The following is a 57,671-nucleotide window of genomic DNA, read 5'->3' as shown; positions in this document are numbered from 1 at the left end:
TGCTGATCTACCACGGCGCCCACCACCTGACCCCCACGTACGTGCGAACCATGGCAGGCGAATTGGGCCGCCAGATCGCGGCCAATACCGGTTGGTGGTGACGCCCCCCGCGGCGCCGAGCGCGGATAAGGTCAGATGGTGCCGACCGACAATCACGCTTCAGAAACAGGCGTTGCTGGTGACCGACAGCCGAGACTGGCCACCGTGTGGCCGGGAAATCCCTATCCGCTAGGCGCCTCCTATGACGGCGCGGGGACCAACTTCTCGCTGTTCTCCGAGATCGCCGAGAAGGTCGAGTTGTGTCTGATCGACGACGCCGGAGCGGAGTCGCGGATCCCCCTCGACGAGGTCGACGGCTTCGTGTGGCATGCGTATCTGCCGAACATCACACCAGGGCAGCGCTACGGCTTCCGGGTGTACGGACCCTTCGATCCGTCGGCCGGACACCGTTGCGACCCAAGCAAGCTGCTGCTCGACCCGTACGGCAAGGCCTTTCACGGCGACTTCACCTTCGGCCAGGCGCTGTTCTCCTACGACATGAAGGCCGTCAACCCCGACGACCCCAACGCCGATGACGCCGACCCCGGGATTCCCCCGATGGTCGACTCGCTGGGCCACACCATGACCAGCGTGGTGAGCAACCCGTTCTTCGACTGGGGCTCGGACCGGGCGCCGCTCACCCCTTACCACGAAACGGTGATCTACGAGGCCCACGTGAAGGGCATGACGCGGACCCACCCGGGCATCCCCGAGCAGCTTCGCGGCACCTATGCCGGCCTGGCCCACCCCGTCGTCATCGATCACCTCAAGTCGCTCAACGTCACCGCGCTGGAGCTGATGCCGGTGCACCAGTTCATGCACGACTCGCGGCTGCTCGACCTGGGCCTGCGAAATTATTGGGGATACAACACGTTCGGGTTCTTCGCACCGCATAACCAATACGCGGCCAACCGCGACGCCAGCGTCGCCGAGTTCAAGTCCATGGTGCGCAGCCTGCACGAAGCGGGCATCGAGGTCATCCTCGACGTGGTGTACAACCACACCGCCGAGGGCAATCACCTCGGCCCTACGATCAACTTCCGCGGCATCGACAACGCCGCGTACTACCGGCTCGTCGACACCGACCTGCGGTTGTACAAGGACTACACCGGCACCGGAAACAGCCTCAACCCGCGCCATCCGCACGTGCTGCAGCTCATCATGGATTCGCTGCGCTACTGGGTGACCGAGATGCACGTCGACGGGTTCCGCTTCGACCTGGCCGCCACGCTCGCCCGCGAGCTGCACGACGTCGACCGGTTGAGCGCGTTCTTCGATCTGGTCCAGCAGGATCCGATCGTCAGCCAGGTCAAATTGATCGCCGAACCATGGGACGTCGGCGAGGGCGGCTACCAGGTGGGAAACTTCCCGGGTTTGTGGACCGAGTGGAACGGGAAGTATCGCGATACTGTGCGTGACTACTGGCGGGGCGAACCCGCAACCCTGGGCGAGTTCGCTTCCCGGCTGACCGGGTCGTCGGACCTGTATGAGGCGACCGGCCGGCGCCCCAGCGCCAGCATCAACTTCGTCACCGCTCACGACGGCTTCACGCTGAACGACCTGGTCTCCTACAACGAAAAACACAACCTGGCCAACGGGGAAGACAACCGGGACGGCGAAAGCCACAACCGCTCCTGGAACTGCGGCGTCGAGGGGCCGACCGACGACCCCGAGATCATGGCGCTGCGCGGCCGCCAGATGCGCAACTTCTGGGCGACCCTGTTGCTCAGCCAGGGCACGCCGATGATCGCGCACGGTGACGAACTGGGCCGCACCCAGAACGGCAACAACAACGTCTACTGCCAGGACTCCGAATTGTCTTGGATGGATTGGTCGTTGGTGGACAAGAACTCCGACCTACTGGCGTTCGCGCGCAAGGTGACCGCGCTGCGCAAGAACCACCCGGTATTCCGCCGGCGCCGGTTCTTCGAGGGCGAGCCGATCCGAAGCGGCGAAGAAGTGCGCGACATCGCCTGGCTGAATCCCAGCAGCCGGGAGATGACGCACGAGGACTGGGGCGAAAGCATTCACAAGTGTGTGGCGGTGTTCCTCAACGGCGAGGCCATCTCCGCCCCCAACGCACGCGGCGAACGGGTGGTCGATGACTCATTCCTGCTGTGCTTCAACGCCGGCGACGAACCCGTGGAGTTCGTGATGCCGAACGACGACTACGCGCAGGAGTGGACCGTGGAACTGGACACCAACCATCCGTCGGGGGACGCCGACCAGCTGGTGCATGCCGAAGAGAAGGTCTCGCTGCCGGGCCGTTCGCTTCTGGTACTACGTAAGACCATGTGACGCATGGCCTTTCCGATACTGTCGACCTACCGGCTGCAGCTGCGCGGGGAGGCCAGCGGGTTCGCGTTCACCTTCGCCGACGCGGAAAACCTGCTGGACTACCTGGACGAGCTCGGGGTGTCCCACCTGTACCTGTCACCGATCATGACCGCGACCACCGGGTCCAACCACGGCTACGACGTCACCGACCCGACGACGGTCTCCCCCGAACTCGGCGGCCGCGACGGGTTGGCGCGGCTGTCGGCGGCGGCGCGGGAGCGCGGCATCGGCCTGATCGTCGACATCGTGCCCAATCATGTGGGGATTGACCAGCCGCAGCAGAACGCGTGGTGGTGGGACGTGCTGCGGCACGGCCGGTCCTCTGACTACGCAACGTATTTCGACATCGACTGGGACCTCGACGAGGACGGCCGCATCGTGCTGCCCATCCTGGGGTCCGACGACGACGCCGCCGACCTCGAGGTGGACGGGGAGCTGCTGCGACTCGGCGACCTGGCGCTGCCGATCGCGCCCGGCACGGCCGAGGGGACCGGACCCGAGGACGGGGCCCTCGTCCATGACCGTCAGCATTACCGGCTGGTGGGCTGGCGCAACGGCGTCTGCGGCTACCGGCGTTTCTTCTCGATCACCTCCCTGGCCGGGCTGCGCCAGGAGGACCGCGCGGTGTTCGACGCCACCCACGCCGAGGTCGCCCGGTGGGCCACCGAGGGACTCGTCGACGGCGTGCGCATCGACCACCCCGACGGATTGTCCGACCCGTGCGGATACCTGGCGTGGCTGCGCGAAGCGGTCGGCCCGCGAACCTGGATCGTGATCGAGAAGATCCTGGCGGTCGACGAGGCGCTCGAACCGACGCTGCCCATCGGCGGCACCACGGGCTACGACGTGCTGCGCGAGATCGGCGGCGTCTTCGTCGACCCGCAGGGCGCCCCCGCGCTCACCGCGCTCGTCCAGTCGGCGGGAGTGGACTACGGCGCGACGCCGAAGATGCTGGCGGAATTGAAGATCCGGGCCGCGACCGACACACTCGCGAGCGAGCTGCGCCGGCTGCGCCGCAGCATCGTGGCGGCGGCCGGGGCCGATGACCCGCGGTTGCCCGACGCCGTGGCCGCGCTGCTGACCCACATCGGTGTCTACCGCTGCGACTACCCGGGGCTGGCGGCGATCATGCCCACCGCGCTGGCCGAAACGCAGGCACAGTCACCGGAACTCGGGCCCGCCCTGCAGGTCATCGCCGCGGCGCTGGCCTGCGGCGGCGAGCCGGCCACCCGGCTGCAACAACTCTGCGGCGCGGTCACCGCCAAGTCCGTCGAGGACTGCTACTTCTACCGGGATGCGCGACTGGTGTCGCTCAACGAGGTGGGCGGCGAGCCCCATCGTTTCGGTGTCGGCGCGGCCGAGTTCCATCACAGCGCCGCCACGCGCGCCCGCTTGTGGCCGCAGACGATGACGACGCTGACCACCCACGACACCAAACGCGGCGAGGACGTTCGGGCCCGGATCGGCGTGCTGTCGCAGGTCCCCTCGCTGTGGACCGAGTTCGTCGGCCGTTGGGAGGCCGCCTCACCCTCCCCCGACCCGGCGACCGGGCAGTTCCTGTGGCAGAACATCTTCGGTGTGTGGCCGGTCAGCGGCGAGGTCAGCTCCGAGTTGCGCGACCGGCTGCACGGCTACACCGAGAAGGCCATCCGCGAAGCGGCCTGGCACACCTCGTGGAACGAGCCGGACACCGAGTTCGAGGACGCGGTGCACCGGTGGCTGGACAGCGTGTTCGACGGACCGGTGGCCGGACAGCTGACCGAGCTGGTGACCCAGCTCAACCCGCACGCCGCCAGCGACGCGTTGGGTCAGAAGCTGCTGGCGCTGACCGTGCCCGGTATCCCCGACGTTTACCAGGGCACCGAGCTGTGGGACGACAGTCTCGTCGACCCGGACAACCGCAGGGCGGTCGACTACACCGCCCGGCGCGCGGCGCTGAAGGCATTGGAGCACCCCAAGATTCGGGTCGTCACGGCCGCCCTGCGGGTGCGTCGCTCCCATCCGGACAGCTTCCTGCGCGGCGACTACGTTCCCGTGCTGGCCAACGGCGACGCGAGCGACCACGTGCTGGCGTTCCGCCGGGGCGAGGACATCGTGGTCGCGGTGACCCGGTGGACCGTGCGACTGACCGAAACCGGCTGGGGCAACACGGTGCTGGCACTGCCGACGGGCACCTGGAAGGACGCGCTCACCGGGGTCATCGCGGACGGGCCGACGTCGGCCGCCCAACTGTTCGCCGAGCTTCCCGTCGTCCTGCTGGAGCGCCACTGTGACTGAATTGCGGACAACTGAATTCCGGGTCTGGGCCCCGAAACCGGAAGTGGTCCGGCTCGACATCGAGGGCCGGGTGCACGCGATGACGCGCGCGGACGACGGCTGGTGGCACGCCGAGGTCGACACGGCGCCGGACGCCCGCTACGGGTACCTGCTCGACGACGATCCCACCGTGCTGCCCGATCCGCGCTCGGCGCGGCAACCCGAGGGCGTGCACGCCCGCTCGCAGCTGTGGGACCCGGCCGCCGCCCGCTGGACCGACGGTGACTGGCGGGGCCGGCCGGTCGAGGGCGCGGTCATCTACGAGATGCACCTGGGCACCTTCACGGGCCCCGGCACCTTCGACGCCGCGATCGACAAGCTGGATTACCTGGTGGACCTCGGGGTGGACTTCGTCGAGCTGATGCCGGTGAATTCCTTTGCCGGAACCCATGGTTGGGGATACGACGGGGTGCTGTGGTACAGCGTGCACGAACCCTACGGCGGCCCCGACGGCCTGGTGCGGTTCGTCGACGCCTGCCACGCGCGGGGCCTGGGCGTGTTGATCGACGCGGTGTTCAACCACCTCGGCCCGTCGGGCAATTACCTGCCGAAGTTCGGGCCGTATTTGTCGTCGGCGAGCAACCCGTGGGGCGAGGGCATCAACATCGCCGACGCCGACTCCGACGAGGTGCGCCGCTACATCATCGGGTGCGCGCTGCGCTGGATGCGAGACTTCCACGCCGACGGCCTGCGCCTGGACGCCGTGCACGCCCTGGTGGACACCACCGCCATCCACATCCTCGAGGAGCTCGCGACCGAAACAGATTGGCTAGCCAAGCAATTGGGCCGCCCGCTGTCGCTGGTCGCCGAGAGCGACCTCAACGATCCGCGGCTGATCACGCCGCGCGACCGGGGCGGCTACGGACTGACGGCGCAGTGGGCCGACGACATCCACCACGCCATTTACACCGCGGTATCCGGGGAGCGCCAGGGCTACTACGGGGACTTCGGTTCGCTGGCAACCCTGGCCGAGACGCTGCGGCACGGCTATTTCCACGCCGCCACGTATTCGTCGTTCCGGCGTCGCCGGCACGGGCGGCCGTTGGACCCCGCCACCATCCCGGCCACCCGGCTGGTCGCTTACACCTGCACCCATGACCAGGTCGGCAACCGGGCGCTGGGGGACCGTCCGTCGCAGAACCTGACCGGCGGCCAGCTCGCCGTCAAGGCGGCGCTCGCGCTCGGAACGCCCTTCACCACAATGCTTTTCATGGGCGAGGAGTATGCGGCGTCCACCCCGTTCCAGTTCTTCAGCTCGCACCCCGAGCCGGAGCTGGCCAGGGCCACCGCGGAGGGCCGCAAGGCCGAGTTCGCCGAACACGGCTGGGACGCCGACGACATCCCCGACCCCCAGGACCCGCAGACGTTCCAGCGCTCGAAGCTCGATTGGGACGAAGTCGACTCCGGCGAGCACGGGCGCGTGCACCGGCTCTACCGCGACCTGATCGCGTTGCGGCACAGCGACCCGGACCTGGCCGATCCCTGGCTGGAGCACCTCACCGTCGACTACGACGAGGAGCAACGCTGGATCAGCGTGGGGCGCGGCCGGCTGCGCATCGTGTGCAACCTCGGCGCCGAGGCGGTGCGGGTGCCCGTCGCCGGTGACGTGGTCCTCGCCTGGGGTGACCCCGCGGTCGAGGCCGACAGCACGACGCTGGAAGGCCATTCGTTCGCGATCCTGGCGGTCCGCGAGCAGACGTAAAATCGCACCGCATCGCGGCGCGTCACGCGATTATGTGTCTGCTCGCGGGGGGGTGTGGATGGCGGTGAGCGGCCGGGCCCCGCAACGGCCGATGATCCGCCCATGAATCAATCCGCATTCTGCCGGTGGGTCGGCTTGCTGAGGAAGAAAAGGCCCGCGCCGGCCGTCAACGAGCCGCCGCCGGAACGCAGCGTGGTGTTGTTGTGGACGGGCCCGGGCCTGGGGGCCGGCGGCACCGAAACGGGCTGACGCTGGCCTAAACGCTGGGCCTACACGCTGGGCCGGCCCGCGCCGTGCACCGCGTCGGCGATCGCGTCCGCCAGGGGCGCGATCTCGTCGGAGCCCAGGCCCGCGGCGGTGACGCGGATGCCCGCCGGAGTGCCGATCCGGAACCGCGTGCCTGGCGCCGCGGCCCAGCCCGCGGCCAGCAACCGGGTGATCGCGACGGTCTCGTCGGGCACAGGCACCCACACGTTGAGCCCGGAGCGGCCGTGCGCGGCGACGTCGCGCTCGGCCAGGGCGGCGCACAGCGCCCGCCGGGTGGCGGCGTAGCGCCGCTCGGCCGTGGCGACGAGGCGGGCGGCCGCCGGATCCGACCACAGGCTGACCGCCAGGTCCTGCAGTAGGTGGCTGACCCAGCCCGGGCCCAGCCGCAGCCGGCCGACCACGCGCTCGACGGTGCGGTGGTCGCCCGCCAGCACGGCCACCCGCAGGTCGGGGCCGTAGGGCTTGGACGCCGACCGCACGAACGCCCAGTGCCGGGTCACCCCGGCCAAGGTGTGCAGCGGCGCGCCGGAAATGCCCGCGCAGTGGTCGTCTTCCACCAGCAGCAGCTCGCTCGCCCTGTCGTTCAACAGTTTTCGTAGCTCGTCGGCGCGCCTCGCGGACAGCGCGGCGCCCGTGGGGTTCTGGGCGCGGTTGGTGACGACCAGCCCGCGCACACCGCGATCCAGCGCCCGCGTCAGGTCAGCGGGCAGCGGGCCGTCGTCGTCGACCCGGACGGGCTCGGCCGCGAGGCCCAGCGCGGCGAGCAGGTCGAGCAGGTTGGCCCAGCCCGGGTCTTCGACCGCGACGCGATCACCGGGACGCAGGTGCGCGGTCAGGACGCGCTCGATGCCGTCGAGCGCGCCGCTGGTCACCGCGAGGTGGTCGGCCGGGACGCCGTCGGCGGACAGCGCCGCCCGTGCGAACTCGGCCAGCGCCGCCGACATGGCCGGCTCCCCGTACAGCACGGGCCGGCCCGCGACGGGGCCGGGCAGCATGGCGCCGGCAAGGGGTAACAGGGCGGGGTCCGGATTGCCGGTCGACAGGTCGCGCACCCCGGTCGGCACGTCCAGGCCCAGCAGCGATCGCGGGGTGGTCGCCGGGCGGTGGCGCACCCGGGTGCCCCGCCGGCCCGCCGTCTCCACGACACCCCGATGGCGCAGCAGGCGGTAGGCCGACGCGGCGGTGTTGGCGTTCACGCCCAACCGAGCGGCCAGCTCGCGGACGGGCGGCAGGGCGTCGCCGGGCGCCAGGGAGCCGGCCGAGATCGCCTCTTCGATGCTGGCCGCTATGGACTCGGCGCCGCTTCCGGCTATGCTGCTTTGTACTGGCACGCACATTATTATGTACTAGAACAAAGGCAATCGCCATGCGCACCGGATACGAGCCGACGCCCCGCACCACGCCCACGCGCTACCGGGAGCGCGCGCACTACGACCGCGACACCGTCCACCAAATCCTGGACGAATCGCTCGTCTGCCACCTCGGCTATCTCAGCGACGGGCGCCCGGTGGTGCTGCCGACCACCCACGCCCGCCTCGGCGAGACGCTCTACCTGCACGGCTCCAGCGGCAGCGGTCCCCTGCTCGCGGCCCGGGCCGCGCCGGCGGGCCTGCCCGTGTGCGTGACGGTCACCCTGGTCGACGGCCTGGTGCTGGCGCGCGCCGCCATGCACCACTCGGTCAACTTCCGCTCGGTCGTGGTGCTGGGCGCCGCGCGCGTCGTCGACGACGAGGCGGAGCAGCGAAGGGCGCTGGCCGGTTTGCTCGACCACGTCGCGCCCGGGCGGGCCGCCGACTGCCGAGCCCCGAATCCGCGCGAGCTGGCAGCCACCGGGGTGCTCGCGCTCGACCTCGCCGAGGTGTCGGCCAAGGTCCGTACCGGCGGCCCGGTCGACGATCCGCAGGATTGCGCGCTGCCGCACTGGGCGGGGGTGGTGCCACTGCGCGTCACGGCAGGGGCGCCGGTGCCCGCCGACGACCTCGATCCCGCGACCCCGGTGCCGGGGTACCTACCCGGGCGCCGATCGTGACCTGCCCGCCCGGCCGCCGGCCCGCCGGGTGTCGTCCCACCAGGTGCCGACCAGGATGACGGTGCCGGCCCAGGCCAGGCCCAGCATCCAGCCGGAGAGCACGTCGCTCACGTAGTGAACTCCCAGATAGACACGCGAGAACCCGATCAGGAACGCCGAGCCGATCGCCAGGGCCCAGGCCGTCACGCGAACCGCCCACCAGGGGATCAGCCAGCGGGTCAGCATCCACGCGGAGATGACCATGATCGCGGCGGTGCCGGTCGCGTGCCCGGAGGGGAACGAATACCCGTCCGCGTCGATCAGGGCGAACGGCAGGGGCGGGCGCTGCCGGCCCACCAGGGCTTTGGCGGAAAAGAGCACCAGCGGGACCGCCCCGCCACCCACCAGGGCAAGCATCACTGGGCGCCACGACCGGCACCGCCAACCCGCGGCAACCGAGATCGGGAAGGCGAGCGCAGCCAGGACGAGCGGTTCGCCCGCGAGGGTGACCGCCCGCAGGGCGGCGGTCAGCCACAGGTCGCGGTGCGCCGCGAGCCATCGGGTCACCGGTGGGTCGATCCCGGCGATGCCGTCGCCCTCCAGCACGTCGTCGAGCACCTCGGTGAAGCCGGCCGCCAGCGCCACGACCGCGACCAGCCCGAGCAGCAATGCGACTCCGGCGACCTCGCCGGCCGGCCACCGGCGGGCCAGCGACCGTCCCCGGTCACCGATCCGGTCGTGGACCCAGGTCAGCGTTTTGCCGACCGCGGCCGAGCGGAACACCCGCCTCCACTGCATCCGCAACCGGGGTCCGCACCGGGCAACCCAGATCGCCGCCCACGCCAACAGGGCGAGCACACCGGCGACGCCGGCGCTGACCGGGCCGAATCCGCCGGTACCGGGCCCAAACTCCTGGTCCATGCACCGCGGCCCGGGGTCTAGAACAGCAGGTAGCGGTACGCCGGGGAGCCGGGCTCGAGGCGTTCGACGTGCAGCTCCGTCGCCCGCATCCGGGCCAGCAGGCCGTCCAGGTCGGCCGACGACGCCAGCTGGATGCCCACCAGCGCCTCGCCGGTCTCGCGGTTGTTGCGCTTGATGTACTCGAACAGGGTGATGTCGTCGTCGGGGCCCAGCACCTCGTCGAGGAAGCGGCGCAGCGCGCCGGGTTCCTGCGGGAAATCCACCAGGAAGTAGTGCTTGAGGCCGAGGTGGACCAGCGAGCGCTCGAGCACTTCCCCGTAGCGCGACACGTCGTTGTTGCCGCCCGAGATGAGGCACACCACCGTCGAGCCCGGCTCGATGTCGGCCTCCAGCAGCCCGGCCACCGACAGCGCGCCCGCGGGCTCGGCGATGATGCCCTCGTTCTGGTAGAGGTCCAGCATCGCGGTGCAGACCGCCCCCTCGTCGATCGTGGTGATCGACACCATGTCGCCGGCGGCGGCCAGCGCGGCGTAGGTCAGCGTGCCCGCCCGCCGCACCGCGGCGCCGTCGACGAACTGGTCCACGTGGTCCAGCGTCACCGGCTCCCCTTCGGCCAGCGCGGCCATCATCGCCGCCGCCCCGGCCGGTTCGATGCCCAGCACCGACGTGTTCGTCGTCCGTTCGGCGAGGTAGGTGGTGATGCCGGCGATGCAGCCGCCGCCCCCCACGGGGACCACCACCAAGTCCGGTTCGCTGTCCAGTTGACCCAGCAGCTCGACCGCGATGGTGCCCTGACCGGCGATCGTGCGCAGGTCGTCATACGGGGGCACCAGGGTGGCGCCCGTGCGTTCGACGTCGACCAGCGCCGCCTCGGCGGCCAGGTCGTAGGTCGTTCCGCCGACGATCAGCTCGATGAACTCCCGGCCGTGGTAGCGGATGCGGTCCCGCTTCTGTTGAGGGGTCTTGGCGGGCACGTAGACGCGGCCGCGCACGCCCAGCGTCCGGCACGCGTAGGCGAAGCCCTGCGCGTGGTTGCCCGCCGACGAGCACACCACGCCGGCGGCCAGCTCCTCATCGGACAGCTGGACCAACAGGTTGTAGGCCCCGCGCAGCTTGTAGGAGCGCACCACCTGCAGGTCTTCCCGCTTGAGGTACACCTGCGCGCCGGTGATCGCCGACAACCGGTCGCTGTACTGCAGCGGGGTCGGCGTGACGACCGCGGCGATCCGCTTGGCCGCGCTGTCGATGTCCGCCGCGCACACCGGCGAGACGCTCGAGCTATGGCTCAATTCGGCGGACACTGATCAATGGTGCCATGCCAGCCGGTCAACTCCGGAATTCAGCCGACCGGGGTCAGCACGAACACCGGGATCTGCCGGTCCGTCTTCTTCTGGTATTCGGCGTAGTCGGGCCAGGCCTCGACGGCGCGTTCCCACCACGCTGCCTTCTCGTCGCCGAACACCTCCCGCGCGTCGTATTCGCGGGTCGTGCCGCCGTCCTGCAGCTCGACCCGGGGATTCTTGACGACGTTGTGGTACCAGACGGGGTGCTTGGGCGCGCCGCCGAGCGAGGCGACGATCGCGTACTCGCCGTCGTGCTCGACCCGCATCAGCGGGGTCTTGCGCAGCTTGCCGGTCTTGGCCCCGACCGTGGTCAACACGATGATGGGTTTCCCCTTCATGTCGGTGGCCTCGGTGCCGCCGGACTGCTCGTACTTCTCGGCCTGTTCGCGGGCCCAGTCCCATGGGCTCGGCGCGTATTCCCCTGAAAGTGGCATGAGACCGACTCTAGGCCGCGGCCCGGCCGTCGCAAGGGCTACTGCCGCTTCTCGACCAGCGCGAGCAGTCCGATCCCGTGGCTGCCCATCGCGATCCCCAAACCTTCTGCTGAAGCTTGGTCGCCGCTCTAACCGCCCTCCTCAGCGGCGAACGTGATCCTACGGCTTCACGACCGGAACTTGGATCACGTTGCGGCGGAATCCTTTTGCAACTTCGTGACCAGCTCGCGGTCAGACATCCAGGTACTTCTGGCAGACCTATCGAGTGATCATGTTGCGCCACAACCGGTCCCACGGAGATCGGCGGCCTCATCCGGCAGCACACGGCCACACGCCCGATGTTGAAAGCACCAAGCCAGAAGGTAAGGGACTTTTTTACCAATTCATCGGCAGCCGCTAACCGACGGCTGCTTAGCGTCGGACTCGTAAGGGAAGTTGCGTCCACCGAATTGGAGGAAGTGAAGTGAAAGTTGGCATTGTTGGCGCTGGAGAGGTAGGAGCGGCCACCGGACTGGCATTGGTCGAGAATGGATTGTGCCGCGAGATCGTTCTCGTCGACCGTGACCCTGAGCGCGCAGCGGGGGTGGCGCTCGACTTGCGGTACGGGGCCCCGCTGACCCCGGGCACTCACGTGCGCGCCGGCGGCATCGAAGACCTCGCCAACGCGGCGCTGGTCCTCATCACAGCCGGCGTCAACGAACGCGCCGGTGGCGCGGTCGACCGCACCGACCCCCAGGGAAGGTTGCGGTTGGCGGCCGAGAACGCCCTCATCTACGCCGATATCGTTCCTAAGATCGTGGATGCCGCGCCCGCGGCGGTGCTCATGGTGGTTACCGATCCGCCGGACCCGTTGGCCGAGATCACCCGACTGTTGGCCGGCCATAACCGGGTGTTTTCCACCGGTACCCTCCTCGACTCCTTGCGGTTCCAGGTACACCTGGCCGAGCGGTTGAACGTTCAACCGTCGGACGTGCAGGCCATGGTGGTCGGCGAACACGGAACTTCTGAGGTCTTGTTGTGGTCCACCGCCGCGGTATCCCACGAACCCGTCCTCGACATGATCGACCGCAATTGCCGGCCAGCAGAGGATGTCCGCAAGGAGATCGAGAACGATGTTCGCTACGCGAATATCGCTATCATCGAGGGCACGGGCGCCAGCCGCTACGGCATCGCTTCGGTGGCCGCGAGGCTGACCGCCGCGGTGTTGCGTGACGAGCGGGTGCTGCTTCCCGTCGGGGTCCACCTCCCCCAATACGGCACCACGCTCTCACTGCCCGCGGTGGTGGGAGCCAACGGCGTTGAACAGGTTGTCCAACCATCGATGAGCGCCGACGAGCGAGCCGCCCTGGAGCGCAGCGCGGCCATCTTACGCGCGGCGTCCGAACGCTGCGCAGAGGCGCTCACCCTGGTCGCAACGGCTCAGCAGTGATGGCCGTTCTTGCTACTCCGATCGCGCCCACGGCGGCCGACCATCCGCACCCGCGGTGGCCGGCCGCGGTGGCGGCGGCGTTGACATTTGGCACCGGTGCGCTGGATGTGACCACCCTGACCCATCTCGGCGGCGTCTTTGCCAGTGTGATGACAGGCAATTTCGCCTTGACCGGGCTCGCGCTCGCACACTCGGATAGGGCGCTGCTCACTCACACCGCGGTGGCGCTGGGCGGCTACGTGCTGGGGGTTGCCACCGGAACCCGAATCACGGGCCGACACGCCTCCTCGGGGGCGCTGTGGCCGCAACCGGTTACGGCCACGCTCGCCGTCCAATTCGGCGTCCTGCTCGCGCTTGCGCTGGGCTGGGAGGTGACGCGTGGCGCGCCTAAGGGAGCGTTGCAGTTGGGACTACTCGCTGCCGCGGCCGCGGCCATGGGTCTGCAGGGTGCCGCGATGCGCGGGCTCGGTGTGACCGTCGCGACTACTTATCTCACTGGCGCTCTGACCGGCCTGATCGCCGCAAGTACTCGGTCGTCACGCGCCCGCGCCGACTCGGCCGCGGCCGCCGCGCTGACCGGGGCCGTCGTCGGGGCGGCTTGCGGAGGCCTGTTGCTGGCTACAGTGCCGAGCGCCGTGCCGCTGCTGTTGCTGGCGCCGGTCGGGGCGGTCACGGGCGCTGCCGCATATCGCCATCGTCGTGCCGTGAGACTTTCAGCTCCTTCGGTCCATCCGGCTCGTGTCGACACGCATGACCGCTATGCCGTCGGGGCCGGCGGAGCCTGCTGAACTGCCGGATAGACTCGAAAAATGGCTCAGCTGCTGATCGTCGAGGACGATCAGACCATCGGCAACCTGCTCGTCGACGGCCTGCGGTCGCATGGCCACGAGGTCGCCTGGGCCCGCAGCGGGCGTGGGGCGCTGCGGGAAGCAGCCATCCAAGACTTCGAGTTGGTGCTCCTGGACCTCGGTCTACCAGACCTTGACGGCGTAGAGATCTGCCGGCAACTACGGGATGCGGCACCCGGTGCGGTGTTGGTGATCCTGACGGCCCGGGATGCCGAGATCGACATCGTCGTCGGTCTCGACGCCGGAGCCGACGACTACTTGACCAAGCCGTTTCGCTATACCGAACTCCTGGCCCGTATCAGGGCGCACCTGCGCCGAGGCCCGGCACAGGCCAATCCGGCGCAGGCTCACGTCGTGGGGGAGTTGGTGGTCGATCCAGGCGCACGCACCGCGCTTTTCCACGGGCAGCGACTCGAGTTGCGGAGCCGCGAGTTTGATCTGCTTGCGCGGCTCGCCGCTGAGGCCGACACTGCGGTTCGCCGTGAGACGCTGATGGCCGATGTCTGGGACGAGAACTGGTACGGGCCCACCAAGACGCTTGACGTGCACATCGGCATACTGCGACGGAAACTGGCCGACGCGGCGGCAAGGTACGCTACCGACCCTGTCGCGGCGCCCAGCATCACGACGTTGCGCGGTTACGGCTACCGGCTCGATTCACCCGGCCGGCCGCAATCCGCCCGCGAGGCGTCCGAGCGGTCGGGGCATGCGTAAGCGCATCGTCACCCTGGCGGTGCTATCGGCAACGCTGGCCACCAGCCTCTTCGCCGTGCCGCTGGCCATCGCGGCGGCGCGATACTTCTTCATTGACCAGGCAACTCGGCTTGAACGGACCGCCGACGTCGCCGCCGTCGACGTCGCCACCGACCTAGTCCATGGCCGACCCCCACGCGATCTGGCGATTCATCCTCGGGGAACCGAGGTCGCCCTGTACGGCGCAGACGGCCGGCTCGTCACCGGACGCGGACCTGACCACGCCGATGCACTGGTCCGACGGTCGCTCACCGACAACGATGTGCACAGCGATTCGGATCTCGGCCAGCTGACCGTCGCCGTCCCAATTGCCGACGAACCGGGGGCGGCTTATGTCGTGCGCGCCACGACATCCCCCAAGGAGGCCTATCCGAGAATCGCCGTCACTTGGCTGGGCATGATCGTCCTCGAAGGGGTCATTATTGCCGCTGTCTGGCAGCTCGCCCGCCGACAGGCGCGCCGGCTCTCGGGTCCGGTCGAAGCGCTCGCGGCCTCAGCCGCACAACTCGGCGACGGCGACTTCACTGTGCGAGCCGAGGCCAGCGGTATCCCCGAAATCGACACGGCGGCGGAGGCTCTCAATCAGTCGGCGGCCCGGATCGGAGAACTGGTCGACCGGGAACGCGCTGTCACGGCCAACGCTTCCCACCAACTTCGCACGCCACTGGCAGGTTTGCGCCTGCGGTTAGAGACCACACTGGACGCGCCCGACCCCGATTACCAGACCGCGACCCGCGAGGCACTCGTCGCCGCAGATCGTTTGCAAAGCACCATCGACGATCTCGTTACTCTGGCGCGCACCCAGCAGCACCGTGCCCAGCCGCTCGACACCCCGACGCTGCTCGAAGAATTCGAAGGCGCGGGGCAGGCCCTGCTCGCCGCATCCGAGCGGCCCTTTCACGTCATCGTCGATCCACAACTTCGGCCGGCGCGTGCATCCGCAGCCGCAGTTCGCCAGATCCTGTCGGTGTTGGTCGACAACGCTGCACGCCATGGCGCGGGCCGGGTCACCATCCATGCGCGGGAAGCCAGCAACGGCGTGGCAATCGACGTCACCGACGACGGACGGATGGCCGAACATACGGAACCGTTCAATCGCCGGGTCACCGGCGGACACGGCATCGGCCTCCCGCTGGCTCGCAGCCTTGCCGAGGCCGAAGGATGCCGATTGCTCCTCACGTCACGCGCACCCGCGACCTTCACCCTGTTTCTCCCTCAGTACGACGGCGAGACACCGGCCGGACACCCCTGACCAGAACGCGGTGCTCGCACGTCGCAAGGGCTACTTCCGCGTCTCGCGTTGCGACTCGAGAAACGGGCTAAGGCGGATACGCGTCTGGTGATCGGGCGCGCCGGTCTCTCCGTCGGAATGTTTGCCCCGCGTGTAGTCGCCCTGCCACGGCACTCGCTCGCCGACGGCGGTGGCGGCGGCGGCCTGTGCCCGCCCCAGCTCGCTGCGCGAACGCATGAAGAATTCGTGTTTGCGACGCAGGTCCTCGTCGGAGTCGATCGGCCGGATTTCCGGGACGAAGCGTTCCAGCTCGGCCCGGCGCTGCGGGACGATCATGCAGATCGGCTCGCCGACCTCGAATCGCACCGGCATCATCTTGCGGGTCATCTGCCAGCTCATGCTGAAACTCGAAGTGGCCCAGTCGGTTTCGACGATTCCCTCCAGCGGCGACACGGCGTCCTTCGGGTAGTTCGCCGGCCCGCGGACCAGCAGGTTGTAACCCGGCGGCGTGCGGAACAGCATCGGCAGATGCCAGGTCAGGATGCCGTGACCGAAGTGGCTGAAGGGCAGGAACTGACCGGGGTCGCGCCGGTCGGGTGTGATCAACACGCCCATGCTGTCGTCCCCGCCCATCCAGGTCGCGGTGAACGCCGACGGATTGCCCAGCTCCCACCCACTCTGGTTGGCGATGAGCATCGGCAGACACCGATTGGGCCAGCCGTCCCGCATCTCCGACATCCACGGCCGGCTGATGGGGGCCGGCGTTATCGGCGGCGCGTTGTCCCCGGTTAGATACGCGGTCAGCGGAAGGGCCGGCCCACCGGGCCGGTCAGCCATCGGCTCGTCGGGGCGCGGGGACCGGGCGCCGACACGTCGGCGCCGGTCGCGACAGCAGAGCGTTCGGCCCGCCCCCGAGCGGCACAGCAAATGTCATACGTTCGGGCCCCCGACCCGGTGCTCTTGCGCGCAGTCAACGCGGCGCAGTTCGATGTCGACTCAGTGTCGCCGCCCAACCTGGGCGGGACCTGTGAGCGCTCACCCCGCCCTAGGAAGCATCATCTCAGGGCCGGCCCGCTCACCCGGCCGCGGGTGAGCGCGGGACCACGCTCGCGCGCAGTTCGAACCGGGAAGCGCTGGGGCCGCCCACGGCCCGGCCCGCCATGTTCGCCAGCGGCATCAACGGCAGGCCCGTCGGACCTGCCCCGGTCATGCCGGTCGGCGGCGCCGCGGTCCATCCGACACTCGGCGGCGCGGAGGTCACCGCACTGGTCACGGGCGCGGCCAGCCAGGCGTGCGGCGTCGTCAACGCGCCGATCGACACGCCGCGACCCAGGCCGGCGGAAAAGGCGGCGCCGCCACCGAGCCCCGGCAGGGCCGCCGCTCCCAGCGCGCGTGCGCCGGCGCCGAGCCCGGTGGCCAGCCCCGACGCCGCCTTGACCGGCGCGGTGACCGCCTTCGACGCCGCCAGGGCCTGGTTCATGAACAGCATCGGGTAGGTCGCGAACTTCGCGGGCCCCGTCAACGTGTTGAACTTGGACATCAACGACGAGAGCGACGCGCCCGACGCGCCCGACGAATTGGACGCCGGCGCCGATGCCAGCCCCTGAAGCGCCTGGGGCACAGTGGAAACGAGCTGAGAGCCGTTGGCGAGGACCTCCTGGGCATTGGTGGCGCCCGTCGCTCCGGCCGCCTGCGTCGCCGCGGCCCCTTGCCGGGCCAGCCCCGCCGCGTCGGTCGTCGCCGACGGCGGGGTGAACGGCGTCAACGTCGCGGCGGCCGCGGATGCGCCGGCGTAGCCGTACATGACGGCCGCATCCTGAGCCCACATCTGGTCGTATTCGGTCTCGGCGGCGGCGATGGCCGGGCTGTTCTGACCCAACACATTCGTCGCGATCAGCAGCATCAACTCGGCCCGGTTGGCGGCGATCACGGGTGGCGGAACCGTCGCCGCCCACGCCGCCTCGTAGGCCGCGGCGGCGGCACCGGCCTGCGTGGCCGCTTGTTCGGCCTGCTCCGCCATGGTGCGCAGCCACACGATGTACGGAGCCGCGGCCTGGGCCATCGACATCGCGGCCGGCCCCAGCCACGCGCCCGTCAGGCTCGATGTCACCGAGCCGTAGGCGGCTGCCGCGGTGTACAGCTCGGCGGACAGCCCTTGCCAGGCCGCCGCGGCGGCCATCATCGATCCCGAACCCGGACCGCTGTACATGCGCGCCGAGTTGACTTCCGGTGGTAAAGCGCCGTAGTCCATCGCTACTTCTCCTCCGGCGCGAAGGGGTCGGCGGCGTGGAATTGGCCTGGGCGACGGGTGTATTCGACTGCGTAATCGGACATGACAAAACTCCTCGAGGCTTGCGGTAGCGCCGCCGGCAGCCTTCGGACTGCGACGGCAATGACTCGGCGTCTCAAAGAAGACGTCGATAAAGGAAACGGTGATGGCGCCGCGGGCGCCAGGAAGACGCCGGAAGCGGCTTGCGCGCTAGCCGATCAGCAACGAGAGATGCAGATGTGATTGAGAAGTTCGTGTCCCGCGAGCGCCTGGGTGGGCGACGGGGTATGCGCCGGATCGGGCCCGGGGGCGTTGATCCCCGCGGTGTTCAGGGAAACCGGGGTGATCAGCCACCACTGTGGCGGGGCACCGCGGGACCAGGTCGGTGGCCGGTCGCGCTTGATCCCGGCGGTCTTGAACGACTTCTGATCGGTCGACGCCGGGGCATTTCGTTTCAAATGACTTGCCAGGTCGGCCAAGTCGGCATGCGCCCGGGAGACTTCGACGGCACTCCCGGCGTCTATTGCGTCGAGCGGCACGGCGATCGACGGCGGCGAGGCCGGGGCTGCCGCCTGCGAACGCACCGCCCAGCTCCCGACCAGCGCGCTGATCAAGCACAGCACTGCGACGATGGCGACACCCGGTCGCCATCGTTGAGGCTTGGTCGCGGCCCCGATGTTCACAGTGACCGAATTCTATCAGTCATACCGGCTGGTCAACCGCCACAGAACCTTTGAAGAACATGAGAGCCCGGAGGCTGGCGCGCGGCTACCGCATCCCGGCCAGACCGGCGATCGTGTTGACCCGCCGGACGGCCGTGGCGATCTCGTCGGCGAACTCGCGCCGTCGCTGGGCGACGTCCTGGTCCTCGAAGCCGTCCACCAGCTCACGGTGCCGGGCCAGCCGCAGCGCCGTCTTGAACAACTCCATCGACCTCGACTCGGCGCTGGCGATCCGGCGTTGCAGCTCCCACTGCTTGCCGACCTCCAGGCATTCGGCGAGGAACGCGTCCTCGTCGAATGATTCGTCGTCGTAGGCGGCCAGCCGGTCGGCGACGATGTGGTAGGCGTCCAGGAAGGGGCGCAGCACCAGGTGCGCCAGCAGCAGGTCGGCCTTCTCCAGCAGGCCGCGCACGTCGGCCGCGCGGGCCGCCTTGCTGGTGTCTTCCACCCGCCCGATCAGGCGCACCTCGTCGGCGAGCTCCTTCTCGAACTGGGCGCGCGCCGAGAACAGGAACTCGAATTTCAGCAGTTCGCGCAGGCGCAACGCCTCGTCGCGCACCGTCGTCGGCAACACCAAACCGTCCACCGACGCCTCGGCCTCTTCGATGCCGGCCAGCAACGCCGTCTCGGCGATCGCGCGGTCGACGACGATGTGAATGGCGGTGTTGCGGTAGAAGGCGGCGACCAGGTGCTGGTCGGACCCGATGCCCCAGACCGGTTCCGTCCCGGCGTCGTAGACGCTGACCACGCCCGAGGCGACCAGCTGATGCAGGGTCCAGCGGATGGTCGAGCGGTTCGTCAGGTCCGCGGCGCCGGCCACCGTCCAGTTGCGCGCGGCGATGTAGCTCGCCAGCGGCCGCACGGTGGCCAGCACCTCGCTGATGGACAGCGAGCGGTCGGCACCGAGCAGCGCCAGGCTGACCACCGCCGTCGGCGTGACCGGGGTGGCGCGATTGATCCGATGCTCGACGTCCAGCGCGATGCGTTCGATCTCGGTTCCCGCGCCGGACTCCTCGGCGCGCAACTCCTCGAGGCGCTTGCGCAGCGGCAGCGGCTCGCCGAAGTCCAGGTAGGCGCGGCCGAGCCGCTCCCCCTGCTGGCGCGCCAGCCGGACCAGGAAACGGAAGTCCTCGGGCCGCTTCGTCGCGCCGTAGGCTTCGGTGGTCATCGCCTCGACCTCGTGCAGCTGGTCGTACACGATCGAGGTGGGCACCAAATACACTTCGGGGCCGTCGATTTCGTCGACGGCGTCGCTGATGTAGCGCAGGATCCCGTAGACCGGGGGCCGCAGCTTGCCGGTCCGGGTGCGGCCGCCCTCGATGGACCAGGTGAGGTTGGCGTGGTTCTGCACCAGCTGGGCGGCGTACGCGCGCAGCACGAAGCGGTAGACGGGAATGTCCTTGGTCTGCCGGCGGATGAAGATCGTGCCGGTGCGCTTGGCCCACGCACCCATCGGAAAGAAGTTGAGGTTCGACCCGCCGAAGGTGAGCGCGGGCGAGAGCCGGTTGGCCTGGATGGACTCGGGCAGCAGCAGGCCGTCCAGATAGGAACGGTGCGAAAACGCGAAGGCCAGCGTCGCTTTGCGATCCAGCCTGCGCAGCTGGGCGATCTGATCCTCGTCGACGAGGATGTCGTAGGCCCGCATCAGCCAGTTGCTGAAGCTGCGCCAGGCCTTCACCGCCCGCTCGTCCAGCGAGGGCGCCATCTCCCGCAGGTAGCACGCGGCCTCGGCGCGCACGCTCGAAAGGTCGCGCCCGAGCTCGTCGGCCAGCCCTTTCAGCCGCTCGTCATACCAGGGGGCGGCGAGGAGCTGGACCACCTCCGCCGTGTCCGTCGTCAGCGGTGTCGTCGACTCCTCGACAATACCGGTGCGCTGCAGCAACTTTCGCACACCGACCCGCCCGAGCTCACGCGCGGTCGCCCCCGGTCCCCCGCTCATGCCGGCTGCACCGTCGCGGCCGCCGACGGCTCGTGCACGTCCGGGTGGAGTTCGGGCGCGTAGAGTTCCTCGATCTCGCTCGCGTACTTCGTCATGATCGGCTTGCGCTTGAGTTTCATGGTCAGCGTGATCTCGTCCCCCCCGGGCTCCCAGAGCGACGGCAGTATCCGGAAGCGCTTGATCTGTTCCACCCGGGACAGTCTGGCGTTGCCCTCGGCCACCCCCGCGGCGATCCGGGCGATGACCTCGGGATGGGCCGCCAGGGCCGCCGGCGACTCGTCGGCCAGGCCGTGCCGGGCGGCGTACGGGCCGACCGATTCGGCGTCGAAGACCATCAGCGCGGCGTTGTACGGCCGCCCGTCACCGATCGTGATCATCACGCCGACCATCGGGCACGCGGCCAGCACAGTGTTCTCGATGTTGGCCGGCGACATGTTCTTTCCGGCGGCGTTGATGATCAACTCCTTCTTGCGGTCGACGATCCTCAGGTAGCCCTCGTCGTCGACCTCGATGATGTCGCCGGTGTGCAGCCAGCCGTCGGTGTCGATGGCGTCGGCGGTCTTGGCGGGCTCCTTGCGGTAGCCCTTCATCACCAGGGGTCCGCGCACCAGGTACTCGCCGTCGTCGGCGACCTTGCCCTCGAGCCCGGGCAGCAGCTTGCCGACGGTTCCCAGGCGCGCGTCGCGGGGATGGCTGACGGCGGCGACGCAGCTCAGCTCCGACATCCCCCAGACCTCGGCGATCGGCACGCCGATGCCGAGGAAGAAGGCCAGCGTCTCCTTCGGGATGGGCGCCGCCCCGGAGACCGCCCAGCGCAGTTCGCCGAAGCCGATCCGCTCACGCAGCTTCGACAGCACCAGCTCGTCGGCCCGGGCCCATTCGACGGCCAGCTCGTCCGAGATCGGCTCGCCGGCCAGCAGGGCGGCGGCACGCTTGCCGGCCACCGACATCGCCCACTGCAACGCCTGGCGCCTGACCTCGTCCGTCTCGTTGTCGACAGCGAATTCTATTCCCGCCCTGAGCTTTTCCCACACACGGGGCACCCCGCCCCACACCGTGGGCCGCACGTCGGGCAGCGCGGCGGCGATGGCGCGGATATCGGAGACCACCGTGACCTGGGCGCCGAACACCTCCAGGCCGTACAGGCCCATCACCCGGTCGGCGATGTGCGCCGTCGGCAGATACGACGTGACCCGGTCACCGAACCGCGACGGGAGGACGGCGTCGAGGGCGTACGCCTCGAACAGCAGGTGGGCGTGGGTCATCTCGACGCCCTTGGGGTTTCCGGTGGTTCCGGAGGTGTAGATGAGGGTGACGACGTCGTCGGGCCGCACCGCGCGCCAGGTCGCCTCGAAGTCGAAATCGTCGCGCGCGGCGGCGTACACGTCGTCCACCGAGAGGGTGCCGGGCGGCGAACCGTCGATGCAGACGACGTGCTCGACGGGTGCACCGCTGGCGCGGATGCGGTCCACGTACTGCTCCTCGCAGATCACCACCCGGGTGTCCGCGTTGGCGAACAAATAGGTCAGCTGCTCGGCGGGCAGCGTGTTGTAGACCGAAAACGAAGTGGCGCCGAGGTGTTGGGCGCCGATCTCGAAGGGGTAGAACTCGATGCGGTTGGCCATCATCAGCGACACCGTGTCGCCCCGCCGCACCCCCAGGCCGGCCAGGCCGGCGGTGACCTTGCGCACCAGGGCCGCGAGCCCGCTCCACGTCATCGTCTGGCCGTCGCCGGGCGTCCGGAGCGCGACGGCGCCCGGATCGATCGACGCGGTGCGCTGGAACGCCTCGCAGAGGGTGACGGGGCGCTCGGCTGTCGTCATGGGTGTCCTCTCAGCTCTGCCTTGGTGAGCGTACGTCCGCGGTTCCGGACGCGGAACCGATCACGCCGGATCGGGGCGCCAGAGCTGCAGCGTGCTCGATATCCCGGCCGGTAGCTCCAGCAGCTCGATGGGGGTGCCGTCGGGATCATGGATGAAGAACATCCGCACCCCGCCGATGTCGACGGGCGGCTCGGCGCGCACGCCGGGATGCCCGCGGCGGACGGCGTCGTAGGCGGCGTCGAGGTCGTCGACCCGGAACGAGACGTTGGTGTAGCCCAGGTGCGGCCCGCTCGGGCACTCGGGGACGGCGCCCAACGACAGCAGCTCGACCATGGCGCCGCCGATCAGGCCGCCGACCATGCGGCCGCGCTGCGCGGCGCCGCCGGTCACCGCGCCGAGCGCGGCCCCCTCCAGCTCGACGTCGAACACGACGTCCATGCCCAGCACCGCGGTGTAGAACTCGCGCGCCGCCACGATGTCGGAGACCCCGATGCAGACGTGCGAAAAATTCTGCACGGCAATGGCTTTGGTCATGGGGATCCTTTGCTCAGGCGGGCAACGCGGTGTGAATCCCGCACGTGCACGCGTCGATCGAGGGACACGCGCAGCGCATGCCCCATTCGATCACGGCGCGCGCCCGCGCCAGCGACTCCAGCTGCGCGTCGATCTCGGCGAGTTTGGCCTCGGCGAGCGCGCGGCTGGCCGGCCGCCCCGGGGCGTCGTCGGCGAACAGCAGCTGGATCTCCTCCAGCGCGAAGCCCGCGGACTTGCAGAGGCGGATCACCTCGAGCCGGGCCAGCACCGAATCGTCGTAGCGGCGCTGCCCGCCCAACCGTCCCGGCGGTGGCACCAGCCCGATCTGTTCGTAGTACCGCAGCGTGGTCGCCGCGACCCCGGCCTGGCGCGCCACCTCGCCGATCGTCAGCCGTGCACCCATCGCGCCTCCCTCGACGCTTGACTTAGAGCCAACTCTAAGTCGTTGACTGGGGTCATGCACACACATTCACCGCACGCGCTGGCCGCCGCGCGCTACGCGCTGCTCCGGTCGTTCCGCCGCGACGGCACCCCCGTCGACACCCCCATCTGGTTCGGGATGGACGGCGACACGCTGCTGTTCCGCACCAAGGTGGGACCCAAGACCCGGCGGCTCACCGCGTGCCCCGACGTCCAACTCACCGCGTGCGACCATCGCGGCCGGGTGCGGCCGGGCGCGAGGATCCTGGCGGGCCGCGCGACCATCCTTTCGGGCGAGGACGCCGAGCGGGCCAACCGCTTCCTGCACGACCGCTATGGCTGGCAGTGGAACATCGTGCCGTTGCTCAAGGTCCCCGGCGTCACCAACGTGCACCAGGACCTGTGCATGCGCGAGAAGCTGCGCCGCGCCCGCGACCGCGGGTTGTGGGCCGACAGCGCCATCGTTCGGGTGGACGTGCGATGACCCACGACCCCGTCCGCTCTCCCACGCTGCGCCAATGCTGTGCCGCCGCAACCGGATTGGTCTGGGGCGCGGTGCGCCCGAAGCGGCCCGACGAGCGGTTTCTGCGCAGCGTCGCCGACGCGGGACTGCCCGCGCCGCGGCGCGCCGTCACCGTGACCGCGCTTCCGCAGGTGCCGCGCCCGGTGCCCACCGCGGCGATCGTCGAGGGCACGTTCGCGCCGGCCCGCGTCGGGAACTCGATGACGTCGTTCGTCGTCCGCCATCCGCAGGCGACGTTCATCGTCGATCCGGCCGTGTGCCGCGACGTCGAGCGCCGCGCGATCGCCCAGCTCCCCGCGGTGTTGCGCGTCGCGGTCCGTCCCCCCGCCGACACCGTGCCCACGATCACGGCCCTGCACCGGTTGCCCGAGCCGCCGGCGCTGGACTTTGCCCTACCGACGCACGCGCACTGGGACCACGTCTCGGGGCTGCTGGACCTGCCGGGCTTGCCCGTGCACCTGCACCGCACCGAACGCGACTGGATCGGCTCCGGTCCCGTGGCGCCGGTGGGCGGCGTCCGCGATTCGCTGCGCGGCCGCGCGGTGGTGGACTACGAGCTGGACGGGCCGCCGGTGCTGACCTTCGCGCGAAGCCGCGACCTGTTCGGGGACCGTTCCGTGCTGCTGGTCGACCTGCCGGGACACACGCCCGGCAGCGTCGGGGTGCTCGCCCACACTGGCCGCGGCTGGATCCTGATCGCCGGCGACGCGGCCTGGCACTGTTTGCAGATCGAGAAGGTGCGCCAGAAGTCCAGCTATCCGGGAGTTCTGGTGGACGAAGACCGCGAGGAGGCATTCCGGACGCTGCAGCGACTGCACCTGGCGCGGCACGCGGTGAGGATCGTTCCCACCCACGACCATGAGGCGGCCCTGGATCTGTCCGCCTAGTTGCCCCGCGAGTGTGAAGGTAGTTTCACGTTCGGACTGTGAAGCTAGTTTCACGCTCGCGGCCAGCCCCAAAGCGACCTAGTTACCCAGGCAGCCGGGGCCGAGCAGCTCCTTGAGGTCGCCCATCAGCGCCGGCGACGGCGTCACCCGCAGCGAGGCGTCCAGCTCCAGGGTGGTGATCCGGTCCCCGCTGATCAGCCGCAGATGCACCTGTGAGGTGCCCGGGTGGCGCGCCAGCACCTGCTTGAGCGCGCTGACCTTGTCGATGGTGCACTGCCGGGTGGGCAGGCTGACGGCGATCGGCCGGTTCGGCTGGGCGTTGGAAAAGTCCGGCACCACAAGCTCGTTGGCGATCAGGCTGATCCGGTCGTCGCGGATCGCCACCTTGGCGTTGATCAGCACCACCGCGTCGTCGGCGATGTCGGCCCCGTAGGCGGAGTACGCGTGCGGGAAGAACATCACCTCGATGCCGCCGGTGAGGTCCTCCAATTGCGCCGACGCCCAGGGCATTCCGTTCTTGTTGACCCGCCGGTTGACCGAGGCCAGGATGCCGCCGACCCGCACCTGGGTCTCGTTGGGCACGTCGCCGTCCAGGATGGCCGGGATCTGGGTGTCCACCTGGGCGGCCAGCAGGTGCGCCACGCCGTTGAGCGGGTGCCCCGAGACGTACAGGCCGAGCATCTCGCGCTCCAGGGCCAGTTTGTGCTTGTCCTCCCACTCGTCCTCGGGCACCTTGATGGTGAAGACAGAGTCGGTGCAGCCGGCCTCACCATCGGAGCCGCCGAACAGGTCGAATTGGCCCATCGCCTCGGCCTTCTTGGTGCCCAGCACCGAATCGACCGCGTCGGTGTGCACCAGGAACAGGCCCTTGCGGGCGTGGCTCAGCGAGTCGAACGCGCCCGCCTTGATCAGCGACTCGGTGACCTTCTTGTTGCACGCCGAGACGTCGATCTTGTTGAGGTAGTCCGAGAAGTCGGTGAACTTCCCCTTCTCGTTGCGGGTCTTGATGAGCGAGCCGACCACGTTGGCGCCGACGTTGCGCACCGCGCCCAGCCCGAAGCGGATGTCCTGGCCCACCGACGCGAAGTTCACCAGGGACTCGTTGACGTCGGGCGGCAGCACGGTGATGCCCAGCTTGCGGCAGTCGGCGAGGTAGACCGCGGCCTTGTCCTTGTCGTCGCCCACCGAGGTCAGCAGGCCGGCCATGTACTCGGCCGGATAGTTGGCCTTGAGGTAGGCGGTCCAGTAGGACACCAGGCCGTAGCCGGCCGCGTGCGACTTGTTGAACGCATACCCGGCGAAGGGAAGGATGGTGTCCCACAGCGCTTTCACCGCTTTTTCCGAGAAACCGTTGGCGGTCATGCCCTCATAGAAGCCCTTGTACTCGGCCTCGAGCACCTCGAGCTTCTTCTTGCCCATCGCCTTGCGCAGCGCGTCGGCCTTACCCATCGTGTAGGAGGCGACCTTCTGGGCGATGAACATGATCTGCTCTTGATAGACGATCAGACCGTAAGTCTCCGAGAGAATCTCGCGCAGCGGCTCCTCGAGCTCGGGGTGGATCGGTTTGATCGCCTGCCGGTTGTTCTTGCGGTCGGCGTAGTCGTTGTGGGCATTCATGCCCATCGGGCCGGGGCGGTACAGCGCCAGCACGGCGACGATGTCGTTGAACTCGGTCGGCTGCATCCGGCGCAGCAGGTCACGCATCGGCCCGCCGTCGAGCTGGAACACGCCCAGAGTGTCGCCGCGGCCCAACAGCTCGTAGGTGGGCGCGTCATCCAGCGGCACCGATTCGAGGTCGAGGTCGATTCCCCTGTTGGCCTTGATGTTCTCCAGCGCGTCACCGATGATCGTCAGGTTGCGCAGGCCCAGGAAGTCCATCTTCAGCAGGCCGATGGCCTCGCACGACGGGTAGTCCCAGCCGGTGATGATGGCGCCGTCCTGCGGCCGTTTCCACAGCGGGATGGCCTCGGTGAGCGGCTCGCTGCTCATGATCACCGCGCAGGCGTGCACGCCGGCGTTGCGGATCAGGCCCTCCAGGCCGCGCGCGGTCTGGTAGATGGTGCGCACGTCGGGATCGGTCTCGATCAGGCCGCGGACCTCGGCGGCCTCCTTGTACCGCTCGTGGTTCGGGTCGGTGATGCCCGACAGCGGGATGTCCTTGGCCATGATCGGCGGCGGTAGGGCCTTGGTGATCCGGTCGGCGATGGCGAAGCCGGGCTGGCCGTAGTGGATGCGAGCCGAATCCTTCAGCGCCGCTTTTGTTTTGATAGTGCCGAAGGTGATGACCTGGGCGACGCGGTCCTGCCCCCACTTGTCGGCGGCGTAACGCACCATCTCGCCGCGGCGACGGTCGTCGAAGTCGATGTCGATGTCGGGGGCCGACGGCCGCTCCGGGTTGAGGAACCGCTCGAACAGCAGGCCGTGCGGGATCGGGTCGATGTTGGTGATGCCCAGCGCGTAGGCCACCAGCGAACCGGCGGCCGAACCGCGGCCCGGACCCACCCGGATGTCGACCGAGCGCGCGTAGTTGATCAGGTCGGCGACGATCAGGAAGTAGGACGGGAAGCCCTTGTCGCAGATGACCTTGATCTCGTACTCGGCCCGGTCGATGTAGTCCTGGCCGACACCGGACGGGAAACGCCGCCGCAGCCCGGCCATCACCTCGTGGTGCAGCCAGGTCGCCTGGTCGTGCCCCTCGGGCACCGGGAAGATCGGCATCCGGTCGCGCGGCGCCCACACGTCGTCGTAGGGCTGCACCCGCTCGGCGATCAACAGGGTCGAGTCGCACGCGCCGGGAATCTGGTCGTCCCACAGCTGGCGCATCTCGGCGGCCGACTTCAGGTAGTAGCCGTCGCCGTCGAACTTGAAGCGGTTGGGGTCCGACAGGGTCTTGCCGGTCTGCACGCACAGCAGCGCCTCGTGGTTAAGGGCGGCGTCGCGGGTGACGTAGTGGCAGTCGTTGGTCGCCAGCGGCGGGATGCCCAGCTTGCGGCCGATCTCGAGCAGGCCCTCGCGGACCCGCCGCTCGATGGACAGCCCGTGGTCCATCAGCTCGAGGAAGAAGTTGTCGGCGCCGAAGATCTCGCGCCACTTGGCGGCCGACTCCAGCGCCTCGCGGTCGTGCCCCAGCCGCAGCCGGGTCTGCACCTCGCCCGACGGGCACCCGGTGGTGGCGATGATGCCCTCGGCGTGCTCGGCGATGATCTCGGCGTCCATCCGCGACCACTTGCCCAGCTGGCCCTCGAAGGAGGCCAGCGAGGACAGCTTGAACAGGTTGCGCAGGCCAGTCGCGTTCTCGGCCACCATCGTCAGGTGCGTGTAGGAGCCGCTGCCCGAGACGTCGTCGGACTTCTGGCCGGGATCGCCCCAGGTGATCCGGCGGGTGTCGAAGCGCGAACCGGGCGCGATGTAGGCCTCGACCCCGATGATCGGCTTGATCCCGGCCTTGCTCGCCGCGTTGTAGAACTCGCTGGCGCCGAACATGTTTCCGTGGTCGGTCATCCCGACCGCGGGCATCCCCAGCCGCTCCACCTCGGCCAGCATCGGCGTGATCTTCGCGGCCCCGTCCAGCATCGAGTACTCGGTGTGGTTATGCAGGTGCACGAAGGAGGAGTCGCGACGAACGCTTGCGTGAGGAGGAATCGAACCTGTCATAGGGACGCCAGTCTATGACTGAGGACCGACGGGTTCCGGGCGTGTCGCGAAGTGTGTCTGGGACGGATTTGTGACGACCCGCCACGCCCGGCTACGCCGCGCTTGCGATCGCCACGGGGATTGGTTCGTGACGACCCGCCACGCCCGGCTACGCCGCGCTTGCGATCGCCACGGGGATTGATTCGTGACGACCCGCCACGCCCGGCTACGCCGCGCTTGCGATCGCCACGGGCAGTTACCCGTACAGCTCGACGAAGTTCTGCAACGACTTCTGCACGTCACCCTTGACGGCCCGCGCCGCCGCCGAACCCACCGGCCCGAACAGCGCGCGCCCGCCCAGCTCGAGCCGCAGGCCCAGCGTCGAGCCCTCGGCGGCGGCCTGCACGGAGAGCGTGACGGCATACTTGGCGCCGCCCTTGCCGGAGCCCGACAGGGCCACCTGGTGCGGCGGGTCCCACGTGGTCACCGTCCACGTCACGCGGTTGCGGAAGCCCTTGGCCCGGGCCACGCCCACGACCTGGGCGCCCTCGCCGAGTTCGTCGGGTAGGTCGCTGCGCCAGCCCTCGTGCAGCACCAGCCAGTCGCCCAGGTCCGACAGGTCGGAGACGCGGTCCCACATCTCCTGCGGGCTCATCGGAACGTCGGCGGTCAGGTCAACGGCGGCCACGCGATTCCTCCTTGCTCCCCGGTGAACGCCACGCTGGCGTGACACTCGGTGCTCAACGCCACGCTGGCGTGTCCCCCGCAAGCGGGGGGTGCCCCCAGCTCGCCAGCACGGCGGTGCCCCAGCGCGGCGAGACTCAGCGGTCGGGTCCGCCGCGGAAGCGGTTGCCGATCCGGATGCCGGGCAGCAGCAGGCTGCGCGGCACGAACCGGCCGCCGGTGCTCACCACCTTGGGCACCACACCGGGCACCACCGAGCGCCTGCCGGCCAGCATCCCGGCGATCGCCGCCTCGGCGACGTCGCGCGGCGAGACCTGCGCGATGGGGATGCTGAACCGCTCGGCGTTGGCGATCTCGGCCCACTCGGTCGGCACCGGCCCCGGGCACAGGCACGTGACCGAAACCCCCGTCCCGTGCAGCTCCTCGTGCACGGCTTCGGAGAACGTCTGCACGAAGGCCTTGGTCGCCGAGTAGACCGCCATGTAGGGCACCGGCTGAAAGCCGGCGATCGACGCGATGTTCATCACCGCGCCGGCGCCGCGCTCGACCATGCCGGGCAGGGCCGCGTGGGTGAGCTCCATCAGCGCCAGCGCGTTGAGGGTGACCTCCTCGCTTTCCCGCTCCAGCGGCAGCTCGTGGAAGACGCCGCTGGTGCCGAACCCGGCGCTGTTGCACAGCCCGGCGATCGGCTCGGCGCGCAGCCGGTCCGCCAGCTTCGCGCGGCCATTGGGATCGCCGAGGTCCAGCGGCAGCACCTCGACCGCCACGGAGTATTCCTGGCCCACGTCGTTGGCGAGTTCGTCGAGGCGCTCCCGGCGCCGCGCGACCAAAAGCAGCGGGAAGCCGCGGCGGGCCAGCCCGCGGGCCAGTTCGGCGCCGATGCCGGACGAGGCGCCGGTGATGACGACGGTGGTCGCAATATCGGGTTTCGGAAGGCTCATGATGTCACCAATGTATCCCGCGCGTCGCCCGCACAAACGTCTCGCTGCGTTTGTCGAATTGCGTTGAGTCGCTTGTCGATTCGTCGCCCTTGGCGGCGTCCGAGTCGCCGAACATGGCGAACGCCCGGTTGCGCACCCGGTCCATCACCGCCGGGTTCACGGCGTCGGCGACGGCGGCGAACTGCCCGAACGGCGAACTGGCCCGCCGGGGCCGGTGCACGATCGCGTCCGCGATCACCCCGGCCGCCTGGTCGGGCGTCAGCGCCGGGAACTTGTCGTAGAGCGTGGTCGGGCTGATCATCGGCGTCCGCACCAGGGCCATGTGCACCGTGGTGAACTTGACGCCGTCGTTGACGGTTTCGGCCTGGAGCGAGTCGCACAGGCTGTCCAGCGCGGCCTTGCTGGCGATGTAGGCGCCGAAGCGCGGGGCGCGGGTCTGCACGCCGACCGAGGAGACGTTGATGATGTGCCCGAAGCCGCGATCCCGCATCCCGGGGATGAATTTCAGGATGAGCTGGACCGCGCCGAGGTAGTTGAGCTGCATGGTCCGCTGATAGTCGTGGATCCGGTCGTAGGACAGCTCCAGCGAGCGCCGAATCGAGCGCCCCGCGTTGTTGATCAGGATGTCGACGCCCCCCAGGTCGGCCAGCACCTGATCGGCCATCGCGGCGATCGCGTCCATGTCGGACAGGTCGCACGGGTAGACGTGCGCGGTGCCGCCGCTGCCTTCGATCTCAGAGGCGACCTTCTCCAGGTTCTCCCGGGTCCGCGCGACCAGCACCACCGTGCCGCCCGCTTCCGCGATCCTCTTCGCGGCGGCCTCGCCGATGCCCGACGATCCCCCGGTGATCAGCACGGTCTTGCCCGCGACGGCCTCGTCCAGCGTGCGGCCCTGCACCGCGTCCAGCAGGTTCCTCAGATAGAACGGGCGGTAGCGTCCGGCGGAGTTGGGGGTGTTGACGAGGTGGGACACCGCCGCGATCGGCTTCTCCACCAAGTTCGCGAGCGGCTTTTCGACCAAGTTCGTGATGTCACCCAGGTTCATCGGCTTTCGCTCCTGATGATGTCGGCCCCCCGACCGCAACTGGCCTGCCCGTTGACCACGACCGCCTGCTGGGGCTGTGTGAATGATGTGACGCGAGTCATTAAGCCAACCTAGGACATCACTGGCCCAGCCCGATGCGGATTTCGGGCATGTAAACCGGGACGCACGCCTCACGCCTGCGCGAACGTGACCGTCAAGACCGAGCAATCCGCTTGTTACGCACAGACATCCGCGTGTGATCGCGAACTAACCGGCGGGCAACGCCGAAATGTTCCAATCGGGATTATGAAAATTCTGGCACGCTTCCGCACACCGCAACCGGCCGCCGTCTACGACCGGATCGGCGGGCACGAGGCGATCGAAGTCGTGGTCGAGGACTTCTACGCCCGGGTGCTTGCCGACGACCGACTTTCGGGCTTCTTCACCGGAACCAACATGAACCGCCTCAAGGGCAAGCAGGTGGAGTTCTTCGCCGCCGCCCTCGGCGGGCCCGAGCCCTACACCGGTGCGCCGATGAAGCAGGTGCACCGGGGCCGCGGGATCACCATGCACCACTTCAACCTGGTGGCCGGCCACCTGTCCGACGCGCTCGCGGCGGCCGGCGTGCCGTCGGGAACGGTGACCGAGATCATCGGCGCGATCGCGCCGCTGGCACCCGAGATCGCGACGGGCGAGGCCAACAAGGCCAGCGTCTGACCGCTCCGCCGGGATTGCCGTGGCGGCTGTGGTGATGGCCGCTACCACGACCCTGGCGGCCATCTCGGCGTGTCGCGCCCCGGGTACGGGCCGCAACCGGTAGTCAGCAGGTATGCGACTGCTCGCCCTCATCGTCGCCGCCCTGGCGCTGGGCGGCTGCGGTGCGAAGACCACCCCGCCGCCGTCGGCCGCCACCACCACGCCGACCACCACCACCCCGCCCACCGCGGCGGCGCTCGACTGCGGCAAAACCGCCAACGCCGCCCAGCAGCAGGTGTGCGCCGACCCGCACCTGATCGACCTCGACCACCGCCTGCAGGCCGCCTACCAACAGGCGCTTGCCCGGCCCGGCGCGGACCGAGGCGCGCTGGCGTCCGCGCAGGACACCTGGGCGACCACGCGCGACGGGTGCGCACAGAACCCGCAACCGCGCACCTGCCTGGCCGAGGCGTATCAGACGCGGCTGGTCCAGCTGGCCATCGCCGACCCCGGCACCCTGAGCCCGCCCGTCGTCACCTATCAGTGCCCCGCCGACGCGGGGCCGTTGACCGCGCAGTTCTACAACGAGCTCGACCCGCCCGTGGCCGTCCTCGACTGGAAGGGCAACCAGGTGATCCTGTTCCAGGAGCCCTCCGGCAGCGGCGCCCGGTACGGCCGGCAGGGCTCGGAGTACTGGGAACACCAGGGCGAGGTCAAGCTCGAATTGAGCGGCACCAGATTCGTCTGCCGGGCGCCATGACCCGCGCCTAGCATGCTCGGCATGGGCCGCACATTCGACGACCTCGTCAGGGAGGCCGACGCCGCCCCCGTCGACGGGTGGGACTTCTCCTGGCTGGACGGGCGCGCGACCGAGGAACGCCCGTCGTGGGGTTACCAGCGTCAGCTGAGCCGACGGCTGGCGAACGTGTCGGCCGCCTGCGACCTCGACACCGGCGGCGGCGAGGTGCTCGGCGGCGCCGAGAGGTTTCCGCCCACGATGGCCGCCACGGAATCCTGGCCGCCCAACGCCGCGCTGGCAACCCAGCGCCTGCACCCCCGCGGCGTGGTGGTCGTGGTGACCGAAGGCGAGCCGCGGCTACCGTTCGCCGACGCGGCGTTCGACCTGGTGACCAGCCGCCACCCGATCGAGGTGCGCTGGCCGGAGATCGCCCGGGTGCTGCGGCCGGGCGGCACCTACTTCGCCCAGCAGATCGGGCCCGCGACGATGTCCGAACTGGTCGAATACTTCATCGGCCCGCAGCCGCAGAAATGGGCCGAGCTGCACCCCGACGTCCAGCGCGCCGACGCCGCTGCGGCCGGGATGGACGTCGTCGACATCCGGATGGAGCGGATGCGGGCGGAGTTCTTCGACGTCGGCGCCGTTATCTACTTCCTGCGCAAGGTGATTTGGACGGTGCCCGACTTCACGGTCGGCGCCTATCGGGAGCGGTTGCGGGCCCTGCACGAGCGCATCGAGGCCGACGGCCCGTTCGTCGCGCACTCGGTGCGGCTCCTGGTCGAGGCGCGCAAGCCGGGGTGATCAGCCCTCGGCGCGCAGCACGTCCAGCGCGTGCTGCAGGTCCTCCGGGTAGGGGCTGACGATCTCCATCCGCCTGCCGTCGGCCGGATGGGCGAACGACAGCGACCGGGCGTGCAGCCACTGCCGTTCGAGCCCAAGCCTTTTCGCGAGCTTCGGATCGGCACCGTAGACCAGGTCGCCGCAGCACGGGTGGTGCAGCGCGGAAAAATGCACCCGGATCTGGTGTGTGCGACCGGTTTCCAGGTGCACGTCGAGCAGGCTGGCCGCGGTGAAGGCTTCGATGGTGTCGTAATGGGTGAGGCTGTGCCGGCCGTTCGTGGTGACCGCGAACTTCCACTCGCCGCCGCGGTGCCGCCCGATCGGCGCGTCGATCGTCCCGCTCGACGGGTCCGGGTGCCCCTGCACCAGCGCGTGGTAGCGCTTGTCGACCGTGCGCTGCTTGAACGCCCGCTTGAGCACGGTGTAGGCCCGCTCGGAGAGCGCTACCACCATCACCCCGGAGGTGCCGACGTCGAGCCGGTGCACGATGCCCTGCCGCTCGGGCACCCCGGACGTGGTGATCCGGTAGCCGGCGGCGGCCAGGCCGCCGAGCACCGTCGGCCCGGTCCAGCCCACCGACGCGTGGGCGGCCACCGCCGCCGGCTTGTCGACCGCGACGATGTCGTCGTCGGAATACAGGATCGTCATGCCCTCGATGTCGACGGGGGTGTTCTCCACCGGCGGCGGCGCCGCGGGCAGGCGCACCTGCAGCCATGCGCCGCCGGTCAGCCGGTCGGACTTGCCGGCCTGCACGCCGTCCAGCTCCACACCGCCGTCTTCGGCAATGGCCGCGGCGGCGCTGCGGGACAGCCCCAGCAGGCGCGCCAGTCCGGCGTCCACGCGCATGCCCGCCAGCCCCTCGGGGACCGGCATGGAACGGTCGGTCATCAGCTTCGGTCGGCCTTTCGCCTGCCGACGGCGTCGAAGTCGTAGCCGAAGACCGACAAGACCACCAGCAGGATGGCGCCGCCGACCACCGACGGGTCGGCGACGTTGAACACCGGCCACCAGCCGACCGATAGGAAGTCCACGACGTGGCCGCGCAGCGGGCCGGGCGCCCGGAAGAAGCGGTCGACCAGGTTGCCCATGGCGCCGCCGAGGATCATGCCCAGGCCGACCGCCCACCACGGCGACACCAGCCGCCGTCCCATCCAGAAGATGCCGACCACCACGCCGGTCGCGATCAGCGTCAGCACCCAGGTGTAGCCGGTCGCCATCGAGAACGCGGCCCCGGAGTTGCGCACCAGCGTCCAGGTCACCGTGTCGCCGATGATGGGCACCGGCTGCCCGGGCGGCAGCAGCTTGACCGCGAGCACCTTGGTGACGACGTCCAGGGCCAAGACGATCGCCGCGACCGACAGCAGCAGCCGCAGCCGCCTCGGCGGCCGCTGCGGGCCGGTGGCCGCGGCGTCCTCGGCCTGATCGGTGGAGGTCGCGGGCTCGGTGGATCGGGTGGGTTCCTCGGGCACTCTCACATCATCCCCCAATGCGGACGCGGGCCGGCCGGTGTTCGTGGTTGTGCGCGATGATCTCCTGATGGGCCGGCTCACCGTCATCGCCACCGGAGGCACGATATCGACCGGCACCGGCGCAGACGGCGTGCACCGGCCCGCGTACGGGGCGGCCGACCTGGCCGCCGGCCTCGACGTCGACGTGACCGACGTGTTGGCGCTGGACAGTTCCCAGCTGGTGCCGGCCGACTGGGACCGGATCCGGCGCGGCGTGCGGGCGGCGATCGACGGCGGCACCGACGGCGTGGTGGTCACCCACGGCACCGACACCATGGAGGAGAGCGCGCTGTGGCTCGAGCTCACCCACGCCGGGGACGTCCCGGTGGTGCTGACCGGCGCGATGCGCAGCGCCGACGCCCCGGACGCCGACGGCCCGGCCAACCTGCGCGCGGCGCTCGCCGTGGCGGGCAGCCCCGCCGCCCGCGGCCTGGGGGTGTTGGTGTGCTTCGCCGGGCGGGTGCTGCAGCCGCTGGGCCTGAACAAGGTGGCCACCAACGACCTGAGCGGCTTCGCCGGTGAACTGATCGGCACCGTGAACGGCGGTGTCACGCTGGCCGGCACCAAGACGCGGCCGCAGCTGGGGGATCTGAGCGCGGCGCGAGCGCCGCGCGTCGACATCGTCGCCGCGTACCTGGGCAGCGACGGCGTGGCCCTGGACGCGTGCGTGGCCGCCGGGGCGCGCGGCGTGGTGCTCGAGGCGCTGGGTTCGGGCAATGCCGGGGACGCGGTTGTCGAGGCGGTGGCCCGCCATTGCCGGGCCGGCGTCGCGGTCGCGGTGTCCACCCGCGTCCCGGGCGGCCGGGTCGGTGCGAGCTACGGGCCCGGCCACGACATGGAGGCGGCGGGCGCGGTGATGGTGCCCCGGCTGCGGCCGCCGCAGGCGCGGGTGCTGCTGATGGCCGCGCTGGCCGCGCGGCTACCGGTCGGCGACGTCGTCGCCCGGTGGGGTTGACGGCGCGTTCGCTTCCCGGGCCTGCAGCGCGCCCAGGTAGTCCGGCCAGTCCAGCGAATCCACCGGGTTGGCCTTGGCCAGCTCGGCGGTGCCGACCGGGAACGTCCGGGCCGGGCCCGGCCCGGAGCTGCGGGTCTCGAACCGGACGGTCACCACGCCGTGGCCCGCGCCCTGCACCCAGCCGTGGCCGAGCTCGCGGTGCGCCACGTCGTCTCCCACCCGCCACGGCGAGCCCGCCTCGGCCGCCGGTGCGAACATGGCCTCGGTCGCCGTCTCCACGGGATGCCCTTCCGAGGTCTCCCCCGCGAACTCCAGGTCGGGGAACAGCGACTCCTGCCGCACGTCGCTCAATCCCGAAAAGCCCACGCCCAGCAGGCGAATCGGCCCGATCTCGCGCGGGTCGAGCAGCAGCCGGCGGGCCACCGCGACGAGCGCGCCGGGCTCGGTGGTCGCATAGGGCAGCGTCGCCGAACGGGTCAGCGTGCTCATGTCGGATTTCTTCAGCTTCACCGTGACGGTGCGGGCGCCGCGGCCGTCGCGCAGCAGCCGTTGGTGGGCGTGCTCGGCGATGGGGTCGATCGCCTCGCGCAGCTGCTCCAGGGTGGTCAGGTCGGCCGCGAAGGTGGACTCGGAGCTGATCTGCTTGGCTTCCGCGCGCTCGGCGACGGGGCGGTCGTCGATGCCGCGGGCCAGGCGGTGCAGGGCCGGCCCGATCGTCGCGCCCAGGATGTTGGCGGCCTCGGCGTCGGTCAGGGCGGCCAGCTGGCCGATCGTCTCGATGCCGAGCCGGTTCAGCTTCTCCTCGGCGACCGGGCCGATGCCCCACAGCCGCCGCACCGGCAGGCCGCGGAGCAGCGACCGCTCTTCGGCGCGCCCGACCACCCGGATGCCGTCGGGCTTCGCCAGGCCGGAGGCGATCTTGGCGATCTGCTTGCCCGAGCCGGCGCCGACCGAGGCGATCAGGCCCGTCTCGTCGCGCACCCGCCGCCGCAGGTCTTCGCAGAACGCCTCGACCTCCCCGGCGGAGGCGCCGGCGAGGTGGGGCGGTTCGCCGAAGCCCTCGTCGAAAGACAGCTGCTCGACGACCGGCACCACGGCGCGCACGGTGTCGAAGACGCGCCGGCTGGCCACCCCGTAGACCACCCCGCGCGGCGGCAGCACCACCGCGGTCACCCCGATCAGGCGCCGGGCCTGATGCATCGGCATGGCCGAGCGGGCGCCGAACACCCGGGCTTCATAGCTGGCCCCGGCCACCACGCCGCGCCCGCCCAGGCCGCCGACCAGCACCGGCCGCCCGCGCAGGGTCGGCCGGGTGAGTTGTTCGACCGAGGCGAAGAACGCATCCATGTCCAGGTGCAGCACCCAACGGGACTCCACGCATCGATGCTATGGGTCTAGCGTCGTTGGGTATGGAGGCTGACGGCACCGACGCACCGACGTCTCGGTGGGAGCGGGTGCGCCATGAGTGGAACGAGCGGCTGCAGCCCGGTGAGCAGGCCACGGTGCTGGCGTGGACGTCGTTCACCCTCACGTTCGCCGGGCTGCGTGCGCTCACACATTGGATCCGCGCGGGCCATGGTCCCTCGGGGGGCGGGATGTCGTTGGGCGGGAAGCACTTTCACCACTACAACATCGGTATCGGGATGCTGGCGACGGTGGGCGGCGTGGGGCTACGCGGAACCGAGAAGCAGCGGCGGCATCCGGCGGCGGCCATCGCGTACGGTGCCGCGAACGCCATGATCGTCGACGAGCTCGCGCTGCTGTTGGACCTCAAGGACGTTTACTGGGCCTCGGATGGACGCGAGAGCGTTGACGTCGCGGTCGGACTCATTGCCACCGGGGCGACCGTCGTGGCGGGCATGCCGTTCTGGCCCCATGCCCACCGCGCGCTGCGCTCCCATCGAGATTGACCCCAGCGCGACGTCTACTCGCCTCGCACTTTCGCGCGCCAGCGTCGATCTCGGCGCGGGTCAGGCTTTGGCGATGCTCACGCGAACGCCGTCGCCGATGTCGGCACCGTCGACCGGTTCGCCGAATTCGAAACTGGTCGCCAGGATCTCACCGGCGATCAGGTCGCGGTGCGTGCGCGCCCAGTCGATGCGTTCGGCCGGCACCGACATCACCACGGCGATCCGGTCGGACACCTCGAGACCCGTGGATTTGCGCAGCTCCTGCAGCTCGCGGATGCGGTCCTTGGCCCAACCCTCGGCCTCGAGCTCCGGAGTGACCGTGCCGTCGAGCACCACCAGCCCCGCCCCGTCGGGCAGCGCCGCGGTGAACTCCGGGTCGGCGGCCACCAGCCGCGAGCTGTACTCCTCGGGCTGCAGCACCGCGGGCCCCGCGGTCAGGGTGCCGTCCGGGTTGACGACGCCCTCGCCCGCCTTGACCGCCTTGATGGCGGCCTGCACGTCCTTGCCCAGCCGCGGCCCGGCCACCCGGGCGTTGACGGTGAGCTCGAAGGTGCCGTAGGTGTCGATCGCGTCGGTCAGCTCGACGCGCTTGACGTTGAGCTCGTCGGCGATCAGGTCGGCGAACGGCTCCAGCCGGCGCGGATCGTCCACCGCCACGGTCAATTTCGGCAGCGGCAGACGCACCCGCAGCTTCTTGGCCTTGCGCAGGGACGACGCGGCCGAACACACCTCGCGGACCAGATCCATCGCGGCGACCAGCTCGGGGTCGGCGGGCACGACGCCGGCTTCCGGCCAGTCGGTGAGGTGCACCGACCGCCCGCCGGTGAGCCCCCGCCAGACGATCTCGGTGGCCGACGGCAGCAGTGGCGCGGCCAGCCGCGCGGTCACCTCGAGCACGGTGTGCAGGGTGTCGATGGCGTCGGGGTCTTCCTCCCAGAACCGCGAACGCGACCGGCGCACATACCAATTCGTGAGCGCCTCGGTGAACTGGCGCAGGTGCTCGCAGGCCCGCGAGATGTCGCAGCTGTCCATCTCGCGGGTCAGGTTCTCGCGCAGGTCGGCGAGCTTGGCCAGGATGTAGCGGTCCAGCACCTGGCGCGAATCGGTGCGCCAGGTGCCGACTTTCGGCGCGTAGAGGGCCAGGAAGCTGTAGGCGTTCCACAGCGGCAGCAGCACCTGCCGCACGCCCTCGCGGATACCCTGCTCGGTGACGATCAGGTTGCCGCCGCGCAGGATCGGCGACGCCATCAGGAACCACCGCATGGCGTCGGAGCCGTCGCGGTCGAACACCTCGGACACATCCGGGTAGTTGCGCAGCGACTTGCTCATCTTCTGCCCGTCGGAGCCCAGCACGATGCCGTGCGCGACGCAGGTTTTGAACGCCGGCCGGTCGAACAGCGCGGTCGCCAGCACGTGCAGCGTGTAGAACCAGCCGCGGGTCTGCCCGATGTACTCGACGATGAAGTCGCCCGGGTAATGGGTGTCGAACCACTCGCGATTCTCGAACGGGTAGTGCACCTGCGCATAGGGCATCGACCCGGAATCGAACCACACGTCGAGCACGTCGGGGATGCGCCGCATGGTGCTTTGGCCGGTCGGGTCGTCGGGGTTGGGCCGGGTCAGCTCGTCGATGTAGGGCCGGTGCAGGTTGTCGGGACGCACCCCGAAGTCGCGCTCCAGCTCGTCCAGGCTCCCGTAGACGTCGATGCGCGGGTAGGCCGGGTCGTCGGACTTCCACACCGGGATGGGGCTGCCCCAGTAGCGGTTTCGCGAGATCGACCAGTCGCGGGCACCCTGCAGCCACTTGCCGAACTGGCCGTCCTTGACGTGTTCGGGGTACCAGGTGATCTGCTGGTTGAGTTCCACCATGCGGTCCCGGAACGCGGTGACGGCGACGAACCACGACGACACCGCCCGGTAGATCAGCGGATTGCGGCAGCGCCAGCAATGCGGGTAGGGGTGCTCGTAGGTCTCGTGGCGCAGCAGCACCGCGCCGTTGGCCGCGGCCGGGCCGGTCCCGTTCTTGAGGTCGCGGATGATGTTGGGGTTGGCGTCGAAGACGCGCTGCCCCTGGTAATCCGGAACGGTCGAGTCGAAGCGGCCCTTGGCATCCACCGGGGTGACCGGGGCGATGCCCGCCGCGTCGCAGGTCGCCATGTCGTCCTCGCCGTAGGCCGGCGCCATGTGCACGATCCCGGTGCCGTCCTCGGTGGTGACGAATTCGCCCGGCAGCACCCGAAAGGCATTGGGGCTCTCCATGAAATACGGGAATGGCGGCAGGTAGCGCGTGCCCAGCAAATCCGCGCCCCGATACCCGCCCAGGACCTCGGGCTCTTCCCCCAACTCGCGGGCGTAGGCGGCCAGCCGAGGCTCGGCCAGCACGAAACGCCGCTCCCCCACACGCACCTGCACATAGGTCACGTCCGGGTTCACGGCGACCGCCAGGTTCGACGGCAGGGTCCACGGCGTCGTCGTCCACACCAACAGATAAGCGCCGTCCAGCGCCCCGCCGACCACTTTGAAACCCACGGTCAGCGCCGGGTCCTGGCGGCTTTGGTAGACATCGTCGTCCATCCGCAATTCGTGGTTGGACAACGGGGTTTCGTCGCGCCAGCAGTACGGCAGGACGCGGTAGCCCTCGTACGCCAGGCCCTTGTCCCACAGCTGCTTGAACGCCCAGATGACCGACTCCATGTAGGACAGGTCGAGCGTCTTGTAGTCGTTGTCGAAGTCCACCCAGCGCGCCTGGCGGGTGACGTAGGCCCGCCATTCGTCGGTGTAACGCAACACCGATTCGCGGCAGGCCTCGTTGAACGCCGCGATCCCCATGTCGTCGATCTGCGACTTGTCGTTGATGCCCAGCTGGCGCTCGACCTCGAGCTCGGCGGGCAATCCGTGGGTGTCCCAGCCAAATCGGCGCTCCACCTTGTAGCCGCGCATGGTGCGGTACCGCGGCACGATGTCCTTGACGTAGCCGGTGAGCAGGTGCCCGTAGTGCGGCAGCCCGTTCGCGAACGGCGGCCCGTCGTAGAAGACGTACTCTTGGGCGCCGTCGCGGCGCGCGATGCTGGCCCGGAAGGTGTCGTCGCGGGCCCAGTAGTCGAGGACCTCGAGTTCGAGGGCCGGGAAGTCGGGTGCTCCGCCCGCCTGCTTGGGATAAGCCCTGGCGTCAGCGTTTTCGGTCACGGTGCGCGTCGTCTCCTGCATGCCTATGGTCAGGCCGGGGACGACGACGCGCTGTCTGCGCGAGCGCCGCGGTACCACCCCGCTTGCCGCGCTGTCGCGTGGCCGCTCGTTGGAGGCTGTGACGGGCCCACCCGTTCGGTTCTACTGGGCCGGCCCCGCCGCCGAAGCCGGCTGTTCTTCCGAAGGCTCCCCGGTGATGCCGGATCGATGCCAGTGGGTCGATTCTACTCAGGCCAAGCACCCCAAGGGGCTACCTGGTCACAGGTCACGCCTGCGGCCGGGTAGCCCCTTGGAGCCGTGGTTGGTCGCTGTCCATCGGATCACGCCTGAATGTCGAGCACACCGACGCGCCACAGGGCCGCGTAGACGTGCCGCAGCGGGATGCTCAGCAGGCGGGTCGCGCCGTCCACCAGCGGGTCGCCGCCGGCCCCGAAGGCCGGGGCGTCCGCCCGGCGGGTCGCCTTCTTCTTGGCGGGCGCGGCGATGGTGTCGGTGTCGCGCACCACCTTCAGCGTGCGGGCGGGCGCTGCGGTCACCACTTCGTCGTACAGAGCTGCGGTCATGGTCGCCTCCTGGAGGGGATTTCTAACGGGGACTAATTGGACTGACGTGTCGAAGTCCCGTCGCGGTTCCGATCCCAGAACGCTTGGCCGATAAGCCACTTAGCGTTGTGACGCCTCAGCCGAGGACGTCGAACCGGAGACCGGATCGGGACGAGACGGAGCTCGGACTTCGGTCCGGACTGTCACTGGAACTCATGTGTCCCTCACCTCCTCGCGGTCACGACGCGTGCGGTCGTCCGCACACGATCTGCGCGCAGCATGAGGAGCAGAAACCCGACGACCGCCGGAGATCCGCACCCCTCTCGTCAGAGCTTCGGCACCACACGACGTGTCCTGGCCTGGAAAACAATCCGAGCCGGAAGCCACCTGGGCTCAACCCTTAAGCCGGGAGGAGCTGTCCTGACCCGGGGCGTCTCTCGACGTTCGGGGTCAGTGGCCTGTATTCGTGTAGACGCCTCACCTAACGAGGTGCATACCCGACCGATAATGCACGACGGGTACGACCGGGTCAAACGCCTCGGCACCACGTGTCGCGATCTCTACGGATTTCCGGGGCGATCCCACAGGATCCAGCCAGCCTCCAGCCCTGTGGCCAGCGGATATGGCTTCGCCGGTCGGCACCGATTGTTCACCTTGTGTTCGCCGGGACCGGCCGCCCGGTCACTTCTCGACGAGACCCTCGAGCCGCCCGATCGTGTCGATGAACTCCTCGACCATGTCGAGCACCACCGTTCGGGTGGGGCGAACCCGGTCGAGCGAGCCCACCACCTGGCCGACGAAGTAGGTGGCCAGTTCGCGCGCCTTGGCGCCGGGGTGAGCGGCCGCGGAGTTGATGCGGACCTGCGGCTCGGTGACGAGCGCCGTCTGCAGCGGCATGCCGAGCGGGTCGGGCTTTTCCGGCCGCTCCCATTCGTCGGTCCAGGCCGTGCGCAGCATCCGGGCCGGTTTGCCGGTCATCGACCGCGAGCGCACGGTATCCGAGGAGGTGGCGGCCAGGAACTTGTCCTTGACCACCGGCGGCGTCTCGGCCTCCTCGGTGGTCAGCCACACCGACCCGCACCACACGCCTTCGGCGCCGAGGGCCAGGGCCGCCGCGATCTGGCGGCCGCGGGCGATGCCGCCCGCGGCGAGGACCGGGACCGGCGACACGGCGTCGACGACCTCGGGAACCAGGACCATGGTGGCGACCTCGCCGGTGTGCCCGCCCGCCTCGGTCCCCTGCGCGACGATCAGGTCGACGCCGGCGGCCGCGTGCCGTTGCGCGTGGCGCGTGGTGCCGGCCAGCGCGGCCACCAGCACGTCGCGGTCGTGGGCGCGCTCGACCAGGTCCGGTGGCGGCGGGCCGAGGGCGCTGGCGATCAGCTTGATGTCGTGGTCGAACGCCACGTCCAGCAGCGGCCCGTAGCCCTTGGGCGAGATGTTCAGGCCGCCGGCGGAGGCACGCGCCTCCTGCGCCGGCGCCGTGATCCCGTACCGCGCGAGGATGTCGTCCACGAACGCGCGGTGCTCCTCGGGCAGCAGCGCCCGCGCCTGCTTGGCGTCGATGCCGCCCTCGTCCGCGCCGACGTACTTGGGCGGCAGCAGCAGGTCCACCCCGAAGGGTTTCCCGCCGGTCTGCTCGGAGATCCAGGTCAGTTCGCTGTGCAGCCGCGCAGGGCTGTGCGCCACCGCACCGAGGACGCCGAACCCGCCCGCATTGGTCACCGCGGCCACCACGTCGCGGCAGTGACTGAACGCGCAAATCGGAAATTCGACGCCGAGCATCTCGGCGACTCTGGTACGCATTGCCCGACGCTAGAGAGCCACCGATCGATATGTCAATCGATCACGGCCCCGGCGGGCGACCGACCGTCCGGCGGCCAGCTGGGCACGCCCTCTTCGAGCGGAACCCGCAGGCTGTGCAGGATCGACGCGACCATCCGCCACGCGCCGATCGCGGTGACGAGCTCGATGAGAACCGTTGTGTCGCCACCTAATTCGCGCTCGCAGGCGGCCCAGCTGGCGTCGCTCACCGCGCCGTCGCGGACCACGTCGTCGGTGGCGGCCAGCACGGCGCGCTCGCGCGCGCCGAACCCGTCGTGCGCCCGCCAGTCGCGCACGCCGAGCAGGTCGTCGGCGGCCACGCCCAGCCTCGAGGCGACCCGCCAGTGCTGCGTCCATTCGTAGTCGCACGCGGTGAGCCAGCCGATGCGCATGATCACCAACTCGCGCAACCGCGGGTCGAGCGCGCCGTGCCAGAGCATGGTGGCGAGCAGATCGTTGATGGCACGCGCCAGCGGCGGGTGGTTCAGCAGCACCTGGAAAATGCTCAGTTCCGCCATGTAGTTCGGGACGGCCGCTTCGTCGGCCGCGGCGGTGGCTTCGTCGAGCGGCAGTTTGGGCACGCGGGCTGTTGTCATCTGAGCACTCCGTGTACTGGCGGGACACCGTCACGATCACCGGCCATGGTAGCCAGGAATCGCGGTGCCATTGCCCGAATGCCGCGGTATCGTCGAAACTATCTGGGGCGCAACGCCTTACGATTCGAGCAGCCCGAGCAACCGCAGGTCGCTGACGTACTTGACGATGACCGGCGCCGAAACGCTCGGGATGTCGGGATCGTCACCGTGCGGGCCGATCTTGGCCTCCCGCACCGCGGCCCGGAACCGGTCGGTCGACGCGAGCGCACCCCGCGCCGGCGCCCCCGGTTCGACCTGCTGGGTGCTCGGCAGCTGCAACAGCTGGAGCACCGAGTGCTTGCGCTGCCGCTCCGGGAGTTCGCGCAGCGCGGCCTCGAACCGGCGCAGCCACTCCCCGAAGTCATCGATCCGCTCGATCGGGTGCCCCGCCTCGATCAGCCAGTCGACGTACTCGTCGATGCCGATGCCGTCGTCGTGCGGGTTCATCACGTGATAGGTCTCGAAACCGGCGACCGCTTTGGCGCCCAGCGTGGTGACCGCCTCGGCGACGAACTCCACCGGCAGCGCATCGAAATGCGAACGCTGCCGGTTGCCATCGGCGTCGAGTCGGTAGAACGAGCGCGGCGCGACACCGGTGGCCGCGATGCTCAGCACCATGCGGGTGAACATGTCCGACAGGTTGAGCTGGCCCGCGTAGCTGGTGTCGGCCAAAATCATGTCGCAGCGGAAAACCGCCACCGGCAGCCCGCACCGGTCGTTCGCCTCGCGCAGCAGCACCTCGCCCGCCCACTTGCTGTTGCCGTAGCCGTTCGAGTAGCCGCCGTCGATGATGCGGGTGGGGCTGATCTCCCGGATGTCGGCGTCCTCGGTGAACACCGCCCGGTCGACGCCGTCCCCGACGTTCGCGGTCGAGACGAACGTGTAGGGCTTGATTCTGGTGGTCAGCGCCAACCGGATCAGCTCGGCAGTGCCCACCACGTTGGGCCCGAACAGCTCGCGATACGGCAGCACGCCGTTGACCACGGCCGCGCAGTCGACGATCAGGTCGACGCTGTCGGCCAGCCGCTGCCAGGTCCGCTCGTCCAGCCCGAGGTTGGCCGCGCCCTTGTCCCCGGCCAGGACCTCGAGGTGGTCGGCAGCCAGCCCCTCGAAATGACCCGGCAGGCGCGGATCGCCGGTGTCGAACGTCTTCTCCAGCCGCTGCCGGGCCTCCTCGTCGGAACCGGCCCGCACCAGACAGATCAGCTTCCCGTCGACCAGCTCCAGCTGCTCGAGCCACTGCAGCGCCAGGTACCGGCCCAGGAAGCCCGTCGCCCCGGTCAGCAGGACCGTGCGGACTTCCGAACTCGGGCCCGGCAGCGCCGGCGCGCTGCCCAGCGTCGGGGCGTCGATGAACTTCTCCAGCGTCAGGTCGCTCGCGTAGACCTCGGTCGCGTCGCGGCCGTGCACGGACGCGAAGCTGGCCCGCCCCGGCTGCGTGGCCTCGTCGGCGTGCCGGTCCAGCTGCTGAGCCAGGTTCCGCACCGACGGCGCGTCGAAGACGGCGCGCACCGGCAGGTGGATGCCCAGGGTGGAATGGATCGCGGCGACCAGGCGCATCGCCGACAGCGAATCCCCACCCAGGTCGAAGAACGATTCCTGGACCCCGACCCGCTCCACCCCCAGCACCTGGGCGTAGATGTCGGCCAAGATCTCCTCGACGGGCGTGGCCGGCGGGCGGTAACGGTCGCCGTCGGCATACGCCGGTGCCGGCAGGGCGCGGGTGTCGAGCTTGCCGTTGACGGTCAGCGGCAGGGCGTCCAGGACGACCACCGCCGCCGGCACCATGTAGGCGGGCAGCCGGTCGGCCAGCGCGGCTCGCATCGCGGCCGGGTCGGCGGTCCCGGTGACGTACCCCACCAGCCGCTTGTCGCCGGGGCGGTCCTCGCGGGCGATCACCGCCGCCTGCTCGACCCCGGCCAAACCGGCCAGCGCGGCCCGCACCTCACCGAGCTCGACGCGGTGCCCGCGGATCTTCACCTGATCGTCGGCGCGGCCCAAGTACCGCAGCTGACCGTCCGGGCCCCAACACGCCAGGTCCCCGGTGCGATACATCCGGGCCCCGGGCGCACCGAACGGGCACGCCACGAACCGCGACGCGGTCAGCCCGGACCGGCGCACGTACCCGTACGTCACCCCCGCGCCGGCCACGTACAGCTCCCCGACGACCCCGGTGGCGGCCGGGCGCAGCCAGCCGTCGAGCACGAACAGCGCGGCCCCCGGGACCGGCGCACCGATCGGCGGTGTTCCCGACTCGGGCGCCAGCGGCGCGCTGACCGCCACGCACATCGTCGTCTCGGTGGGGCCGTAGACGTTGAGCATCGTGCGCCCCGGCGCCCAGCGGTCCACCACCTCTTGCGGGCAGGCCTCGCCCGCCACCACCAGGGCGACCGAGTCCAGGCCCTCCACCGGGAGCATGCCCGCCTCCGACGGCGTCTGGGTGAGCACGCCGGCCCGTTCGGCGCTCAGCAGGGCGTGCAGTTCCCTCGGCGAGCGGGCCGTCGCGTCGGGCACCACCAGCACCCGCCCGCCGTGCAACAGCGCACCGAAGATCTCCCACACCGACACGTCGAAGACCAGCGAATGGCTGTGCGACCACGTCCCCGCCACGGGCAGCGGCGCGTCCAGCGGGGCGAACAGTTGCGTGACGTTGCGGTGGGTGACGGCAACGCCTTTGGGAGTCCCGGTGGTGCCGGACGTGTAGATCAGGTAGGCGACGTCGTCGGCCGTCGGCGCCGCGGCCGGCGCGCCGGCGGGCCCGGTGTCCAGGGCGGGATCGTCGACGTCGACGACGGCGATGTCGAACCCGTCGAGCCGGGATCGCAGGCCGGCCGTCGTCACCGCGGCGATCGGCGCGGCGTCGGTGAGGATGAACTCGATGCGCGCGGGGGGCAGCCCCGGATCGATCGGCAGGTACGCCGCGCCCGTCTTGAGCACGGCAAGGATCGCCACGACCGCCTCCGCGGAGCGTTCCGCGAGCAGACCCACGCACTCGCCCGGGCCGGCCCCGTAACCAATCAGCAAGTGCGCCAACTGGTTCGCGGCGCAGTCCAGTTCGCGGTAGGTCATCGTGCGGTCACCGCAGCTGATCGCCGGTGCCGCCGGGGCCTGGGCCACCTGCGCGGTGAACGCCGCCACGATCGACGGGCGGGTCACCGGCCGGTGGCACACCGCGCGGTTACCCCACTCGTCGAGGCGGGCGCGCTCGCCGTCATCGAGGACGTCGATCGACGACAACGGCCGGCCGGCGTCGGCGGTGATGGCCACCAACACCCGGTGCAGGCGCTTGATCAGCGTTTCGATGGTGCCGGCATCGAACACGTCGGTGCGGAACTCGACCTGCCCGCCGATTCCCGCGGGTTCGCCGCCGGCGCCCCAGCGCTCGGCCAGCGAAAAGGTCAGGTCCATCCGCGCGGTGTGGGTGTCCACCGGCAGCGGGGTGACGTTCAGGTCACCGAGGCGCAGGTCGGTGGCGTCGTTGCCCTGCCAGGCCAGCATCACCTGCACCAGCGGGTGATGGCCGAGGCTGCGGGCGGGGTGCAGCCGCTCCACCAGCACCTCGAACGGAACGTCCTGGTGCTCGTAGGCGGCCAGGCTGCGCCCGCGCACCTGCGCCAGCACTTGCGCGACCGTCGGGTCGCCGCCGAGGTCCGTCCGCAGCACCAAGGTGTTGACGAAGAAGCCCACCACGTCGTCGAGCACCGGGTCGCGCCGGCCGGCGATCGGGAAGCCGACGGCCACCTCACTGTTTCCGCTCAGCGTCGACAACAGCACCGCCAGGGCGGCCTGCACCACCATGAAACCGGTCGCGTTGTGCGCCCGCGCGACCTCGCGCACCCGTTGCTGCAACTCGGCCGGCCACCGCACGCTCACGGTGGCCCCGCGGTGGTCGGCCACCAGCGGGTAGGGCCGATCGGTCGGCAACACCAGCCGCTCGGGCATCCCGGCCAGGTTGTGTTCCCAGAACCGCAGCTGCCCGGCGATCGGGCTGTCCGGGTCGTCCAGGTCGCCGAACTGGTCGCGCTGCCAGAGCGTGTAATCGGCGTACTGCACCGCCAGCGGCGCCCAGCCCGGCGGGCCGCCCGCACACCGGGCGGCGTAGGCCACGCCCAGGTCGCGGACCAGCGGGGTGAGCGACAGGCCGTCGGCGGCGATGTGGTGCAGCACCGACACGAGCACGTGCTCGTCGGCAGCCGTTCGGAAAAGCCACGCGCGCAAGGGGATTTCGGTCCCCAGGTCGAACGCGTAGTGGGCCACCGCCTCCACGGCCTCGGCCAGCCGGCCCGGCGACCAGGCGGTGGCGTCGACCACGTCGTAGGCCACATCGGCCGCTTCGGGCGGCACCACCACTTGTTGGGGTGTCCCCTCCGCCGCGATTAACACCGTGCGCAGGCTTTCGTGGCGGGCGACCACGTCGCCCAGCGCGGCGCCCAGCGCGTCGGCGTCCAGGCCTCCCCGCAGGCGCAGCGCCGCCGCCATGTTGTACACCGCCGACGGGCCCTGCAGCTGGTCCAGGAACCACAGCCGGGACTGGGCGAACGACAACGGGATCACGGCGGGCCGCTCGATCGCCACCAGCGGTGTGCGCCCCGCCCCGTCCGCACCGAGGCGCGGCGCCAACTGGTGAATCGTGGGCGCCTCGAACAGGGACCGCACCCCGAGGTGCGCGTTCAGGCCGGCGTTGACCGCCGCGATCAACCGCATCGCCGCGAGCGAGTCCCCGCCGAGGTCGAAGAACGAGTCGTCGACGCCGACGCGGTCGAGGCCGAGGACCTGGGCGTAGATGCCGGCCAGGATTTCTTCCGTGGCGGTGGCCGGGGCGCGGTACTGGGCGGCGCCGCGGTAGTCGGGCGCCGGGAGGGCCCGGGTGTCGAGTTTGCCGTTGACCGTCAACGGGATCGCGTCGACGACGACGACCGCGGAAGGCACCATGTAGGCGGGCAACCGTTCCGCGAGCGCGGCCCGGACGCCGGCCGGATCGGCGGTGCCGGTCACGTAGCCCACCAGCCGCTTGTCGCCGGGGCGGTCCTCGCGGGCGATTACCGCCGCCCGCTTTACCCCGGCCAAACCCGTTAGCGCCGTGTGGATTTCGCCGAGTTCGATGCGGTGGCCGCGAATCTTGACCTGGTCGTCGGCGCGGCCGAGGTATCGCAGCTGCCCGTCGGGGCCCCAGCGCACCAGATCCCCGGTGCGATACATCCGCTGTCCGGGCGGCCCCGACGGGCACGCCACGAACCGCGACGCGGTCAGCCCGGACCGGCCCACGTACCCGTACGCCAAGCCGCGGCCGGCCACGTACAGCTCGCCCACCACCCCGGCCGGCACCGGCCGCAACCAGTGGTCCAGCACGAAGAAGGCGAGGTGCGCCAGGGGCCCCCCGATGGGGCTGGCATCGGCGCCGACGTCGCCGGCGCCGAGCTCGCGGAACGAGGCATGCACCGTGGTCTCGGTGGTGCCGTACATGTTGATCAGCCGCGGCAGTCCCGGGTGGTTGTCCAGCCACTTGCCCAGCCGCCGGGCTTCGAGCGCTTCACCACCGAACACCAACGTCTGCAGCTTGAGCTGTTGGGCGAGGTCGGGTGCGAGCGCATCGGCGGTCTGCAGCGCGTCGAACGCCGACGGCGTCTGGCTCAGCACGCTGACCTGTTCGCGAACCAGCAACGCATAGAGCTCTTCCGGCGAGCGCACCACCGCGTCGGACACCACCACCAGCCGTCCGCCGCGCAATAGCGCGCCGAAAATCTCCCACACCGAGAAGTCGAAGGCCAACGAATGGCACTGCGTCCACACCTGGCCCAGCTCCAGTTCGTCGTCCAGCGAGTCGAGCAATTGGGCGACGTTGCGGTGGGTGACGGCCACCCCCTTGGGGACGCCGGTCGTACCCGACGTGTAGATGACGTAGGCCACGTCCTCCGGGCGCGGGGGCGGCAGCGCCGCGCCGGGCAACGTATCGACCAGCGGGTCGTCGATCTCGAGGACCGGCAGGCCGCAGCCCTCCAGCCGCGACCGCAGCCCACTCGTCGTGAGCACGGCCACCGGCGCGGAGTCGCGCAGCATGAAGCCGACCCGTGCCGCCGGCAGCGCCGGGTCGATCGGCACATAGGCCGCACCGGATTTCAGGACGGCCAGCATCGCCGCGACGGCCCCGGCCGACCGGGGAATCAGCAGGGCGACCCGCTCCCCCGGGCCCGCGCCGTGCTCGGTGAGCAGGTGCGCCAACCGGTTTGCGGCGACGTCGAACTGGCCGTAGGTCCAGGAGCGATTTCCGCAGCTGATCGCCACCGCCTCCGGGGTGCGGTTCACCTGGGCGGCGAATATCTGGGGAATGGACAGTCCCGCCGGCGCGGGCCGGCTCAGCGCGGCGTGGTTGCCGACGACCTCGAGGCGGGCATGCTCCGCCTCGTCGAGCACGTCGATCGACGACAGCCGACGGCCGGGCTCGTCGGCCATGGCCGCCACCACCCGCCGCAGCCGCGCGACAAGCGTTGCGACGGTGGCGGTGTCGAACACGTCGGTACGAAACTCCACCGCCCCGCCGATGCCGGCGGACCGGCCGTCGCCGGTCCAGCGTTCGGCCAGCGAGAACAACAGATCGGTGCGGGCGGTGCGGGTGTCCACCGGCAACGCGGTGACCTGCACGTCACCCAGGCCCAGATCGACGGGTTCGTTGTTCTGCCAGGCGAGCATCACCTGAACCAGCGGATGGTGGCCGAGGCTGCGGGTGGGGTTGAGCCGTTCGACGAGCACCTCGAACGGCACGTCCTGGTGCTCGTAGGCGGCCAGGCTGCGCCGGCGCACCTGGGCCACCAGCTCGGCGACGGTGGGGTTTCCGCCCAGGTCGACGCGCAGCACCAGGGTGTTGACGAAGAAGCCCACCACCTCGTCGAGCGCGGGATCGCGGCGTCCGGCGATCGGAAAGCCCACGGCCACATCGGAACTCGCGCTCAGCTTGGCGAGCAGCACCGCCAGGGCGGCCTGCACGACCATGAAACTGGTCGCGTTGTGCGCCCGCGCGAGCTCGCGTACCCCGTCCTGCAACTCGGCCGGCCACTCGACGGTCACGGTGGCCCCGCGATAATCGGCCACCGCCGGGTAGGGGCGATCGGTGGGCAGCTCCAGGCGTTCGGGCATCCCTTCGAGCGCGTTCCGCCAGTAGCGCAGCTGCCCGGCGATCGGGCTGTCCGGGTCGTCGAGATCACCGAGCTGCTCGCGCCGCCACAGCGTGTAGTCGGCGTACTGCACCGCCAACGGCGCCCAGCCCGGCGCCCGGCCCGCGCACCGGGCGGCGTAGGCCACGCCGAGATCGCGCACCAGCGGGGTGAGCGACCAGCCGTCGGCCGCGATGTGGTGCACCACGGCCACCAGCAGGTGCTCGTCCTCGGCCACCCGGAAAAGTCTCGCCCGCAGGGGCATCTCGGCGGTCAGGTCGAACGGATCCGCGGCGGCCGCCCCGACGGCCTCATCCAACCGCTCGGCCGGCCATCCGGCGGCGTCGACGACATCCCACCCGGCGGCGGCGCGCTCCGGCGCCACCACCACCTGCTGGGGCGTGCCCTCGACGGCGACGAACACCGTGCGCAGCGTCTCGTGGCGGGCCAGCACGTCGGCCAGCGCGGCGCCCAGCGCCTCGACGTCGAGGTGTCCGCGCATCCGCAACGCCGCGGCCATGTTGTAGACCGGCGACGGCCCGTGCAACTGGTCGATGAACCACAACCGGGACTGCGCGAACGACAGGGGCAGCACCGCCGGACGCGGGCCGGCCACCACCCGCGCCGGACCGTCGACGCCCGCGCCGAGCAGCGGCGCCAACCGGCGCACGCTGGGCGCCTCGAACACCGTACGCACCGATAGGCCGGCGTCCAGGCCCGCGTTGACGGCGGCGGCCAGCCGCATGGCCGCCAGCGAGTCGCCGCCCAGGTCGAAGAACGACTCGTCGACCCCCACCCGGGCCAGGCCCAGTACCCGGGCGTAGATCTCGGCCAGGATTCCCTCGACCGGGTTCGCCGGGGCGCGGTACGCGTCGGCGTCGTGGAATTCCGGCTCCGGCAGGGCCCGAACGTCCAGTTTCCCGTTGACCGTCAACGGGATAGCGTCCAACACCACGAGCGCGGCGGGCACCATGTAGGCGGGCAGCCGCTCGGCGAGCGCGGCGCGGGCGACGGCCGGGTCGGCCGTTCCGGTGACGTAACCCACCAGCCGGCCCTCGCGGGCTATCACCGCCGCCCGCTCCACCCCCGCCAAAGCGGTCAGGGCGGTCTGGATTTCACCGAGCTCGACGCGGTAGCCGCGAATCTTGACCTGGTCGTCGGCCCGTCCCACGTACCGCAGCCGCCCGTCGGCGCCCCAGCGCACCAGGTCCCCGGTGCGGTACATGCGCGCTCCGGTCCCGCCGAACGGGCACGCGACGAACCGCGACGCGGTCAACCCGGACCGGTCCAGGTACCCGCAGGCCACACCGCGCCCGGCGATGTACAGCTCGCCGACCACCCCGCCCGGCACCGGGCGCAGCCACTTGTCCAGCACCAGCAACGCGGCGCCGGAGACCGGAGACCCGATCGGCGCGCCCGCCCCGGCGGTCAGCGGCGCGCTGATCGCCGCGTCCACCGTGGTCTCGGTCGGGCCGTACGCGTTGACCATCACCCGCCCGGGCGCCCACCGATCCACCAGCTCGGCGGGGCAGGGCTCACCGCCGATCACCAGCGCGACGCCGTCCAGGCCGTCGGGTGACAGGGCACCCGCCTCGGACGGCGTCTGGCTCAGCACGTTGACCCGTTCGCGAATGAGCAAGGCGCGCAGGTCTTCCGGCGAGTGCACCACCGGCTCGGGCACCACGACCAGCCGGCCCCCGTCCAGTAGCGCGCCGAAGATCTCCTGGACCGAGACGTCGAAGGCCGGCGAGTGACACTGCGACCAAATCCCCGCCGCCGGCAGCGGCGCGTGCAGCGACGCCATCAGCTGGGTCACGTTGTGGTGGGTGACCGCCACGCCCTTGGGTGCGCCCGTGGTGCCGGACGTGTAGATCAGGTACGCGAGGTCCCCCGGGGCGGGGCTGGGGCCGGGCGGAGCGGTGGCCGGTCGTGCGGTCACCGACGGGTCGGCGACGTCGATCACCGCCAGCGCGGCGCCGTCCAGCCGCGACCGAAGCTCCGCCGTGGTCAGGGCGACGATCGGCGCGGCGTCGGCGATCAGAAAATCTATTCGCGCGTCGGGCAGCCCCGGGTCGATCGGCAGGTAGGCCGCCCCCGCCTTGAGCACCGCCAGCATCGCGACGACCGCGTCGGCGGACCGCGAAAACAGCAGCGCCACAAAGGTACCCGGCCCAGCACCGCGGTCGGCCAGCAGGTGCGCCAGGCGGTTGGCGGCCGCGTCCAGCTCGCGGTAGGTCATGGAGCGGCCCTCGAAGCGCAGCGCCACCGCGTCCGGGGTGCGGGCGACGTGGGTTGCGAACGCCTCGGGGATCGACACCCCGATCACCGGCTCGGTGAGAACCGCACAGTTCCCCCACGCGCCCAGCCGGACGTGCTCGGACTCGTCGAGCGCATCGATCGTCGACAGCAGGCGGGTGGGATCGGCGACCATCGCCTCCAGCACCCGGCTGAACCGGTTGATCATCGCCGCGATGCCGTCCGCGTCGAACACCTCGGTGTCGAATTCGACGCGCAGCCCCAGTTCGTCGCCCGGCACCGCCTGCACGGACAGCGGGTAGTGGTTGAACTCGCGGCTGGTGAAGTCGGTGACGGTGACTTCGTGTACGCCGGCCAGCGCCGCCCGGTCGATCGGATAGTTCTCGTACACGAACAGGGTGTCGAACAATTGCTCGTGGCCGGTGGCCCGGTGGATTTCGGGCAGCGCCAGGTGTTGGTGCTCGAGGGTGTGGTTGTGGGCGCGGCGCAACTGCTCGAGCAGGCCGGCGACGGTGGTCGCCGCGGTGAGGGCGGCCCGCACCGGAACCGTGTTGATCAGCAGGCCGACCATCGATTCCGCCCCGCGCACGTCGGCCGGGCGGCCCGAGACGACGGCGCCGAAAACCACGTCGTCCTGGCCGGTCAGCCAGGCCAGCAGCTGCGCCCAACCGGCCTGCAGGACCGTGCTTACCGTGGTGAGCGAGGAGCGGGCGAGCCCGCCCAACGCCCGCGTGGTGACCGCCGGCACGCTGAACGTGGCAACCCCCCGCGGCCCCACCTGGCCCGGTGGGCGCACCAGCGTCGGGGTGTCGAACCCGTCGAGCACCTCCCGCCACGCCGCCCGCGCGGCCGGCACGTCCCGGTCGGCCAGCCAGGTGAGGTAGCGGCGATACGGCGCCGCCGCCGGCATCCGCTCGCGGTAATAGCCGGCGAAGATCTCCTGGAGCACGATCGGCAGCGACCACCCGTCCATCACGATGTGGTGCACGGTGAGCACGAAGCGGTGCCGGGCTTCCCCGGTGCGGATCAGCGCGGCCCGCAACGCCGGCCGGGCGGCCAGGTCACACACCGCGGCGCGTTCGGCGGCGCTCAGCTGCCCGATCCGCGCGTCCGGATCGGGGTCGTCGACGTCGAGTTGTAGGTAGCGCCACGCCATGGCCGGCTCGGGCGGAATGATCTGCACCGGTTCGTCGAAGTCGTCGCAAAACCGGGCCATCAGGTTGGGGTGCCGGTGCAGCACGGTGTGGACCGCCGCGCGCAGCCGCTGCGGGTCGAGCGGTCCGCACACGGTGATGTCCAGCTGGACCGCGTACACGTCGTCGCCGGGTTCGCGCCCGTTGGTGGCGTGGAACAGCAGGCCCTGTTGCAGCGGGGTCAGGGGCAACACGTCGGCGACCGGGTAGCGGCGGCACAGCTCGTCGATCTGCTGCTGGCTCAGCCGGGCGGGGGCGACGTCCGACGGGGTCAGTCCACCCCCGCCGTTGCGCACATGGGCGCAGATGCCGGCCAGGGCGTCACACCACAATCGGCTGAGCCGACGGACCTGGCCGCGCTGCAGGACCGAGGGCGCCCACGTCCAATTGGCCTGCAGGAGCGGCCCGTTCGCCGTTTCCATGGTGCCGGCGTTCAGCTCCAGCGCGTGCCCCAGCGGGATGGGCAGCGCCGCGGTCGCGGCGGTCAGCGGCAGGCTGTCCTCGTCGGGGCGCCACAATGCGTCCGACAGGTCGGCCGCGCCGCCGAGCCGGCCCAGGTAGTTGAAGCCGATGACCGGATCAGGGCCGTCCAGCCCCACTTCGGGATTCAGGTAGCGCAGCAGCCCGTAGGTGAGGCCGTCCGGCAGCGCGCGCAGCTGTTCTTTGGCGTCCTTGACGAGCGTCCCCAGTTCGGCCTCGCCCGAGACGATCTTCGCCCACTGCGGCATACCGAAGCGAAGCGCGACAGGGTATTTGGCGGTGAACCACCCGACCGTGCGCGACAGGTCCACCCGCGGACCCACGTCTTCGTCGCGGCCGTGGCCCTCGACGTCGATACAAAGCGGCGCGCCGGTGCCCAGGAATTCGTTGATCGCCAACCCGAAGGCGACCACCAAAATATCCTGGACACCGGCGTGATACGCCGCCGGCACTGCCCCCAGCAACATGCGCGTGATTTCGGGATCGAGCGACACCGACAAATGGTCGGCCGTCTCGTAGGTGTCGGTTTCCGGCCGCGGGGCCGGCAGCGGCGGCGGGGTCGCGGCCACCCGGCGCCACGCTTCGGCCGCCGCGATGGTCTCGGGCCGCCGGGCGTGCCCGGCCAGCAGCGAAGCCCAGTGGGCGAATGACGTCCCGCCCGTCGGCAGCGTCACTGGTCGGCCGCCGTGCTGTTGGACCCAGGCGATGTTCAAGTCTTCCAACAAGATTCGCCACGACACCCCGTCGACGGCCAGGTGGTGGACGATCAATGCCAGCCGTCCGGTGGGCTCGGCCCAGACGGCGCGCAGCACCACGCCCGCGGCCGGGTTCAACCGCGACCGCGCCGTCACCAGCGCTTCGCGCGTCAATGCCTCCACGGTGTGCACCGACTCGCGCGCTTGGATCGCGCCGGGCTCGGCCGCGTGCAGCGACCAGCCGCCGGCGCCGTCGTCGTCGACACGCAGCCGCAGCATGGGGTGCCGATCGATCAGGGCCTGCAGCAGAGCCACCACGTCGTCGTGGGTGACGCCGTCGGGCGCCCGCACGACCATGGTCTGGTTGAACTCCTCGACCGGGCCGTCGACGCTGTGCAGCCAGCGGATGATCGGGGTCGCCACCACCGGGCCGACGCCCTCGTCGACCACGCGGTCGTCGATGGCCACCCCGGCCACCCGGGCCAGCCGGGCCACCGTCTGCTCGACGAAGACGTCGCGTGGGCGGAAGACGACGCCGGCCGCCCGGGCCCTGGCCACCACCTGCATCGACAGGATGCTGTCGCCGCCGAGGTCGAAGAACGAGTCGTCGACCCCGACCCGCTCCACGCCGAGCACCTGGGCGTAGATGCCGGCCAGGATCTCCTCGACGGCGTCCCCGGGAGCGCGGTAATTCTCGGCGCTTTCGTAGTCCGGTGCGGGCAGGGCGCGGATGTCCAGTTTGCCGTTGAGGGTCAGCGGGATCGCGTCCAGCGCGACGACGGCCGCGGGGACCATGTAGTTGGGGAGCCGGTCGGCCAGCTGGCCGCGGAGGTCGGCAGGGTCGGCGGTTCCGGTGACGTAGGCGATCAGCCGCTTGTCGCCGGGGCGGTCCTCGCGAACGAGCACGATGGCCTGTCCGACGCCACGCAAACCCGTTAGGGCGGCACGGATTTCGCCGAGCTCGATGCGGTAGCCGCGGATCTTGACCTGATCGTCCATCCGCCCGAGGTAATGCAGTTGCCCGTCGGCATCCCAGCGCGCCAGGTCGCCGGTGCGGTACATGCGCGCCCCGGCCTGGCCGAACGGGCAGGCCACGAACCGCGACGCCGTCAGGCCGGCCCGGCCCAGGTAGCCGCGCGCCACGCCGCGGCCCGCCACGTACAGTTCGCCGACCACGCCTTCGGGCACCGGCCGCAGCCACCTGTCCAAGACGAGCAACGCCGCGCCGGGCACCGGCGACCCGATCGGCGGCGTCCCGGCTCCCGCGGTCAGCGGCGCCGTCATCGCCGCGTACATCGTGGTCTCGGTCGGGCCGTATTGGTTGACCATCACCCTGCCGGGAGCCCACCGGTCCACCACCTCCGGTGGACACGCCTCCCCGCCCATCACCAGCGTGGCCACCGAATCCAGGCCCTGCGGCGACAGCCCGGCGACCGCGGAGGGGGTGTGGCTGAGCACGCTGACCCGTTCGCGAACGAGCGTGGCCTGCAGTTCTTCCGGTGAGCGGACGACGCTGTCGGGGACGATGACCAGCCGCGCGCCGCGCAGCAGCGCGCCGAAGATCTCCCAGACCGAGAAGTCGAAGGCCAGCGAGTGGCACTGCGACCACACCGCACCGAGTTCGAGTTCTCGGTCCACCGACTCCAGCAATTGGGTGACGTTGTGGTGGGTGACGGCCACGCCCTTGGGGACCCCGGTGGTCCCCGAGGTGTAGATCACGTACGCGACGTCCTCCGGGTCCGGCGCCGGGGGCGGGCCGCTGGGTTGGGTTGCCAGCTCGGGGTCGTCGAAATCGAGGACCGCCAGGTCGGAGCCGTCGAGCCGCGAGCGCACCGCCGCCGTGGTGACCGCGGCGATCGGTATGGCGTCGGCGAGCATGAATTCGATTCGCGCCGTGGGCAGGCCCGGATCGATGGGCAGGTAGGCCGCCCCGGTCTTGAGCACCGCCAGCATCGCGACCACGGCCTGCGCCGAACGCTCGGCCAGCAGCGCCACACACTCCCCCGGCCCGGCACCATACTCGATCAGCAAGTGCGC

Annotated in this window: 40 protein-coding genes and 1 riboswitch (1 of these 41 running past the window's edge); of the genes, 17 read left to right on the top strand and 23 right to left on the bottom strand. The window is 70.3% G+C overall.

The features are described 5' to 3' along the window. From sucT to BST44_RS30130, 5 genes are all read left to right on the top strand, one after another. Positions 1-101, top strand: the 3' end of a protein-coding gene (gene sucT / locus BST44_RS16990) for an acetyltransferase SucT (protein ID WP_083178276.1). 2,056 nt of this gene lie to the left of the window's left edge; the window shows 101 of its 2,157 coding nt (coding positions 2,057-2,157); the start codon falls outside the window, past its left edge; the stop codon is at positions 99-101. Positions 102-135: 34 nt separating this feature from the next. Beyond that, complete coding sequence (gene glgX / locus BST44_RS16985) at positions 136-2,337, top strand: glycogen debranching protein GlgX (RefSeq protein ID WP_083178275.1); 2,202 nt, start codon at positions 136-138, stop codon at positions 2,335-2,337. 3 nt (positions 2,338-2,340) lie between these two features. After that, positions 2,341-4,653: a malto-oligosyltrehalose synthase gene (gene treY, locus BST44_RS16980; protein ID WP_083178274.1), complete on the top strand. Its 2,313-nt coding sequence runs from the start codon at positions 2,341-2,343 to the stop codon at positions 4,651-4,653. After that, on the top strand, positions 4,646-6,394 hold the full coding sequence (gene treZ / locus BST44_RS16975) for a malto-oligosyltrehalose trehalohydrolase (protein ID WP_083178273.1): 1,749 nt from the start codon (positions 4,646-4,648) through the stop codon (positions 6,392-6,394). Before treY ends, treZ begins: the two co-directional genes overlap by 8 nt. A 102-nt stretch (positions 6,395-6,496) precedes the next feature. Continuing rightward, on the top strand, positions 6,497-6,643 hold the full coding sequence (locus BST44_RS30130; protein ID WP_158086659.1) for a hypothetical protein: 147 nt from the start codon (positions 6,497-6,499) through the stop codon (positions 6,641-6,643). Positions 6,644-6,663: 20 nt separating this feature from the next. Here the strand turns inward: BST44_RS30130 and BST44_RS16970 are convergent, their stop codons facing one another. After that, positions 6,664-7,992, bottom strand: a complete 1,329-nt coding sequence (locus BST44_RS16970; RefSeq protein WP_083178305.1) for an aminotransferase class I/II-fold pyridoxal phosphate-dependent enzyme — start codon at positions 7,990-7,992, stop codon at positions 6,664-6,666. A gap of 35 nt (positions 7,993-8,027) precedes the next feature. Here BST44_RS16970 and BST44_RS16965 point away from each other — a divergent pair, with 35 nt between their 5' ends. Continuing rightward, positions 8,028-8,690 carry a pyridoxamine 5'-phosphate oxidase family protein gene (locus tag BST44_RS16965; protein WP_083178272.1) on the top strand — a complete coding sequence of 221 codons (663 nt, stop codon included), beginning with the start codon at positions 8,028-8,030 and terminating at the stop codon, positions 8,688-8,690. Here BST44_RS16965 and BST44_RS16960 read toward each other — a convergent pair. Genes BST44_RS16960 through BST44_RS16950 form a run of 3 tightly spaced genes read right to left on the bottom strand, consistent with a single transcriptional unit; the run spans position 8,670 to position 11,367 of the window. Further along, complete coding sequence (locus BST44_RS16960; protein WP_083178271.1) at positions 8,670-9,590, bottom strand: phosphatase PAP2 family protein; 921 nt, start codon at positions 9,588-9,590, stop codon at positions 8,670-8,672. The two genes, BST44_RS16965 and BST44_RS16960, sit on opposite strands and share 21 nt — an antisense overlap. A 17-nt stretch (positions 9,591-9,607) precedes the next feature. Beyond that, positions 9,608-10,891: a threonine ammonia-lyase gene (ilvA, locus tag BST44_RS16955; RefSeq protein ID WP_083178270.1), complete on the bottom strand. Its 1,284-nt coding sequence runs from the start codon at positions 10,889-10,891 to the stop codon at positions 9,608-9,610. A gap of 38 nt (positions 10,892-10,929) precedes the next feature. Continuing rightward, entirely contained in the window at positions 10,930-11,367 is a 438-nt protein-coding gene (locus BST44_RS16950; RefSeq protein ID WP_083178269.1) for a nitroreductase family deazaflavin-dependent oxidoreductase, read from the bottom strand. Between the two features lie 463 nt (positions 11,368-11,830). Between BST44_RS16950 and BST44_RS16945 the strand changes: the two genes are divergently transcribed. From BST44_RS16945 to BST44_RS16930, 4 genes are read left to right on the top strand one after another with little or no spacing between them, the layout of a single operon-like run. Beyond that, positions 11,831-12,796, top strand: coding sequence for a lactate/malate family dehydrogenase (locus BST44_RS16945; protein ID WP_083178268.1), 966 nt, complete (start codon positions 11,831-11,833; stop codon positions 12,794-12,796). After that, the gene (locus tag BST44_RS16940) at positions 12,796-13,584 is read left to right on the top strand and encodes a YoaK family protein (protein WP_083178267.1); all 789 of its coding nucleotides are present in this window, start codon (positions 12,796-12,798) and stop codon (positions 13,582-13,584) included. The genes BST44_RS16945 and BST44_RS16940 overlap by 1 nt, the downstream gene beginning before the upstream one ends. Positions 13,585-13,605: 21 nt before the next feature. Next, a complete protein-coding gene (locus tag BST44_RS16935; RefSeq protein ID WP_083178266.1) occupies positions 13,606-14,358 on the top strand; it encodes a response regulator transcription factor in 753 nt (250 codons plus the stop codon). Next, positions 14,351-15,649 carry a sensor histidine kinase gene (locus BST44_RS16930; protein ID WP_083178265.1) on the top strand — a complete coding sequence of 433 codons (1,299 nt, stop codon included), beginning with the start codon at positions 14,351-14,353 and terminating at the stop codon, positions 15,647-15,649. Before BST44_RS16935 ends, BST44_RS16930 begins: the two co-directional genes overlap by 8 nt. 30 nt (positions 15,650-15,679) lie before the next feature. Here BST44_RS16930 and BST44_RS16925 read toward each other — a convergent pair whose 3' ends face one another. The 7 genes from BST44_RS16925 to BST44_RS16895 form a co-directional block, all read right to left on the bottom strand. Next, positions 15,680-16,465: a DUF6065 family protein gene (locus tag BST44_RS16925; RefSeq protein WP_083178264.1), complete on the bottom strand. Its 786-nt coding sequence runs from the start codon at positions 16,463-16,465 to the stop codon at positions 15,680-15,682. Positions 16,466-16,703: 238 nt separating this feature from the next. Beyond that, complete coding sequence (locus tag BST44_RS16920) at positions 16,704-17,879, bottom strand: PPE family protein (RefSeq protein ID WP_083178263.1); 1,176 nt, start codon at positions 17,877-17,879, stop codon at positions 16,704-16,706. Between the two features lie 236 nt (positions 17,880-18,115). Further along, a complete protein-coding gene (locus BST44_RS16915) occupies positions 18,116-18,511 on the bottom strand; it encodes a hypothetical protein (RefSeq protein WP_142274541.1) in 396 nt (131 codons plus the stop codon). 154 nt (positions 18,512-18,665) lie between these two features. Then, positions 18,666-20,558: a lysophospholipid acyltransferase gene (locus tag BST44_RS16910; protein WP_083178261.1), complete on the bottom strand. Its 1,893-nt coding sequence runs from the start codon at positions 20,556-20,558 to the stop codon at positions 18,666-18,668. Beyond that, on the bottom strand, positions 20,555-22,381 hold the full coding sequence (gene fadD11 / locus BST44_RS16905) for a fatty acid--CoA ligase FadD11 (RefSeq protein WP_083178260.1): 1,827 nt from the start codon (positions 22,379-22,381) through the stop codon (positions 20,555-20,557). The genes BST44_RS16910 and fadD11 overlap by 4 nt, the downstream gene beginning before the upstream one ends. Before the next feature lie 60 nt (positions 22,382-22,441). Continuing rightward, entirely contained in the window at positions 22,442-22,915 is a 474-nt protein-coding gene (locus tag BST44_RS16900; protein WP_083178259.1) for a VOC family protein, read from the bottom strand. A gap of 13 nt (positions 22,916-22,928) precedes the next feature. Continuing rightward, positions 22,929-23,318, bottom strand: coding sequence for a helix-turn-helix domain-containing protein (locus tag BST44_RS16895; protein WP_083178258.1), 390 nt, complete (start codon positions 23,316-23,318; stop codon positions 22,929-22,931). 54 nt (positions 23,319-23,372) lie between these two features. Here BST44_RS16895 and BST44_RS16890 point away from each other — a divergent pair, with 54 nt between their 5' ends. Both BST44_RS16890 and BST44_RS16885 read left to right on the top strand, forming a co-directional pair. Beyond that, positions 23,373-23,819 (top strand): PPOX class F420-dependent oxidoreductase, encoded by a 447-nt coding sequence (locus tag BST44_RS16890; protein ID WP_083178257.1) that lies wholly within the window; start codon positions 23,373-23,375, stop codon positions 23,817-23,819. After that, positions 23,816-24,745 carry an MBL fold metallo-hydrolase gene (locus BST44_RS16885; protein ID WP_083178256.1) on the top strand — a complete coding sequence of 310 codons (930 nt, stop codon included), beginning with the start codon at positions 23,816-23,818 and terminating at the stop codon, positions 24,743-24,745. The genes BST44_RS16890 and BST44_RS16885 overlap by 4 nt, the downstream gene beginning before the upstream one ends. A 78-nt stretch (positions 24,746-24,823) precedes the next feature. Here BST44_RS16885 and dnaE read toward each other — a convergent pair whose 3' ends face one another. From dnaE to BST44_RS16860, 4 genes are all read right to left on the bottom strand, one after another. Further along, entirely contained in the window at positions 24,824-28,399 is a 3,576-nt protein-coding gene (gene dnaE, locus BST44_RS16880; protein ID WP_083178255.1) for a DNA polymerase III subunit alpha, read from the bottom strand. 235 nt (positions 28,400-28,634) lie between these two features. After that, on the bottom strand, positions 28,635-29,066 hold the full coding sequence (locus BST44_RS16870) for a type II toxin-antitoxin system Rv0910 family toxin (protein ID WP_083178254.1): 432 nt from the start codon (positions 29,064-29,066) through the stop codon (positions 28,635-28,637). Between the two features lie 133 nt (positions 29,067-29,199). Beyond that, positions 29,200-30,003 carry an SDR family NAD(P)-dependent oxidoreductase gene (locus BST44_RS16865; RefSeq protein ID WP_083178253.1) on the bottom strand — a complete coding sequence of 268 codons (804 nt, stop codon included), beginning with the start codon at positions 30,001-30,003 and terminating at the stop codon, positions 29,200-29,202. Between the two features lie 4 nt (positions 30,004-30,007). Then, positions 30,008-31,048, bottom strand: coding sequence for an SDR family NAD(P)-dependent oxidoreductase (locus BST44_RS16860; RefSeq protein WP_083178252.1), 1,041 nt, complete (start codon positions 31,046-31,048; stop codon positions 30,008-30,010). A 285-nt stretch (positions 31,049-31,333) separates the two neighbouring features. Between BST44_RS16860 and BST44_RS16855 the strand changes: the two genes are divergently transcribed. From BST44_RS16855 to BST44_RS16845, 3 genes are all read left to right on the top strand, one after another. Further along, on the top strand, positions 31,334-31,744 hold the full coding sequence (locus BST44_RS16855) for a group I truncated hemoglobin (RefSeq protein WP_083178251.1): 411 nt from the start codon (positions 31,334-31,336) through the stop codon (positions 31,742-31,744). A gap of 112 nt (positions 31,745-31,856) precedes the next feature. After that, entirely contained in the window at positions 31,857-32,483 is a 627-nt protein-coding gene (locus tag BST44_RS16850; RefSeq protein ID WP_083178250.1) for a lysozyme inhibitor LprI family protein, read from the top strand. Positions 32,484-32,504: 21 nt separating this feature from the next. Beyond that, the gene (locus tag BST44_RS16845; RefSeq protein WP_083178304.1) at positions 32,505-33,263 is read left to right on the top strand and encodes a methyltransferase domain-containing protein; all 759 of its coding nucleotides are present in this window, start codon (positions 32,505-32,507) and stop codon (positions 33,261-33,263) included. Here BST44_RS16845 and BST44_RS16840 read toward each other — a convergent pair whose 3' ends face one another. Next, positions 33,264-34,190: an RluA family pseudouridine synthase gene (locus BST44_RS16840; protein WP_083178249.1), complete on the bottom strand. Its 927-nt coding sequence runs from the start codon at positions 34,188-34,190 to the stop codon at positions 33,264-33,266. Next, entirely contained in the window at positions 34,190-34,771 is a 582-nt protein-coding gene (lspA, locus tag BST44_RS16835; protein WP_083178248.1) for a signal peptidase II, read from the bottom strand. Before lspA ends, BST44_RS16840 begins: the two co-directional genes overlap by 1 nt. 67 nt (positions 34,772-34,838) lie before the next feature. On the opposite strand from lspA, the gene BST44_RS16830 reads away from it, so the two are divergent. Next, positions 34,839-35,765: an asparaginase gene (locus BST44_RS16830; RefSeq protein ID WP_083178303.1), complete on the top strand. Its 927-nt coding sequence runs from the start codon at positions 34,839-34,841 to the stop codon at positions 35,763-35,765. On the opposite strand, the gene BST44_RS16825 is transcribed toward BST44_RS16830, so the two are convergent. After that, positions 35,730-37,142: a DNA polymerase IV gene (locus BST44_RS16825; RefSeq protein WP_083178247.1), complete on the bottom strand. Its 1,413-nt coding sequence runs from the start codon at positions 37,140-37,142 to the stop codon at positions 35,730-35,732. The genes BST44_RS16830 and BST44_RS16825 overlap by 36 nt on opposite strands. 32 nt (positions 37,143-37,174) lie before the next feature. Between BST44_RS16825 and BST44_RS16820 the strand changes: the two genes are divergently transcribed. Beyond that, positions 37,175-37,675, top strand: coding sequence for a hypothetical protein (locus tag BST44_RS16820; RefSeq protein WP_083178246.1), 501 nt, complete (start codon positions 37,175-37,177; stop codon positions 37,673-37,675). A 60-nt stretch (positions 37,676-37,735) separates the two neighbouring features. Here BST44_RS16820 and ileS read toward each other — a convergent pair whose 3' ends face one another. The 5 genes from ileS to BST44_RS16790 form a co-directional block, all read right to left on the bottom strand. Next, positions 37,736-40,882 carry an isoleucine--tRNA ligase gene (gene ileS, locus BST44_RS16815; RefSeq protein ID WP_439330731.1) on the bottom strand — a complete coding sequence of 1,049 codons (3,147 nt, stop codon included), beginning with the start codon at positions 40,880-40,882 and terminating at the stop codon, positions 37,736-37,738. 299 nt (positions 40,883-41,181) lie between these two features. Continuing rightward, entirely contained in the window at positions 41,182-41,424 is a 243-nt protein-coding gene (locus BST44_RS16810; RefSeq protein ID WP_083178245.1) for an Rv1535 family protein, read from the bottom strand. Between the two features lie 290 nt (positions 41,425-41,714). After that, a riboswitch (M-box (ykoK) riboswitch) is annotated at positions 41,715-41,899 on the bottom strand. Positions 41,900-42,084: 185 nt separating this feature from the next. Beyond that, positions 42,085-43,209 carry an NAD(P)H-dependent flavin oxidoreductase gene (locus BST44_RS16800; RefSeq protein WP_083178244.1) on the bottom strand — a complete coding sequence of 375 codons (1,125 nt, stop codon included), beginning with the start codon at positions 43,207-43,209 and terminating at the stop codon, positions 42,085-42,087. Between the two features lie 32 nt (positions 43,210-43,241). Then, the gene (locus BST44_RS16795) at positions 43,242-43,823 is read right to left on the bottom strand and encodes a carboxymuconolactone decarboxylase family protein (RefSeq protein WP_083178243.1); all 582 of its coding nucleotides are present in this window, start codon (positions 43,821-43,823) and stop codon (positions 43,242-43,244) included. A 117-nt stretch (positions 43,824-43,940) separates the two neighbouring features. Beyond that, positions 43,941-57,671, bottom strand: a 13,731-nt coding sequence (locus tag BST44_RS16790) for a non-ribosomal peptide synthetase (protein WP_142274539.1), incomplete at its 5' end; no start/stop codon positions are given.

This window comes from Mycobacterium scrofulaceum, assembly GCF_002086735.1.
GTDB classification, from domain to species: Bacteria; Actinomycetota; Actinomycetes; order Mycobacteriales; family Mycobacteriaceae; genus Mycobacterium; species Mycobacterium scrofulaceum.
Note: the sequence above shows the minus strand (reverse complement) of the source record. Positions and strands in the feature narration are given on the sequence as shown.

Coding starts and splice junctions, on each gene's coding strand:
- glgX (WP_083178275.1), top strand. CDS start 136: ATGGTGCCGACCGACAATCACGCTTCAGAAACAGGCGTTGCTGGTGAC.
- treY (WP_083178274.1), top strand. CDS start 2,341: ATGGCCTTTCCGATACTGTCGACCTACCGGCTGCAGCTGCGCGGGGAG.
- BST44_RS30130 (WP_158086659.1), top strand. CDS start 6,497: ATGAATCAATCCGCATTCTGCCGGTGGGTCGGCTTGCTGAGGAAGAAA.
- BST44_RS16965 (WP_083178272.1), top strand. CDS start 8,028: ATGCGCACCGGATACGAGCCGACGCCCCGCACCACGCCCACGCGCTAC.
- BST44_RS16960 (WP_083178271.1), bottom strand. CDS start 9,590: ATGGACCAGGAGTTTGGGCCCGGTACCGGCGGATTCGGCCCGGTCAGC.
- BST44_RS16950 (WP_083178269.1), bottom strand. CDS start 11,367: ATGCCACTTTCAGGGGAATACGCGCCGAGCCCATGGGACTGGGCCCGC.
- BST44_RS16940 (WP_083178267.1), top strand. CDS start 12,796: ATGGCCGTTCTTGCTACTCCGATCGCGCCCACGGCGGCCGACCATCCG.
- BST44_RS16935 (WP_083178266.1), top strand. CDS start 13,606: ATGGCTCAGCTGCTGATCGTCGAGGACGATCAGACCATCGGCAACCTG.
- BST44_RS16930 (WP_083178265.1), top strand. CDS start 14,351: ATGCGTAAGCGCATCGTCACCCTGGCGGTGCTATCGGCAACGCTGGCC.
- BST44_RS16925 (WP_083178264.1), bottom strand. CDS start 16,465: ATGGCTGACCGGCCCGGTGGGCCGGCCCTTCCGCTGACCGCGTATCTA.
- BST44_RS16920 (WP_083178263.1), bottom strand. CDS start 17,879: ATGGACTACGGCGCTTTACCACCGGAAGTCAACTCGGCGCGCATGTAC.
- BST44_RS16910 (WP_083178261.1), bottom strand. CDS start 20,558: ATGAGCGGGGGACCGGGGGCGACCGCGCGTGAGCTCGGGCGGGTCGGT.
- fadD11 (WP_083178260.1), bottom strand. CDS start 22,381: ATGACGACAGCCGAGCGCCCCGTCACCCTCTGCGAGGCGTTCCAGCGC.
- BST44_RS16900 (WP_083178259.1), bottom strand. CDS start 22,915: ATGACCAAAGCCATTGCCGTGCAGAATTTTTCGCACGTCTGCATCGGG.
- BST44_RS16895 (WP_083178258.1), bottom strand. CDS start 23,318: ATGGGTGCACGGCTGACGATCGGCGAGGTGGCGCGCCAGGCCGGGGTC.
- BST44_RS16890 (WP_083178257.1), top strand. CDS start 23,373: ATGCACACACATTCACCGCACGCGCTGGCCGCCGCGCGCTACGCGCTG.
- BST44_RS16885 (WP_083178256.1), top strand. CDS start 23,816: ATGACCCACGACCCCGTCCGCTCTCCCACGCTGCGCCAATGCTGTGCC.
- dnaE (WP_083178255.1), bottom strand. CDS start 28,399: ATGACAGGTTCGATTCCTCCTCACGCAAGCGTTCGTCGCGACTCCTCC.
- BST44_RS16865 (WP_083178253.1), bottom strand. CDS start 30,003: ATGAGCCTTCCGAAACCCGATATTGCGACCACCGTCGTCATCACCGGC.
- BST44_RS16860 (WP_083178252.1), bottom strand. CDS start 31,048: ATGAACCTGGGTGACATCACGAACTTGGTCGAAAAGCCGCTCGCGAAC.
- BST44_RS16855 (WP_083178251.1), top strand. CDS start 31,334: ATGAAAATTCTGGCACGCTTCCGCACACCGCAACCGGCCGCCGTCTAC.
- BST44_RS16850 (WP_083178250.1), top strand. CDS start 31,857: ATGCGACTGCTCGCCCTCATCGTCGCCGCCCTGGCGCTGGGCGGCTGC.
- BST44_RS16845 (WP_083178304.1), top strand. CDS start 32,505: ATGGGCCGCACATTCGACGACCTCGTCAGGGAGGCCGACGCCGCCCCC.
- BST44_RS16840 (WP_083178249.1), bottom strand. CDS start 34,190: ATGACCGACCGTTCCATGCCGGTCCCCGAGGGGCTGGCGGGCATGCGC.
- BST44_RS16830 (WP_083178303.1), top strand. CDS start 34,839: ATGGGCCGGCTCACCGTCATCGCCACCGGAGGCACGATATCGACCGGC.
- BST44_RS16820 (WP_083178246.1), top strand. CDS start 37,175: ATGGAGGCTGACGGCACCGACGCACCGACGTCTCGGTGGGAGCGGGTG.
- ileS (WP_439330731.1), bottom strand. CDS start 40,882: ATGCAGGAGACGACGCGCACCGTGACCGAAAACGCTGACGCCAGGGCT.
- BST44_RS16810 (WP_083178245.1), bottom strand. CDS start 41,424: ATGACCGCAGCTCTGTACGACGAAGTGGTGACCGCAGCGCCCGCCCGC.
- BST44_RS16800 (WP_083178244.1), bottom strand. CDS start 43,209: ATGCGTACCAGAGTCGCCGAGATGCTCGGCGTCGAATTTCCGATTTGC.
- BST44_RS16795 (WP_083178243.1), bottom strand. CDS start 43,823: ATGACAACAGCCCGCGTGCCCAAACTGCCGCTCGACGAAGCCACCGCC.